At 69.7% G+C, this 56904-nt stretch carries 52 protein-coding genes, 2 tRNA genes and 1 pseudogene (1 of these 55 cut by a window edge); 33 read left to right on the top strand and 22 right to left on the bottom strand.

The annotated features are described in order from the left end of the window. Nucleotides 1-605, top strand: partial view of an Fpg/Nei family DNA glycosylase gene (locus tag ISP_RS34970; protein WP_013228580.1) — the 3' portion only. The gene continues 202 nt to the left of window position 1, outside the view; the window shows 605 of its 807 coding nt (coding positions 203-807); its start codon lies beyond the left edge, outside the window; it ends in the stop codon at nt 603-605. A 10-nt stretch (nt 606-615) separates the two neighbouring features. Here ISP_RS34970 and groL read toward each other — a convergent pair whose 3' ends face one another. Further along, on the bottom strand, nt 616-2217 hold the full coding sequence (gene groL / locus ISP_RS34965; protein WP_013228579.1) for a chaperonin GroEL: 1602 nt from the start codon (nt 2215-2217) through the stop codon (nt 616-618). An 85-nt stretch (nt 2218-2302) separates the two neighbouring features. Between groL and ISP_RS34960 the strand changes: the two genes are divergently transcribed. Next, nucleotides 2303-2923, top strand: a complete 621-nt coding sequence (locus ISP_RS34960) for a TetR/AcrR family transcriptional regulator (protein ID WP_013228578.1) — start codon at nt 2303-2305, stop codon at nt 2921-2923. Nucleotides 2924-2966: 43 nt separating this feature from the next. On the opposite strand, the gene ISP_RS34955 is transcribed toward ISP_RS34960, so the two are convergent. Further along, the gene (locus tag ISP_RS34955; protein ID WP_013228577.1) at nt 2967-3794 is read right to left on the bottom strand and encodes a hypothetical protein; all 828 of its coding nucleotides are present in this window, start codon (nt 3792-3794) and stop codon (nt 2967-2969) included. A gap of 147 nt (nt 3795-3941) precedes the next feature. Between ISP_RS34955 and ISP_RS34950 the strand changes: the two genes are divergently transcribed. From ISP_RS34950 to ISP_RS34940, 3 genes are all read left to right on the top strand, one after another. Then, nucleotides 3942-4817 (top strand): TIGR03619 family F420-dependent LLM class oxidoreductase, encoded by an 876-nt coding sequence (locus tag ISP_RS34950; protein WP_013228576.1) that lies wholly within the window; start codon nt 3942-3944, stop codon nt 4815-4817. Nucleotides 4818-4822: 5 nt separating this feature from the next. Then, entirely contained in the window at nt 4823-5269 is a 447-nt protein-coding gene (locus ISP_RS34945; protein ID WP_014467525.1) for a nuclear transport factor 2 family protein, read from the top strand. A gap of 118 nt (nt 5270-5387) precedes the next feature. Then, nucleotides 5388-6956 carry a carbohydrate-binding protein gene (locus tag ISP_RS34940; protein ID WP_013228574.1) on the top strand — a complete coding sequence of 523 codons (1569 nt, stop codon included), beginning with the start codon at nt 5388-5390 and terminating at the stop codon, nt 6954-6956. Between the two features lie 43 nt (nt 6957-6999). Here the strand turns inward: ISP_RS34940 and ISP_RS34935 are convergent, their stop codons facing one another. Continuing rightward, nucleotides 7000-7365, bottom strand: coding sequence for a winged helix-turn-helix transcriptional regulator (locus ISP_RS34935; protein ID WP_013228573.1), 366 nt, complete (start codon nt 7363-7365; stop codon nt 7000-7002). A gap of 66 nt (nt 7366-7431) precedes the next feature. Here ISP_RS34935 and ISP_RS34930 point away from each other — a divergent pair, with 66 nt between their 5' ends. Beyond that, nucleotides 7432-8229, top strand: a complete 798-nt coding sequence (locus ISP_RS34930) for an NAD(P)H-binding protein (protein ID WP_013228572.1) — start codon at nt 7432-7434, stop codon at nt 8227-8229. A gap of 64 nt (nt 8230-8293) precedes the next feature. Here ISP_RS34930 and ISP_RS34925 read toward each other — a convergent pair whose 3' ends face one another. The 4 genes from ISP_RS34925 to ISP_RS34910 form a co-directional block, all read right to left on the bottom strand. Continuing rightward, nucleotides 8294-8722: a hypothetical protein gene (locus ISP_RS34925; protein WP_013228571.1), complete on the bottom strand. Its 429-nt coding sequence runs from the start codon at nt 8720-8722 to the stop codon at nt 8294-8296. A 156-nt stretch (nt 8723-8878) separates the two neighbouring features. Further along, entirely contained in the window at nt 8879-9769 is an 891-nt protein-coding gene (locus ISP_RS34920; RefSeq protein WP_013228570.1) for a TIGR03619 family F420-dependent LLM class oxidoreductase, read from the bottom strand. A 13-nt stretch (nt 9770-9782) separates the two neighbouring features. Next, nucleotides 9783-10406 (bottom strand): NADPH-dependent F420 reductase, encoded by a 624-nt coding sequence (locus ISP_RS34915; RefSeq protein ID WP_013228569.1) that lies wholly within the window; start codon nt 10404-10406, stop codon nt 9783-9785. Between the two features lie 47 nt (nt 10407-10453). Then, nucleotides 10454-11188 carry an SDR family NAD(P)-dependent oxidoreductase gene (locus ISP_RS34910; RefSeq protein ID WP_014467524.1) on the bottom strand — a complete coding sequence of 245 codons (735 nt, stop codon included), beginning with the start codon at nt 11186-11188 and terminating at the stop codon, nt 10454-10456. A 114-nt stretch (nt 11189-11302) separates the two neighbouring features. Between ISP_RS34910 and ISP_RS34905 the strand changes: the two genes are divergently transcribed. Next, nucleotides 11303-11905, top strand: coding sequence for a TetR/AcrR family transcriptional regulator (locus ISP_RS34905; RefSeq protein WP_013228567.1), 603 nt, complete (start codon nt 11303-11305; stop codon nt 11903-11905). A gap of 4 nt (nt 11906-11909) precedes the next feature. On the opposite strand, the gene ISP_RS34900 is transcribed toward ISP_RS34905, so the two are convergent. After that, nucleotides 11910-12821 carry a LysR family transcriptional regulator gene (locus ISP_RS34900; RefSeq protein ID WP_013228566.1) on the bottom strand — a complete coding sequence of 304 codons (912 nt, stop codon included), beginning with the start codon at nt 12819-12821 and terminating at the stop codon, nt 11910-11912. Nucleotides 12822-12959: 138 nt separating this feature from the next. Here ISP_RS34900 and ISP_RS34895 point away from each other — a divergent pair, with 138 nt between their 5' ends. Together ISP_RS34895 and ISP_RS34890 are read left to right on the top strand one after the other, a co-directional pair. Further along, nucleotides 12960-13580 (top strand): NADPH-dependent F420 reductase, encoded by a 621-nt coding sequence (locus ISP_RS34895; RefSeq protein ID WP_013228565.1) that lies wholly within the window; start codon nt 12960-12962, stop codon nt 13578-13580. A 9-nt stretch (nt 13581-13589) separates the two neighbouring features. Further along, nucleotides 13590-14525: an SDR family oxidoreductase gene (locus tag ISP_RS34890; RefSeq protein ID WP_013228564.1), complete on the top strand. Its 936-nt coding sequence runs from the start codon at nt 13590-13592 to the stop codon at nt 14523-14525. A gap of 677 nt (nt 14526-15202) precedes the next feature. On the opposite strand, the gene ISP_RS34885 is transcribed toward ISP_RS34890, so the two are convergent. Then, a complete protein-coding gene (locus tag ISP_RS34885; RefSeq protein WP_141748486.1) occupies nt 15203-16081 on the bottom strand; it encodes a nucleotidyltransferase in 879 nt (292 codons plus the stop codon). A 162-nt stretch (nt 16082-16243) separates the two neighbouring features. Between ISP_RS34885 and ISP_RS34880 the strand changes: the two genes are divergently transcribed. Both ISP_RS34880 and ISP_RS34875 read left to right on the top strand, forming a co-directional pair. Next, entirely contained in the window at nt 16244-17206 is a 963-nt protein-coding gene (locus ISP_RS34880; protein WP_071831591.1) for an S-4TM family putative pore-forming effector, read from the top strand. Continuing rightward, nucleotides 17190-18068, top strand: a complete 879-nt coding sequence (locus tag ISP_RS34875) for an SMODS domain-containing nucleotidyltransferase (RefSeq protein ID WP_014467523.1) — start codon at nt 17190-17192, stop codon at nt 18066-18068. The genes ISP_RS34880 and ISP_RS34875 overlap by 17 nt, the downstream gene beginning before the upstream one ends. A gap of 70 nt (nt 18069-18138) precedes the next feature. Here ISP_RS34875 and ISP_RS34870 read toward each other — a convergent pair whose 3' ends face one another. Continuing rightward, nucleotides 18139-18855, bottom strand: a complete 717-nt coding sequence (locus tag ISP_RS34870) for an HAD family hydrolase (protein ID WP_013228563.1) — start codon at nt 18853-18855, stop codon at nt 18139-18141. 89 nt (nt 18856-18944) lie between these two features. Here ISP_RS34870 and ISP_RS34865 point away from each other — a divergent pair, with 89 nt between their 5' ends. The 5 genes from ISP_RS34865 (at nt 18945) to ISP_RS34845 (ending at nt 23371) form a co-directional block, all read left to right on the top strand. Further along, entirely contained in the window at nt 18945-20144 is a 1200-nt protein-coding gene (locus tag ISP_RS34865; protein ID WP_013228562.1) for a helix-turn-helix domain-containing protein, read from the top strand. Between the two features lie 210 nt (nt 20145-20354). Further along, the gene (locus tag ISP_RS34860) at nt 20355-20600 is read left to right on the top strand and encodes a hypothetical protein (protein ID WP_013228561.1); all 246 of its coding nucleotides are present in this window, start codon (nt 20355-20357) and stop codon (nt 20598-20600) included. Between the two features lie 29 nt (nt 20601-20629). Next, nucleotides 20630-21601 (top strand): ATP-grasp ribosomal peptide maturase, encoded by a 972-nt coding sequence (tgmB, locus tag ISP_RS34855; protein ID WP_013228560.1) that lies wholly within the window; start codon nt 20630-20632, stop codon nt 21599-21601. Further along, nucleotides 21598-22773: a methyltransferase domain-containing protein gene (locus ISP_RS34850; protein ID WP_013228559.1), complete on the top strand. Its 1176-nt coding sequence runs from the start codon at nt 21598-21600 to the stop codon at nt 22771-22773. Before tgmB ends, ISP_RS34850 begins: the two co-directional genes overlap by 4 nt. 205 nt (nt 22774-22978) lie before the next feature. Then, a complete protein-coding gene (locus ISP_RS34845; RefSeq protein ID WP_013228558.1) occupies nt 22979-23371 on the top strand; it encodes a hypothetical protein in 393 nt (130 codons plus the stop codon). A 700-nt stretch (nt 23372-24071) separates the two neighbouring features. On the opposite strand, the gene ISP_RS34840 is transcribed toward ISP_RS34845, so the two are convergent. Together ISP_RS34840 and ISP_RS34835 are read right to left on the bottom strand one after the other, a co-directional pair. Then, nucleotides 24072-24491: a hypothetical protein gene (locus ISP_RS34840; protein ID WP_141748500.1), complete on the bottom strand. Its 420-nt coding sequence runs from the start codon at nt 24489-24491 to the stop codon at nt 24072-24074. A 55-nt stretch (nt 24492-24546) separates the two neighbouring features. Beyond that, nucleotides 24547-24623, bottom strand: a tRNA-Pro gene (locus tag ISP_RS34835). Nucleotides 24624-24703: 80 nt separating this feature from the next. Here ISP_RS34835 and ISP_RS34830 point away from each other — a divergent pair. Beyond that, nucleotides 24704-24777 (top strand) — tRNA-Gly (locus tag ISP_RS34830). A 5-nt stretch (nt 24778-24782) separates the two neighbouring features. On the opposite strand, the gene ISP_RS34825 is transcribed toward ISP_RS34830, so the two are convergent. Continuing rightward, a complete protein-coding gene (locus ISP_RS34825; RefSeq protein ID WP_013228557.1) occupies nt 24783-29423 on the bottom strand; it encodes a HAMP domain-containing protein in 4641 nt (1546 codons plus the stop codon). A gap of 139 nt (nt 29424-29562) precedes the next feature. On the opposite strand from ISP_RS34825, the gene ISP_RS34820 reads away from it, so the two are divergent. From ISP_RS34820 to ISP_RS34810, 3 genes are all read left to right on the top strand, one after another. Next, nucleotides 29563-31140 carry a SpoIIE family protein phosphatase gene (locus ISP_RS34820; protein WP_013228556.1) on the top strand — a complete coding sequence of 526 codons (1578 nt, stop codon included), beginning with the start codon at nt 29563-29565 and terminating at the stop codon, nt 31138-31140. A 146-nt stretch (nt 31141-31286) separates the two neighbouring features. Next, complete coding sequence (locus ISP_RS34815; protein WP_013228555.1) at nt 31287-31829, top strand: type 1 glutamine amidotransferase domain-containing protein; 543 nt, start codon at nt 31287-31289, stop codon at nt 31827-31829. 153 nt (nt 31830-31982) lie between these two features. Then, the gene (locus ISP_RS34810; protein WP_141748441.1) at nt 31983-32183 is read left to right on the top strand and encodes a hypothetical protein; all 201 of its coding nucleotides are present in this window, start codon (nt 31983-31985) and stop codon (nt 32181-32183) included. Nucleotides 32184-32244: 61 nt separating this feature from the next. On the opposite strand, the gene ISP_RS34805 is transcribed toward ISP_RS34810, so the two are convergent. After that, on the bottom strand, nt 32245-32655 hold the full coding sequence (locus tag ISP_RS34805) for a hypothetical protein (protein WP_013228554.1): 411 nt from the start codon (nt 32653-32655) through the stop codon (nt 32245-32247). 156 nt (nt 32656-32811) lie between these two features. Between ISP_RS34805 and ISP_RS34800 the strand changes: the two genes are divergently transcribed. The 3 genes from ISP_RS34800 (at nt 32812) to ISP_RS34790 (ending at nt 35813) form a co-directional block, all read left to right on the top strand. Beyond that, nucleotides 32812-33237 carry a helix-turn-helix domain-containing protein gene (locus tag ISP_RS34800; RefSeq protein ID WP_013228553.1) on the top strand — a complete coding sequence of 142 codons (426 nt, stop codon included), beginning with the start codon at nt 32812-32814 and terminating at the stop codon, nt 33235-33237. A 491-nt stretch (nt 33238-33728) separates the two neighbouring features. Further along, complete coding sequence (locus tag ISP_RS34795) at nt 33729-34832, top strand: hypothetical protein (RefSeq protein WP_013228552.1); 1104 nt, start codon at nt 33729-33731, stop codon at nt 34830-34832. Nucleotides 34833-34973: 141 nt separating this feature from the next. Next, nucleotides 34974-35813 (top strand): SAM-dependent methyltransferase, encoded by an 840-nt coding sequence (locus ISP_RS34790; protein WP_013228551.1) that lies wholly within the window; start codon nt 34974-34976, stop codon nt 35811-35813. Between the two features lie 107 nt (nt 35814-35920). On the opposite strand, the gene ISP_RS34785 is transcribed toward ISP_RS34790, so the two are convergent. Both ISP_RS34785 and ISP_RS34780 read right to left on the bottom strand, forming a co-directional pair. Next, on the bottom strand, nt 35921-36754 hold the full coding sequence (locus tag ISP_RS34785) for an aldo/keto reductase (protein WP_013228550.1): 834 nt from the start codon (nt 36752-36754) through the stop codon (nt 35921-35923). A 23-nt stretch (nt 36755-36777) separates the two neighbouring features. Continuing rightward, complete coding sequence (locus tag ISP_RS34780) at nt 36778-37962, bottom strand: MFS transporter (RefSeq protein WP_013228549.1); 1185 nt, start codon at nt 37960-37962, stop codon at nt 36778-36780. Nucleotides 37963-38089: 127 nt separating this feature from the next. On the opposite strand from ISP_RS34780, the gene ISP_RS34775 reads away from it, so the two are divergent. After that, nucleotides 38090-38551 carry a MarR family winged helix-turn-helix transcriptional regulator gene (locus ISP_RS34775; RefSeq protein WP_013228548.1) on the top strand — a complete coding sequence of 154 codons (462 nt, stop codon included), beginning with the start codon at nt 38090-38092 and terminating at the stop codon, nt 38549-38551. Nucleotides 38552-38586: 35 nt separating this feature from the next. After that, a complete protein-coding gene (locus ISP_RS34770) occupies nt 38587-39237 on the top strand; it encodes a ThuA domain-containing protein (protein ID WP_013228547.1) in 651 nt (216 codons plus the stop codon). Nucleotides 39238-39250: 13 nt separating this feature from the next. On the opposite strand, the gene xylA is transcribed toward ISP_RS34770, so the two are convergent. Further along, nucleotides 39251-40399: a xylose isomerase gene (gene xylA, locus ISP_RS34765; RefSeq protein ID WP_013228546.1), complete on the bottom strand. Its 1149-nt coding sequence runs from the start codon at nt 40397-40399 to the stop codon at nt 39251-39253. Between the two features lie 96 nt (nt 40400-40495). On the opposite strand from xylA, the gene ISP_RS34760 reads away from it, so the two are divergent. Beyond that, nucleotides 40496-41659, top strand: coding sequence for an ROK family transcriptional regulator (locus tag ISP_RS34760; RefSeq protein WP_013228545.1), 1164 nt, complete (start codon nt 40496-40498; stop codon nt 41657-41659). A gap of 46 nt (nt 41660-41705) precedes the next feature. On the opposite strand, the gene ISP_RS34755 is transcribed toward ISP_RS34760, so the two are convergent. Next, nucleotides 41706-44939 carry a S8 family serine peptidase gene (locus ISP_RS34755; protein ID WP_013228544.1) on the bottom strand — a complete coding sequence of 1078 codons (3234 nt, stop codon included), beginning with the start codon at nt 44937-44939 and terminating at the stop codon, nt 41706-41708. Nucleotides 44940-45175: 236 nt separating this feature from the next. Between ISP_RS34755 and ISP_RS34750 the strand changes: the two genes are divergently transcribed. From ISP_RS34750 to ISP_RS34725, 6 genes are all read left to right on the top strand, one after another. Further along, nucleotides 45176-45790, top strand: a complete 615-nt coding sequence (locus ISP_RS34750; RefSeq protein ID WP_013228543.1) for a TetR/AcrR family transcriptional regulator — start codon at nt 45176-45178, stop codon at nt 45788-45790. Between the two features lie 2 nt (nt 45791-45792). Continuing rightward, nucleotides 45793-46704 carry an ABC transporter ATP-binding protein gene (locus ISP_RS34745; protein WP_034285786.1) on the top strand — a complete coding sequence of 304 codons (912 nt, stop codon included), beginning with the start codon at nt 45793-45795 and terminating at the stop codon, nt 46702-46704. Next, nucleotides 46701-48263 carry an ABC transporter permease gene (locus tag ISP_RS34740; RefSeq protein ID WP_013228541.1) on the top strand — a complete coding sequence of 521 codons (1563 nt, stop codon included), beginning with the start codon at nt 46701-46703 and terminating at the stop codon, nt 48261-48263. Before ISP_RS34745 ends, ISP_RS34740 begins: the two co-directional genes overlap by 4 nt. Nucleotides 48264-48514: 251 nt before the next feature. Continuing rightward, nucleotides 48515-49963: an amidohydrolase gene (locus ISP_RS34735; protein ID WP_034285813.1), complete on the top strand. Its 1449-nt coding sequence runs from the start codon at nt 48515-48517 to the stop codon at nt 49961-49963. Nucleotides 49964-50073: 110 nt separating this feature from the next. Further along, nucleotides 50074-52431, top strand: a complete 2358-nt coding sequence (locus ISP_RS34730) for a GH92 family glycosyl hydrolase (RefSeq protein ID WP_320109487.1) — start codon at nt 50074-50076, stop codon at nt 52429-52431. Between the two features lie 123 nt (nt 52432-52554). Beyond that, nucleotides 52555-52758, top strand: coding sequence for an HC3 family zinc finger protein (locus ISP_RS34725; RefSeq protein ID WP_320109508.1), 204 nt, complete (start codon nt 52555-52557; stop codon nt 52756-52758). A gap of 443 nt (nt 52759-53201) precedes the next feature. On the opposite strand, the pseudogene ISP_RS34720 reads toward ISP_RS34725, so the two are convergent. The 4 genes and pseudogenes from ISP_RS34720 to ISP_RS34705 form a co-directional block, all read right to left on the bottom strand. Further along, nucleotides 53202-54251: pseudogene (locus tag ISP_RS34720) on the bottom strand (hypothetical protein); the annotation flags it as partial. Between the two features lie 503 nt (nt 54252-54754). Beyond that, complete coding sequence (locus ISP_RS34715; protein ID WP_013228537.1) at nt 54755-55234, bottom strand: ATP-binding protein; 480 nt, start codon at nt 55232-55234, stop codon at nt 54755-54757. Continuing rightward, complete coding sequence (locus tag ISP_RS34710) at nt 55228-55839, bottom strand: DUF6879 family protein (RefSeq protein ID WP_230468497.1); 612 nt, start codon at nt 55837-55839, stop codon at nt 55228-55230. The genes ISP_RS34715 and ISP_RS34710 overlap by 7 nt, the downstream gene beginning before the upstream one ends. Further along, a complete protein-coding gene (locus tag ISP_RS34705; protein ID WP_013228535.1) occupies nt 55832-56101 on the bottom strand; it encodes a hypothetical protein in 270 nt (89 codons plus the stop codon). Before ISP_RS34705 ends, ISP_RS34710 begins: the two co-directional genes overlap by 8 nt. Before the next feature lie 181 nt (nt 56102-56282). Here ISP_RS34705 and ISP_RS34700 point away from each other — a divergent pair, with 181 nt between their 5' ends. Beyond that, nucleotides 56283-56759 (top strand): DUF2127 domain-containing protein, encoded by a 477-nt coding sequence (locus tag ISP_RS34700; protein WP_013228534.1) that lies wholly within the window; start codon nt 56283-56285, stop codon nt 56757-56759. Nucleotides 56760-56904 lie beyond the last annotated feature (145 nt).

Raw genomic sequence — 56904 nt, 5'->3', positions numbered from 1 at the left:
TGGGGCTCTACGGCACCTTCGGCGAATCGCCGCTGCCCGCGCCCGAGCCGGTGGGCCAGGTCCGGCTGCGGCTGGCCGGCCGGACACATTGGACGGACCTGCGCGGGCCGACCCGGTGCGAGCTGCTGGATCCGGGCCAGGCCGACGCCATTAAGGCCCGGCTCGGTCCCGACCCGCTGCGCCGCGACGCGAAACCGGAGCTGGCCTGGGCCCGCGTTTCGCGGTCCAAGACCTCGATCGCGGCGCTGCTGATGGATCAGGCGGTCCTCGCCGGCGTCGGCAACGTCTACCGCGCCGAGGTGCTGTTCCGCCACGGCGTCGCGCCGCTGACCCCGGGACGCGCGCTGGACCGCCCGTTGTGGGACGACTTGTGGGCCGACCTGGTGATCCTGATGCGCGACGGCGTCCGCGTCGGCCGCATCGACACGGTCCGCCCGGAGCACCTGCCGGAGGCGATGGGCCGCGCGGCCCGGGTGGACCGCCACGGCGGCGAGGTCTACGTCTACCGCCGTGCCGGCGATCCGTGCTTGGTGTGCGGCACACCGGTGGCGCACTCGGAACTGGTGGGCCGCAACCTCTACTGGTGTCCGAAGTGCCAGCCGTGACCCGCGCGCCTCAGAAGTCCTCCGGCGACGGCGCCGGGCCGCTGTCGGGCTTGTCGGTGACGACCGCCTCGGTGGTGAGGAACAGCGCCGCGATGGACGCCGCGTTCTGCAGTGCCGAACGCGTGACCTTCGCCGGGTCGAGGATCCCCGCGGCGATCAGGTCGACGTAGCCGCCGCTCGCCGCGTCGAGCCCGTGCCCGGCAGGCAGGCCGCGGACCTTCTCCGCGACGACGCCGCCCTCCAGCCCGGCGTTGACGGCGATCTGCTTGAGCGGGGCCTCCAGCGCCACCTTGACGATGTTCGCGCCGGTGGCTTCGTCGCCGGTGAGGCCCAGCCCGGCGAACACGCTGCCGGCCTGGGCGAGCGCGACACCGCCGCCGGCGACGATGCCCTCCTCGACGGCCGCCTTCGCGTTCCGGACGGCGTCCTCGATGCGGTGCTTGCGCTCCTTGAGCTCGACCTCGGTGGCCGCGCCCGCCTTGATCACCGCGACCCCGCCGGACAGCCTGGCCAGCCGTTCCTGCAGCTTCTCCCGGTCGTAGTCCGACTCGCTGCGGTCGATCTCGGCCCGGATCTGCGCGGCCCGCCCGGCGATCCGCGCCCGCTCGCCGCCGCCGTCGACGATCGTGGTGTCGTCCTTGGTCACGACCACCCGGCGCGCCCGGCCGAGCACCGGCAGCCCCGCGGCTTCCAGCTTCAGGCCGACCTTTTCGGAGACGACCTCGCCGCCGGTGAGCACGGCCATGTCGGCCAGCATCGCCTCGCGGCGGTCGCCGAACCCGGGTGCCTTGACCGCGACCGAGGAGAACGTGCCCTTGAGCTTGTTGAGGATCAGCGTCGCCAGCGCCTCGCCCTCGACGTCCTCGGCGACGATCACCAACGGCCTGCTCTGGTGCATGACCTCGTCCAGGATCGGCAGCAGTTCCTTGACCGAGCCGATCTTCCCCGCCACGAACAGCAGGTACGGCTCGTCGAGCACGGTCTCCATCCGTTCGGTGTCGGTGGCGAAGTGCGGGGCCAGGTAACCCCGGTCGAACCGCAGGCCCTCGGTCAGCTCCAGCGCGAGGCCGAAGGTGTTCGACTCCTCGACCGTGATCACGCCTTCCTTGCCGACCTTGTCCATCGCCTCGGCGATGAGTTCGCCGATGGTCGGGTCGGCCGCCGAGATCGACGCCGTGGCCGCGATCTGCTCCCGGGTTTCGACCTCTTGGGCGCTCTTCAGCAGGTGCTGCGCGACGGCGTCCACCGCCTTTTCGATGCCGCGCTTGAGCGCCAGAGGGTTCGCGCCGGCCGCGACGTTGCGCAGGCCTTCGCGGACGAGGGCCTGGGCGAGCACGGTGGCGGTGGTGGTGCCGTCCCCGGCGACGTCGTCGGTCTTCTTGGCGACCTCCTTCACCAGTTCCGCGCCGATCTTCTCCCACGGGTCCTCGAGCTCGATCTCCTTGGCGATCGAGACGCCGTCGTTGGTGATCGTCGGCGCGCCCCACTTCTTGTCCAGCACGACTTTGCGGCCCCGCGGGCCCAACGTCACCTTCACGGCGTCGGCCAGGGTGTTCATGCCCCGTTCGAGCCCCCGTCGTGCCTGTTCGTCGAAGGCGATCATCTTCGCCATGGTTGTCCCCTTCCGGATCTCTCCGGACGCAGCATACAGAAAAGTGCGTGCACGCAAAATTGCGTACACGCAAGAATGCGGTAGGGTGGCGGACATGAGCGAGGACGGTGGGTTGCGCGAGCGCAAGAAGGCGGCGACGCGCGAGGCGCTCAGCGCGGCGGCGTTGCGGCTGGCGCTGGAACGCGGTCCGGAGAACCTGCGGGTGGACGAGATAGCCGAGGCCGCCGGCGTGTCGCCGCGGACCTACAACAACTACTTCTCCAGCCGGGAGCAGGCGATCGTGGCCGCGATCGCGGCGGAACGCGCTCTCCGGATCGGCGTGGCGCTTCGGGCGCGGCCGGACGACGAGCCGCTGGCCGACGCCGTCGTCGAAGCGGTGGCCGGGCAATACGGGGCCGAGCCGTCGGGGGACGCGCTGACGCTGCTGCGGGCCACGCCGAACCTGCGGGCCGAGTTCGTCGATACGGTCGAGGGGATCGAGGACCCGTTGGCCGCGGCCATCGCGGACCGCACCGGTCGGGACGACCTGACGAATGCCGTGCTCGCGGCGATGGTCTCGGCGGCCGCGCGGGTCGGGGTCAAGCGGTGGATCGAGCCCGCCGGCGAAGGACTGCTCGTCGTGCCGCGGGGCTCACTGGTCGATCACCTGCGCGAGGCGCTGGCCCACGTCAAACCGGCGCTGCGGGCGGCGGATCCGCACCGCTGACGCGAAACGGGGGCAGTTTCCCGGAAACTGCCCCCGCCGTGGCTCAGAAGTCGAAGCCGCCGCCGTCGAAACCTCCGCCGTCGAACCCGCCTCCGTCGAAGCCGCCGCCCCAGTCGCCGCCGCCGTCACCACCGCCGAAGTCGCCGCCGCCGCCGTCGCCACCGAAGTCACCGCCGCCGTCGCCGTCGCCGCCCATGTCGCCGGAATCGAGCGCGTCCTGCTGGCCCGCGTCGTAGCCGGACTCCCACGCCGAGGCGCTCGCGATGCCGCCCATGCCGGAGAACATCGCGCTGAACAGGAACATCGACCCGAGGCCCCAGGCGCCGGCGACGAGCGCGGGCTTCCACCACGGCTCGCTGTACCAGCCCTGCGGCACCGGACGGCCCGCGACGCGGCCGCCGGGGTAGTAGTACGGCGTGTCCTGGCCTGCCTCGGGGGAGGCGGCGTAGTGCTGGCCCTCGACGTCGACCTCGCGGCGTTCGGTGACCTTGCCGGCGCGCTCGCGCTCGGCCTCCTCCGGCAGCTGCGGGCCGGGGTCCATGCCCATCGCGACGCGCGCGGCGCGGACGTAGTAGAGCCCCTCGATGGCGGTCTCCTTGACCAGCCGGGCCTGTTCGATCGTGCGGGCCTGCTCCATCTGCGAGCCGGCCGCGTTGTAGCGCTCGGCCGCGTCGGCCATCGCCTGCTGCGACGCGGTGTCGGTGCCGTTGATGTTGAGGACCTGGCCGCCGAGCCGTTCGAGCAGGCGCCGGGCGTCGGCCTTGGCGTCGTCGAGCTCCCGCTGCCGGGCCGCGGCGCGCTGCCGCGAGAAATAGAGGCCGCCACCGACGATCAAGACGACGACTACGATCAAGAAGATCGCGGTGCCCATGGACCACCACTCCCAGAAGTTCGGGGCTCGGTGACCGGTGGTCACCTTTGATTCGGACAACGCGGACGCTACGCGGTGGGTTCCCGGAGCGTGACCGGGCCCACGGCAGACCTGGCCGAAGAAACTAGAACACGTTATAGTTCGGCCATGAAGTTCACCCTGTCGATCGCGATGAACCCCCTCGATCAGCTGGGCGAGCTCGCCCGGGCCGCCGAAGAGGCCGGCTTCGCCTCCATTGCCCTGCCCGACTCGCTCTTCTACGCCGAAACGGTGGACACGGACTACCCGTACACCCCCGACGGCAGCCGGTTCTGGACCGCGGAGACCCCGTGGGTGGACCCGCTCGTCGCGACCGCGTCGATGGGCGCGGTGACCAGCCGGATCCACTTCTACACGTCGGTGCTCAAGCTCGGCTCGCGCAACCCGGTGCTGCTGGCCCGCCAGGTCGGCTCGGCGGCGGTGCTCACCGGCGGCCGGTTCGGGCTCGGGCTCGGCGTCGGCTGGCTGCCCCAGGAGTTCGAGTACTGCGGCGTGCCGTTCGAGCGGCGCGGCAAGCGCGTCGACGAGGCCATCGACGTGCTGCGGCTGATCCTCGACGGCGGCATGGTCGAGTACCACGGCGAGTTCTACGACTTCGACAAGATCCAGATGAGCCCCGCGCCGCCGAGCCGGGTGCCGTTCTACATCGGCGGCCACACCGAGATCGCGCTGAAGCGCGCCGCGCGGGTCGCCGACGGCTGGTCGTCGGCGATGATGAAGCTCGACGAACTGCGCGACACCATCGCCCGGCTCAAGGAGCTGCTCGCCGAACAGGGCCGCGCCGATGTCCCGTTCGAGTACCAGGCGGTCTGCATCGACGCCTTCGGCCTGGACGGCTACCGCGCACAGGCCGAAGCGGGCGTCACCGACGTCATCACCATGCCGTGGGTCTTCGACGGCGTCGGGTTCGACGCGCCGGTCGAGCCGAAGCTCGAAGCGATCCGCAAGTTCGGGACCGAGATCATCGCGAAGTTCGAGGAGTGAGTGTGGTGGGCGTGCAGGTCAGCTGGGACACGTCGGCGGAGCAGCCGCCCGCGCGGCGCGCGGCGTTCGCGTCGATGACCGCGGTGACGGCGGGGGACAAGGAGGGCTGGCTGGCCCTGTTCGCCCCGGACGCGGTGGTCGAGGACCCGGTCGGCCCGTCGTTCTTCGACGAGACGGGCAAAGGTCACCACGGCCGTGAGGGGATCGGCGCGTTCTGGGACAAGACGATCGCCAACGTCGAGCGCTTCGAGTTCACCATCCGCGACTCCCACGCGGGCGGTGACGAGGTGGCCAACGTCGGCACCATCACGACGTTCCTGCCGGGCGGCTACCGCGTCGACACCGACGGGGTGTTCGTCTACCGCGTCGGCGAGGACGGGCTGATCCGGTCGGTGCGGGCGTTCTGGGAAACCGAGCGCGCGATGGCGACCGCGCGCCAGGTGACGGAATAGCATCCCGGCCAGCGGAAACCCAATTTCATATCTGATACATGATCTCTTGACTCCCGGTTAGGCAGGACTCTTTACTAACTGGTGTAGACCTCTGATGTCTCCACCACCGGGAGTTCGCATGTCCTCACCTCGTCGAATCGCGAGCGCGGCCACCGCGCTCGCGATCGCGGCCAGCGGTCTCGTCCTGGGTGCGCCCACGGCGGCGGCCCTCGAAAACGGCCTGCTGCGCACACCGCCGATGGGCTTCAACAACTGGAACTCCACGCAGTGCAAAGCCGACTTCAACGAAACGATGATCAAAGGCATTGCGGACATCTTCGTCAGCAAGGGGCTGAAGGACGCCGGTTACACCTACGTCAACATCGACGACTGCTGGGCGCTGCCGTCCCGCAACTCGGCGGGCAACCTGGTGCCCGATCCGGCGCGGTTCCCCGACGGCATCAAGGCCCTCGCCGACTACGTGCACGGCAAGGGCCTGAAGTTCGGCATCTACACCAGTGCCGGCACGAAGACCTGCAACAAGGCGGGCTTCCCCGGCGCGCTGAACCACGAGCAGCAGGACGCGAACCTGTTCGCCTCCTGGGGCGTCGACTACCTGAAGTACGACAACTGCAACAACCAGGGCGTCGACGCGCAGCAGCGGTACAAGGCGATGCGGGACGCGCTCGCGAAGTCCGGCCGCGCAATCGCGTACTCCATCTGCGAGTGGGGCCAGAACCAGCCGTGGACGTGGGCCGCGCCGGTCGGGAACCTGTGGCGCACCACCGGCGACATCTCCGACAAGTGGTCGAGCATGATCGGCAAGGCGCAGACCAACCGCGGCCTCGCGCAGTACGCCGGCCCCGGCCACTGGAACGACCCCGACATGCTGGAGGTCGGCAACGGCGGGATGACCGCGGCGGAGTACCGCACGCACTTCAGCCTGTGGGCGATGATGGCGGCGCCGCTGCTGATCGGCAGCGATCTGCGCAAGGTGTCGGACGACAACTTCGCGATCCTGAAGAACACCGACGTCATCGCGCTCGACCAGGACCCGCTGGGCAAGCAGGCGACCGTGCTGAGCGCCAACGCCGGCCTCGTCGTCTACGGCAAGGTGCTGTCCAACGGCGACCGCGCGGTGGCGCTGTCCAACGAAACGGCCGCGACGGCGACGATCGGCACGACGGCGTCCGCCACCGGGATCGGGAGCGCCTCGTCGTACACGCTCAAGGACCTGTGGAGCAAGGCGACCCGGACGACCACCGGCACGATCAGCGCATCGGTGCCCTCGCACTCGACGGTGCTGTACCGCGTATCCCGCGCCGGCGGTTCGACGCGCTACGAAGCCGAGTCCGCGTCCATTTCGGCGGGCGGCACGATCGACGCCAACCACGCGGGCTTCTCCGGGACCGGCTTCGCGAACGGAGCCAACGCGGTCGGCAGCTACGTCGAGTGGCAGGTGACGGGACCGGCATCGGCGCTGGCGTTCGGCTACGCGAACGGCACGACGGCGGCGCGTCCGGTGGACGTCGCGGTGGACGGCACGGTGGTGGCCGCGGGCGTCCCGTTCCCGGCGACCGGCGCCTGGACGACGTGGAGCACGGTGGTCCGGTCCTTGTCCTTGCCGGCGGGCTCGCACACGGTCCGCCTGACCGCGACGACGGCCGACGGCCCGGCGAACCTCGACTACCTGGACGTCACGCCGTAGCCCGTACGCGGCCCTGCGGACCTGCACCTGCGCTGTTCGAGGCCTACCGGGCCGAGCTGCGTTCGTCGTAGGTCCGCCGGGCCGCCTCGACCTTCTCGAGGTTGCCCGACCATTCGGAGAGCGACGCGAACAGCGGGCCGAGGCTGCGGCCGAGTTCGCTGATCTCGTACTCGACCCGCGGCGGCACCTCGGCGTGGTAGGTGCGCACGACGAGGCCGTCGCGCTCCAGCTGCCGCAGCCGCTGGGTGAGCACCTTCGCGGTGATGGTGGTGATGCGGCGCTGCAGTTCGACGAACCGCTGCCGGCCGTACTCGTGGAGCGCCCACAGGATCGGCGTCGTCCACCGGCTGAAAACGATGTCCACCACCGGCGCGATCGGGCAGGCCAGCTCGGGTGTGGTCTCGGTCACTTTCGCGCCTCCAGCCAATACTTTCCTCTAGGTACCTACTATACCGAGGAATGTAGCGTCGTTCCCATGATCATGGTTGTGGGAGCGACGGGAAACGTCGGAGAACCGCTGGTGCGGAAGCTGGCCGAGGCGGGCGAAGAGGTGACGGCGGTATCGCGCCGGATCGCGGCAGCGCCGCCGGGAGTCGTGGTACGGCAAGGAGATTTGGCGACGCTGTCGTTTTCCGGCGTGTCGTCGGCGTTCTTGATGGTGCCGCCGGGCTTCCCTGGCTCGCTGGAGCCGGTGCTGGAACAGGCGCGCGAGGCCGGCGTCGAGCGGGTGGTGCTGCTGTCCTCGCAGGGCGTGGGAACGGGCCGTCACCCGGCGGTGTCCGAGGAGGCGGTGCGCTCCTCGGGTCTGGAGTGGACGGTGCTGCGCCCGGCGGGGTTCGCGTCGAACGCGTTGCAGTGGGCGGAAAGCGTGCGCGCGACCCGCTCGATCGCCGCGCCGTTCGGCGACGTCGCCTTGCCGGTGATCGACCCGGAGGACATCGCCGAGGTGGCGGCGGCCGCCCTGCTGTCCGCAGCGCACGCGGGCAAGACGTATGTCCTGACCGGTCCGGCACCGGTGTCCCCGCGCGACCAGGCGGCGGCGATCGGCGAGGCGGTGGGGGAGCCGGTGCGGTTCGTGCCGCGCACCCGCGAGGAGGCGCGCGCGGTCTTGCTGGGCTTCATGCCGGCGGAGATCGCGGACTCGACGTTGGACATCCTCGGGTCGCCGAAACCGGCGGAGCAGCAGGTGAGCCCGGACGTCTCGCGGGTGCTGGGCCGCCCGCCGCGCCCGTTCGCGGAGTGGGCGTCCCGGTTCGCGGGGGCGTTCAAGTGACGGTCCGGGCTTCCGGGCGGTGCCCCGCCCGGAAGCCCGGAGCCTGCGGTGCGCACGCGCCGGACTAGCAACCCTTTCTGGTGCAGGTGACGCCGTCCAGGTAGGTGCCGCTCCCGTCCCACAGTTGCACGGTGACCCAGGTGAACCCGCCGGGGAAGTCGCAGTTCATGCCGATGTCGAAGGAGCCAGTCGTGTCGGCCGGCACCGTTCCGGTGGCTGCTGCAGACGAGCAGGAAGCGGATCCGGCACGGAAATGAGCCTGCTTTCCCGAGGAACGGGCTCTGAGCGAGCCGACGATGTCGATGTTGCGGTTGTACCAGGTGATGGAGCCGGCGAGAACGGTCGCGCCGTATTCTATGCGGAACGACGTAACCGGATAGGCCGCCGACGTGCTCGCCTGGCTCACCGCCGGCGCCGCGAACACCCCCAGCACCGCGAGCAACGACACGATCAGGCCGGTGAACGATTTCCTGGTGGCAAAGCCCAGTTTCACGATGACTCCCCTTCTTCGCGACGGCGACCATTGCCCGGTCACATTGCGAAGCCGAAACGCACGGCGGCAATCGCCGGTTGAGGCAGTGCCCGGCATCCACCCGATCGGCGCAGCGATTCGTGCGGTTCCGCCGCGACGTCGCCCGGCCTCGGCAGCTCACAGCCTGCCGGTGCGCGCGATCACTTCACCGGCGAAGTCCAGCGTCTGCTCGAGGCTGGGGAACGCCGCGAAGGCATCCACGAACGCCTCGTCGACACCCGCCTCGGCGAAGCGCGTGAGCTTGCCGGCCAGTGATTCGACGGACGTGCCCGGTTCGAGGTTGATCCGCATGGCCGTCTTCAGCGCGTCGGGATCGCGGCCGGCGTCTTCGGCCGCGCGGCGGGCGACGGACCACAAGTGGCCGGCGACCTCGTCCGGCAGTCCTTCGAACCCGAGCCAGCCGGTGCCGCTGCGCCCGACGCGGCGCATCGCGGCCTCGCTCGCACCGCCGATCCAGATCGGCGGTCCGCCCGCCTGGACCGGCCGCAGGTCGGCGTGCACCGGCGGCAAGGAGAGGAACTCGCTGTCCCAGGACACCGGGGTGGTCGTCCACCACGCGTGCAGGAACGCCAGCAGGTCGTCGAGCATCTTGCCGCGCCGGTGCCAGTCCGCACCGCGGGTGATGTCGTACTCGTCCTTCATCCACCCCAGCCCCACGCCGACGTCGAGGCGGCCCTCGCTGAGCACGTCGAGGGTGGTCAGCAGCCGGGCGAGGTGCGGCGGCTCGTAGTAGAACGTGCTGAGCGTGCTGGCGTTGAGCCGCATGCGGCTGGTCGCCGTCGCGGCGACGGTCCACAGCAGCAGCGGATCGAGGTAACGGGTCATCTGCGGCGGGTACGGCTGTTCTGCGCCCGGATAGGTGCTGTGCATGTCAACGGGCGTGACCAGACGATCCCCGACCCACAGCGTGTCGTAGCCGAGGTCTTCGAGCCCGCGGCAGAACGCGCTCAGGCCGGCGGCGCTGGTGATGGCGGGGCCGACGATGGGAATGGCGAGACCGAGCTTCATCGTGAAAACCCTTTCAGCCGGCAAGTTCGGTGACGTCGAGGGCGAAGTCCCAGTTCCCCACGCCGTGGCGGGCGAGGCCCATCGTCAGCACGCCCGCTCCTTCAAGCCAGTACGCCATTTTCAGGTCGCCGACGTCCAGCGGGCGCAGGCCCAGGCTCTCGACGAACGCCGCCACGTCCGCCTTGGCCTGTGCATCGTCGCCGGCCATGAAGACCGCAGGCCGGCCCTTTTCCAGGACGTGGCGGAAAATCGTGTTGAACGCCTTCACCACACTGGCGCCGGCCGGAGCGGCGTTGGCGGCTTCCTGCGCGATCGAGGTGCCCTCGCCGTGGGTGAGGCCGTCGGCCGCGGAATTGAACGGGTTGCTGATTTCGACGATGACCTTGCCCGCAAGGGCTTCTCCGTAGTGCGCGACGACCGGAACGACGCCGTCGGCCAGCAGGGCCACGACGACGATGTCCCCGGCCGGGACGGCGCCCCACTCTCCCGTCGTGGCGCTGCCGCCGAGAGTCTCGGCCAGGCCGGCGGCTTTGGCTTGATCGCGGCCCATGACCTCGACGGTGTTGCCGCCCGCCACCGCGAGCGCGCCGATGGTGCGGGCCATGTTCCCGGTGCCGATGATGCTGATGCTGCTCATGAATTGTCCCGTCTTGATCGACGATCGGAAAAGGGTGACTGCGCCGCTCAGATCGCCGCGACGCCGCCGTCGACGGTCAGCTCCATCCCGTTCACGTAGCTCGAGTCGTCCGAGGCGAGGAACAGTGCGACCGTCGCGATCTCCTCGGGACTGCCCATCTTTCCCCGCGGGATCTGGGATTCGAACTGCCGCATCGTCTCCTCGTCGAACAGCTCCTCCTGCTTCGGCGTGGCGACCTGGCCTGGAGTCAGCACGTTCACCCGGATCCGCCGGTCCTTCAACTCGGACAGCCACCCGCGGGCGTAGGCCTGCTGCACGGCCTTGCTCGCCGCGTAGACGCTCCACTCGGGATAGCCCTTGAGCGAAGCGTTGGACCCGGTCATGAAGATCGAGCCGCCGTCGTTGAACAGCGGAAGCGCTTTCTGCACCGTGAACAGCGTGCCGCGCGCGTTGAGCCCGAAGGTGGTGTCGAAGTGCTCTTCGGTGATCTCACCGAGCGCGCGCTGCTCGCCCGTCCCGGCGCTGGCCCACAACACGTCGATCGCGCCCTTTTCCCGCTTGACCGTGTCGAACAGGCGGTCCAGATCCGCCAGGTCGGCCGCGTCGCCTTGCACGCCGGTCACGTTCCGGCCGATCAGCTTGACGGCCTCGTCCACCGCTTCCTGCCGCCGGCCCGAGATGAAGACATGCGCGCCTTCGTCGACGAACAGCTGGGCGCCGGCCAGCGCCAGCCCACTTGTGCCGCCCGTGATCACCGCGACCTTGCCATCGAGCTTTCCCACGATCACTCCGTTGAATAGTTATGTACACCGTTCTGTGTGCTTAACGTAGCGGAGGGCGGGCCGGGGCGCAAGCTATGTACACCGGTCGGTACCCAAGTCGGCTAGACTGAGGGCATGACGGAGTTGGAGAAGGGCCCCCAAGGCCTGCGCCGCGGCCGGGGCGCGCGCGAGCGCATCCTCAGCGCGTCACAACAGCTGTTCCGTGAGCAAGGCATCAACCAGACCGGCATGGACCAGCTCTGCGCGGTGGCCCAGGTGTCGAAGCGCACGGCCTACCAGCACTTCGCCGGCAAAGACGAACTCGTCGCCGAATACCTGCGCCGGTTCGATCCCGACGTCATGCCGGAAGTGTTCGACCGCACCGACCTCACGCCGCGCGAACGGCTCCTCGCGGTCTTCGACCTCCCGATGGCCGCGGCGCAGGACGACATCACGCCCCTGTGCCCCTTCATCGCGGCATCCGTCGAAATCCCCGACCCGGCCCACCCCGTGCGCCAGAGCGCCCACGACTACAAGAAAGCCGTCGCCGCCCGGCTCGCCGAAGCAGCGCGCGAAGCCGGCGCCACCGACCCCGAACAGCTGGGCGAACAACTGGCGCTGCTGCTCGACGGCGCTTCGGCCCGCAACCGGGCCCTCAACACCGAAACCTTCCCGACCGCCGCCGCCATCGCCGCCGTCCTCATCGACAACGCCATTCCCGCGCCAGGTCAGCGATGAGGGGTCAGCGATCCTCGGCGGCGGCCTCGCCCCCGAGCTGCCACATTTCGTAGTTGCCGCATTCCGCCGTGGTCTCGGCCGCCGCCTGAGCCGCGGCGAGGAAGTCGTCGACCACCGGTGAGAGATGTGCCGTCGCCACGGCGAGGCAGACCTGGTCCGGCGCCAGATCCGGGACGGGCACGAAGGTGACTTCCGGATGCGTGTAGAAGACCGTCGCCGATCGCGCCAGGAACGAGATGCCCCGGCCGGCGGCGACGTGCTCGAGCGTTTCGTCCACGCCGCGAACCAGGTATCCGGCGTTGACGTGTGGGCGCCGGGTGGGCTGCGTGCTCGCGTCGGCGTGCCAAAGCAGCGGTTCGCCGGCCAGGTCGGCCTCGGTGACTTCTTCCTTGCCGGCCAGCCGATGACCGGCGGGCAGGACCGCCACCCGCGGCTCGGTGTAGAGCGGAACGACGCGCAGGCCGGTCTCGTCGATGGGCAGCCGCACGTAGCCGAGGTCGATGCGGCCGTCGAGCAGCAGCGCGGCTTGCTCGTCGGCTTCGATGCGTTGCACGTCGACCCGCACATCCGGGTGCCGGACGGCGAACCGGTGGATCGCCGGGGTGACCGCGACACCGGCCCGGAAGCCGACCATCAGCCGCCGGCCACCCAGTGAGGCCGCGGTCACCCGGCGGCGGGCCGCGTCGGCGGAGGCGAGCAGCGGGGCGGCGTCGGTCAGCAGCTGCGTGCCGGCGTCGGTCAGCACCACCCCGTGGCTGTCCCTGGTGAACAGCGCGGCGCCGAGTTCCTTTTCGAGCGCGCGGATCTGCCGGCTCAGCACCGGCTGCGCGATGTGCAGCTGTTCGGCGGCGCGGCCGAAGTGCAGCGTGTCGGCGACCGCGACGAAATAGCGCACCTTGCGCAGATCCAGATCCATCAAGGGCCTCCCGAGGTCTGGCAATGCCACCAGGGTATCGCCGCGGCCGAAAGAGGTCTTGGACATCAACTCGGACCGGCGGCAACCATGGATGTCGGGCGCCCCGCAGACACTTCCGACTCCAGAAAGCAGCACACCATGAGCACCATCAGCATCATCGGCCTCGGGGGCATGGCCCGCGCCATTGCGACCCGTGCGGTCGAGGGCGGCCACACCGTCGAGGTCATCGGCCGCGACGCGGCCAAGGCCAAGGACCTGGCCGCCGAACTCGGCGGCGGCGCGACGGCCGGAGCGTTCGGCGCCACCCCGGCCGGCGACATCGTGGTCTCCGCGGTGCCCTATGCCGGCGCCGCGCAGGTCTTGGCCCAGTTCGGCGACGCGCTGGCGGGCAAGATCGTCATCGACATCTCCAACACCTTCAACGCCGACGCCACCGGGGTCGTCACACCGGCCGGTACCTCCGGTGCGCAGGAGATCGCCAAGACCGTTCCGGCGAGCACGCACGTGGTGAAGGCGTTCAACACTGTCTTCGGCCACGTGCTGGCCCAGGGCGGCCGGCTGGACGTGCTCATCGCCGGCGACGACGCGGACGCCAAGGCCCGCGTGTCGGCCTTCATCGAGAGCCTCGGTCTGCGCCCGCTGGATGCCGGCGACCTCGCGGCGGCGCGCTGGCTGGAGGCGGTCGGCCCGCTGCTGATGGGCCTGGCCAACCACGGCGCCGGGTTCAACATCAGCCTCGGCGTCACCATCAAGGACTGAGGACACATCGTGCGAGTTTTTGTCACCGGCGGGACCGGCCACGCCGGTTCCCACATCATCCCCGAGCTCATCGCCGCCGGGCACGAGGTCACCGGCCTGGCCCGCTCGGACACGGCTGCGACCGCGCTGTCCGCGCTCGGCGCGAAGGTGCACCGCGGCGACCTCGAGGACCTCGACGGGCTCAAGGAGGCCGCCGCGCACTCCGACGGCGTCATCCACGTCGCGCACCGGCAAGACCTGCTCCCCACCGGCGGAGTCGCCGCCGTGGCCGCCGCCGAAGTCCCGATCATGCTCGCCTACGGCGAAGCGCTCGAGGGAACCGGCAAGCCGCTGGTCGCGGCGGGCAGCATCGGCTCGCCGGGGAACCTGGGCCGGCCGGCCACCGAACACGACCCGGCCCTGCCGGCCGGCGAGGAGCACGCGGGCACCCTGCGGGCCCGCAACATCGTGGAGACCACCGTCATCGGGCTGGCCGAGCGCGGAGTGCGATCGTCGATCGTCCGCCTCGCCAACATCGCCCACAGCACAACCGATCAAGCCGGCTTCCTCCAGCGGCTGATCGCGCTGGCGAAGGAGAAAGGTGTCGTCGGCTACCCCGGGGACGGCGCCAACCGGTGGAACGCCGTGCACGCCCGCGATGCCGCCGCCGTGTTCCGCTTGGCGTGGGAAAAGGGCCCGGCGGGCAGCTACTGGCACGCGGTCGCGGACGGCGCCATCCCGTTCCGCGACATCGCCGAGGCCCTCGGCCGCCGGCTCGCCCTGCCCGTCGTGAGCATCCCCGTCGACGCCCTGATGGTGCCGGGCCACTTCGGGTTCCTCGCGAACATCGTGACCCAGAGCTACCCGGCGTCCAACCTGATCACCCGCGAGACCCTCGGCTGGGAACCCGCCCAGCCCGGCCTGCTCGACGACCTGGACAACGGTCACTACTTCCCCGCGAGCTGAGGGGCCCCGGGGCAACCGGCCAGCTCACGGTCGTCCGGGCTGGAGCGGGTCGCGTCCTCATGTGCTCACTCGCCAAGCGAAGTGTCACCGAGCGCTGTGCCGGCTCCCGGGCCGGATCGGCCGGCACGAAAAAGGGCCGGACCCGCAGGCCCAGCCCTTTGCCGTCGGGATGATTGAGGCCCTTTCAAGCCTATCCGCCAGAGTTCAACGTCTGCTGAATTTGGCTGCCGCCTGGTCTGACCATGCCCGGCCCGTGAACAGTCCACCTGCCCGCGCGCCGCGAACGGCCCGTCAGCTCCAGGCCTCGGAGGTGGGAGCTGGTGGCAGGGTTCCACGGTGGCACCAGCGTGGCCGGGCTGGCACGTCAGTTCGGCATCCACCGCGGGACGGTTAGCAAGCATCTTCGCGCCCGAGGCATCGACCCAAGCCCCAAGGGGCTGAGCTTGGACGACGTGCCGGCCGCCCTTCGGCTCTATCGGGAGGGCTGGACTTACGCGCAGATCGGAGAGGAATTTGGAGCGGGAGAGACGACAGTCAGAGAGCGGCTGCACGAAGCAGGGGTGCCGAAAGTAGAGCGGTATGGCAGGAACGGACGTAACTTTCAGCGGTGAGTGATCTCCATAGCACCTAATCAGGTAGGTATCATGGCGCCGCAAGCGCCGTGAGGGGGCAGATGGTCAGCCATACGCGGGAAATTCATCGCCATAGATGATCCGCCACAATCGTATTGCCTCCTCGTGGTTGCCCGCCGTTTCTGCATCCACGGCTTTGACGGCACGGCCATGAGCTGCGGCGAGGCTCGCGATAACATCTGCGCGCCCTTGTGTCGTAAGATATGAGGACAGGTCACCGCTGTGACCAGCGGGATCGTTGACATAGAGCCTTGTCTGCGCCCAGTCGAAGAAATTCATGCTGGCGGTGCGCGAGTTCGCACCTAGTGACGAAAATGTATTCGCGGCCACGACTTCGAGGTGCCACGATTTTAGTCGCTTACTGTGGACGTTGTTCCAGCGTTTGACCATCCGCACTAATGGCTTCAGGTGGTAGCCCAGGGCGGCGTTCTTTTCGTTCATGTACTCTTCGTGGAAGTCTGGGTTCGTAGTTAGCCACCCGCCGGTGCCGTTTGGGAGGCCATAACCAGTACCTTCTCCGCTCCACTTGAACACTGGTGCAATATCCACATGTGGAGGCGACTGATAGAACAGCCTTACGGCCTGGCCGCGCGCCCCAACAACTTTGACCTTGTACTTGGAGAGTGCGTCACGTATCCGGTAAAGGAATGTCTGAGAATCGAACCGGTACTTCTCAAAGACGTTGTCTTTGTTTTCGAACACGGCCATCACGTCAATATCGTCGATCGGTCGAATGATGACACTTCTGGCCGCCGAGCCGATCAGCTTGGTTCTTGCGAGCGGCATGTCAGACGTGGAATCGAAAGCGGTAGCTAGATAGGTGGCAGTCGACTCCCGTCGAGTCTTAACTAGCTCTTGCTGCTGTTCGGTAAGAACGAGCTTCGCTTTAAATCCGTCGAACGCCTGCGCCGCCGTCTTCGCCATGCTGCAATCCCCGCTCCTTTGTCCTCAATCAATCCAGCATACACCGCGTCCATCTGCTATTACAGTACCCCGCTTGTCTGCTCAAGGTTACCAAGGGTGATGCTGCCAAGTGCGTGGACTTATGCAACCTGTTATCTTTTGCGGTAACGAAAGGCATCGAAGATGACAGACGCGGATAACTCGTCCGACGAAGGCGAATACTCGCCTCCGACAAGCAAGATCATAGCGAGCAAGCAGAACACTATCGAAGCCGCCCGCCTTCTGCTTGCTCAGCGTCGTCTGTACTCGCGGTCGAAGCGCTGGCTGGCCCTAAAGACAACGGGCGTGCTGCTGATCGCAATCACGACACCGATAGCATCCTTGCTTTGGCCCAAAACCGCAGTGATCTGGGCTGGCATCGCCACCCTATGGCTGTTCGCTGGCCGTACGATATTGACACAACTTGAAAAGAACACCTCTGCCAAAGCTGCGGCCGTTCAGGAAATATTTGACGTACTCATCTTCGACATGCCATCACAGGGCAAACGAACACCATGTCCCACACTTGAAGAGATATCTTCGATTGCTGGCGATGATGACCTAGTCTTATCTAGTGCAAAAGAGGCGAATCTTCTCGACTGGTATCCAATCGATACGAGTCAGGACGGCTCGGCCACAATCGCAATATGTCAGCGAGCAAACGCGTCATATTCGGACCGACTTCTGCGCACCTATGCAAACTTTTGGCTCGGCACTGTCGTATTCTGGGCTGCTGTCTTGATCGGATTCGGTATTTGGCAAAGGCTAAGTCTGGCCACGTTCCTCTTGGGGATATTTGTACCACTACTGCCAGCCTTCCTAAACGCCATTGAGTACTGGTTCGGTATTCGTCGTGCTGCGGCCGATCGCAGCGATCTTACGACCGTGATCGAGGATAAGTTGGCGAACAACGCCCAAGACCTCGAACCGCAAGACCTGCTTGTGTGGCAGAGTCGCCTGTACACCCTTCGACGCGACGTACCTCAGGTCCCCGATTTCATTTACAAACTCAAGCGAAAAAAGAATGAAGCGGCGATGAAGAGTGTAGCAAGCCTGCTCTCGGCGCGCGTTACCCGATCGGGGGAGTCGAGTGATTCGAACAGTTAATACAGCATTTGAGGAACTTCTTAGCAGGCTTACTCCTACTAAACCGCAAAGGCAGGCCGGCGCGCGACATCGAAGCACAGTTACAGCGTCGCTCAACGCGTCACTTAAAGTAACGCGCTTCTTTGAGACGGGCTCGTTTTCCCATGGTACCGGCGTCCGTGGCTATAGTGACATCGATGCTTTGGTGAGTCTCAACATGCCAAGGCCTCAGTCGTCATACACGGCCCTAACATGGGTGAAGGACGCACTCACGAAAACGTTCCCTTACACGCCAATCAACATCAGCCGACCGGCCGTGGTTGTAAAGTTTGGTGCTGGCTATGAGACTTGGGAGGTAATTCCAGGGTTCATAACAAATCGCGGCGCCGAAAAGCAGCTAGTCTATGACATCCCTGGCCCAAGTGCGGGGTCAGCTTGGATTGACTCCGCCCCAGACGAGCACCTGACCTATGTCAATGACGCTAACCATAAACCACATCAGGGCGACGCGAAGGACTTGGCGCGACTCGTCAAGGCCTGGAAATACTACCGATCTGTTCCGATTTCCTCGTTCTACCTGGAGATGCGCGCAGCGGAACATGTCAAGAAACAAAAGCACTATATCCACGTGTGGGATGGTTGCCAACTCCTCGAAAGTCTTGACAGCATCGGACTGGCGAGCATGAACGACCCGAAGCATGCGGCGGGAAGAATCTATGCCTGTTCGAGCGAAGCCAATCTCAAGGACGCGCAAACGAAGTTGAAGAGGGCGGCCATAAGAGCCCGTGCAGCGCTCGATGCAGATCTCGCAAACAAGCCAGATGGCGCATTTTACTACTTGGATAAGCTGTTCAATGGAAAGTTCCCGGCACGACGCTATTGAGGCAGTGGTCAGGCTGGTGAAGTCGTGCGAGGCGGGTATGTATTGACGGATGGCGAAGAACCGCAGGTTCCTATTCGTCAGAGGCAAGGAGTCGCCGAAGCGTGGCGAGGTCGGTTAGGTCCCTGACACTAGCCGAGGCACCCGCCTCCGCCAGGTCCGCCTCGGTGCTCTTCCCCGTCGCCACTCCAACCACCCGCACGCCTGCGGTCAGCGCCGCCTTCACGTCGTTGGGCGTGTCGCCGATGAGCACAACGTCGCGCAACTCGAACCGCGCGCCGGTCTGAGCTTCGGCTCGCTCCCGTGCGAACCGCACCAGCTCGGGCCGGTCGGCATGGTCGTCACCGAAGGCACTGGCCTCGAAGTCGAGGTACTGGTCGAGCCCGAACACCTCCAGCTTGATGCGCGCCACCTCGCGCAGGTTCCCGGTCAGGATGCCTTGGTGGTTGGCCGGATCGGCGGCCAAGTGCTCGAGCGCTTCGCGGGCGCCCGGCAGTGCCCGGCCGGTGATGGCCAACTCTTGGCGGGCGTCCTCATAGCCCTGCACGAGCGCGGCGGCCAGCTGCTTCACGGCCTCGTCGGTCGGTTCCAGCCCGTTGACGCGCAGCGACTCGGCCATGATGTCGAGTTCGGTGCGCCCGGAAATCTGTGCCAGTTTGGCCAGCGGCCGGCCGGTGGCGGCTGGAAACGCACGGTCGTAGATGGCCCGGCCGACACCGCGGGTCTCGATCAGGGTGTGGTCGACATCCCACAGCACCAAGGTGCGCGGCGGCGTGTTCGGCGCGGTCATGGACGCGAGTGTGCCATTCGTGACGGACCGGTTCCGACGCGATACCATTTGCGCTGGTCACGGCCCGGCGGGAGGGTGCGGCAACGGCGATGAACGATGATCTGGCGCGCAGGGTGGGAGACCGGGTGCGGTTCTACCGCACCGCCGCTCGCCAGACGAAGACCGTCGTGGCGGGCCTGACCGGCATCACCCCCGACTACCTGTACCAGATCGAGCGCGGGCAAAAGCTGCCGACGATTGCCGTGCTGGCCCAGCTGGCGGATGTCCTGCGCGTGAAGCCCGGTGATCTGCTCGATGGCCAGCCGGCGGTCCGGCCGCCTCGGGCCCGCGGCGTCACGGCTGACGCCATCTACCGGGCGATGACCACCCCGCAGCCGCAGGCTGCGAGCCTGGCCGCGGTATCCGACCTGGAAACTCAGGTGCAGGCAGCCTGGCACGCCTGGCAGACCTCGCCGCACCGCTACAGCGAACTGACCACCGACTTGCCGGAACTGATTGCGGCCACCGAAGCCATGATCCGCGGGGCGGCGGGCCGCCAGCAGCGCCAGATCCAGGCAGTAGCGGCCGACTTGTACGGCCTCCTGCGGACCGTCACCAAACGCGTCGGGCGGGTTGACCTCTCGCTGCTGGCCGCCGACCGGGCGCAGCGGGCGGCTGAGCAGGCCGATGACCCGGTGCGTCTGGCCGGAGCCCGCTGGAACCTGACCCAGGTGCTCCTCGCGGACGGCCGCGCCGAGGAAGCCGAAGCTGTGGCCTTAGACGCGCTGGCTCACCTGCGGCCGCTGCTCCATGCCGACCACCGTAAGGCGGTGGCACTATCCGGCGCTCTGCTGCTCATCGCCGCCGTGGCCGCCGTGCGCAACGGCGATGCCTGGACGGGCCGGGATCGGCTGCGGCAGGCCGCCCCGCTGGCTGAGCGCACGGGCGACTGCAACACCTGCTGGACTGCCTTCGGCCCGACCAACGTGGCGATGTACGCGGTCACCGTCGAAGTGGAGTCGGGCGAAGCGGTAGAGGGTCTGCGGCTGGCGGCTCAGGTCGACCACGAGCGGTCGCCGTCCATCGAGCGCCGCGTGGCCTTCTTGCTCGACCAGGCCAAGGGCTACGCCCAGCGGCGGAACTTCGCCACGACGCTGGAGCTGCTGGGCACCGCCGAACAGGACGCGCCGGAAGACGTCCGGTTCCGCCCGGCGGCCCACACCCTCCTGCGCACCGTCATCGAGCGCGGGCGGCGGACCGAATCGGTCGGAGCCGTGCGCCTGGCCGCCCACATCGGTCTGCCCGTCTAGATCATTTCTAGCGCTAACCCACCCGAGCTGTCAGTTCGGGTTACTGGCCAGTAGCGGCCATACGTTCGGTCTCGGCACCCCGGCGACCGGTTGACCGCCTCTCGCCTCCGAGGCCCCGGCGAACTCCCGCACGCACGACCCCGTTCCCCGGTGCTGGCCCTGGCCGTCGGGGTGCCGTCCAGGTGATCACGACAGGAATGGAGACAGCAGATGACCACGGCCGAGCTGCCACTCATCGATGCCGACAAGCGTTTCGTGCTCGGGCCTCCGCTGGGGTGGACGCCAACGTCTGAGCCCGTTTCGGACACCGACGTGACGCCTTTCGGCCTCACCCTGCGGACCGCTCCTAACAGTCTCCGTGGTGCCAAGAAGGGTGGGACGCAATCGGTCACCGAGATCACCAGCGACGGAAACGAGGAGGACGCAGACGTGTCCTTTGACGTGAACGACGACTGACGGTCAGGCGAGGAGACAGGCTAAAAGCGATGAACCCGCAAGCTGCTGCCAGCACGGTGCTGGTCCTGACCGAGGCGACCGACACGACGGTCGATCTGGTGGTCAGGGAGTTGGATAGTCGAGGCGCGTCGGTGATGCGCGTGGACACTGCCGATTTCCCGCTGTCCCTTCAAGTGAGCGCCCGCTTCGACGGCACGTGGCACGGCGAGATCCGTAGCGCGGACCGCGCCGTCGACCTGAGCGACATCCGCAGTGTCTACGTCCGGCGGCCGACCATGTTCAGGTTCCCGGAGTCGATGACCGATGCTGAGCAGCGGTTCGCTGGTCGAGAAGCCCGCCGGGGCATCGGCGGGCTTCTCCTGAGCCTGCCTTGCTCCTGGGTCAACCACCCCTCCCGAGCGGCCGACGCCGAATACAAGCCGTTCCAGCTCCAGGCCGCCGCCGCGTGCGGGCTGTCCGTGCCGCGCACCGTGATCACCAACGCCCCGGAACACGCCGCTGAGCACAGCGCCTACCTGGACGCATCGGCCGTGTACAAGACTCTGGCGTCGGCGACCGTCGCCGATGGCGATCGGGTGGCCTTCATCCCGACAACCGAGGTGGCGACCTCGGACATGGCCGACCTGCGGGTGGCGCTGACCGCGCACCAGTTCCAAGCGCGAGTGCCGAAAGTCCGCGACGTGCGGGCAACTGTGGTCGGCGGCCGGGTGTTCGCGGCCAGCATCGTGTCACCTGATGCGGGCGCGATCGACTGGCGCACGAACTATTCGGCGCTTCGCTACGAGCCGGTGAGCCTCCCGAGCGAGGTCGAAGCGTCCTTGCTCGCCCTGCTCGACCGGCTCGGCCTCGCCTTCGCGGCGGCCGACTTCGTCGTGACCGCAGACGGCGAGCACCGCTTCGTCGACCTGAACCCGAGCGGGCAATGGGGTTGGATTCAGGAAGCGACCGGGCTTCCCATCGCCGCCGCCCTCGCCGCGCACCTGACAGGAGAAGACCTGTGATCGACCTCGAGAGCCAGTTGCAGCGCTTGGCCGCCGACCTCAACCACGCCTTGGTCCAGCAGCTGGTGGACCAAGGGGTGCTGAGCACGCCCGCGTGGCGAGCGGCGTTCGAGGCCCTTCCCCGGCACCTGTTCGCGCCCAAGTTCACGTTGCCGGACAACCTGGGCGGCCAGTCCCACGACGCCGCCGACAGCGCCCAGCGAGAGGAATGGCTGCGCGCCGTCTACCAGGATGAGGCGCTGCTGACCGACTTCGACGAGCAGGGAATACTCGTCAGCTCGTGTTCTGCCCCGGCGGTGGTCGCCACCATGCTGGAGCAAAGCGGGGCCACCGACGGGGACTCCGTGCTGGAGATCGGCACTGGCACCGGCTGGACCGCTGCCTTGCTGTCGCACCGGCTCGGGTCCGAATCGGTGACTTCGGTCGACGTCAACCCGGCGTACGTGGACCGAGCACGCGATCGGCTCGATGCTCTCGACCTAGCCCCGACATTGGCCATAGCGGACGGGTACCTCGGCTATCCAGAGCGTGCCCCGTATGACCGGATCATCGCCACCGCGTCGCTGCGGCAGGTGCCTCCGGCCTGGCTCACGCAGGTACGGCCCGGCGGGACAATCCTCACCGACATCCGCGGCGCCTACGCTGGCAACCTCGCCCGCCTGACCGTTGATGTCGACCAGTCCGCGCACGGCCAGTTCCTGCCCACAAGGGCGAACTTCATGCCGCTGCGCAGCCCTGATCAGCCCTTCCTCCTGCAGCCCGAGCTGTCCAGGCGCGCCGTCCGCGGGGCCGGCGAGACCCGCATGACCCGGCTAGCCCCCACCGTGCTGCGTGAGCGCGGGCGCGTGTTCGCGTTCTTCGCCCAACTCGCGATGCCGGGAACCGAGTCCGGGCACGTCAAGGTCACGGACGGCCCGGTCTATTTCTGCCTCACCGACCCCCACACCGGGGCATGGGCGCGCGTCGAGGCCACCCCCGGTAATCCGGCCGCTGACCGCCAGGTCACCCAGGGCGGCGACCGGCGTCTGTGGGACGAACTGGAAGCCGCGCATGAGCTGTGGCTCCAGCTCGGGCAGCCGCGTCGGGAGGACTTCACCATCTCGGTCACGCCGGACGCCGAACAGGTCGTAGCCCATCCGAAAACCGACAAGCGGTGGTCCTTGCCGCTGTAGCAGGAATAGACAGCAATGAGGCTCCTGTGGACCCGCATCGGGCCTGCAAGAGCCTCATTTGTCCCGGACGTACACGCATTTCCGCTGATCACCGGAGCCGACGCTACTTTCTCCGACAGGGCAAGCGCCCCGTCGATGGACGTTCGTCTCAGCCGTCTCGCCGACGCGTTCGGGTCTGCGGCACTGGAACGGGAAATGGCCCGCCATGAATCGACAAACCGCCGAACTCGTCCGCGCCCTCGCTGGGGTCAACAACCATGTGCCCCAGGTCAGCCGCGAACTCCTCACCGGCACCATGCCGCCTGAACGGGAGCGGGCCTTTGCCGCCCTCCTCATGGAACTGGCCGACGTGATGGTGGCGCACGCGAGCGACCAGGAGGAACCGGCTGCACCTGTCACCCTGGCGGACCGAGTAGGTGTCACTGGCCGAAAGCTGGTGGCGGTCAGTGCCCGGCTCCGCACCGACACGGCTACCGGGGACCAGCTCCACGAGGTGGCCCGGCTGCTCGTGGCACTGGCCGAGGTGCTCGACCTGTACGCCGACAAGCTCCCGTCCCCGCCGGCCTCGGCGGACCCGCCCGAGCCCCCAGGCCCGTGACTGGCGCGGCGCTGGTGGTACTCGTCGTCCTGGCGGTGGCGGTCGTGTGGGTAGCCGTGCTGCTCGCGAGCGACGCCCGGCACAACCGCCAGATACGCGCTCAGCCCAATCGCACGGTGGCCGGGATTCGCCGCCGTCTTGAACTCGAGCGGGCCGAAGCCGACGCTGCCAATGCCCCGACCGAAGTCCTGCCCGCTCTCCAGCCGGCCCCGGGGGACGCGCCCACAGTGCCCGTGCGGCCGGTTCTGCCGAAGCGACCCCGGCCGTACATCCAGCACATCGGGGGGGGGGGGGGGGGGGGGGGGCCCGCCCCCCACCCGTGCAACCCCCCCCCCCCCCCCGCCCCGCCGGCCCCCCCCACCCCGCAGCCAATGGTTCCACATCCCCGCTCCCGGTTCGCGATGCCTGACCGCACCGTTATGCAGCGCGTGCTTGAGGGATTGCGCCAGCTGCCGGACGAGCCGCCGCCGAACTGGCCGCAGCGCGATCAGGGCACCAAAAGATCTCCGGCCTGAAACTTGGCATGAGTCCGGCGGCCGGTACCGGCTGGCCGACTTCCGAGGATGGCTATACAACAAGATGGAGCCTTGGGGAGCCCCGGCGCAACAAGCAGCGGGTCGAGGACGAACGTCAGAAGCTGCTCAGTGCTCACTACGCGGGAGCCATCCCACAAGACCTGCTGGCCTCCGAGATGAAGCGGCTAACTCGCGCGCTCGCCGAGGCTGAAGGTGAGATCAAAGCCGCCAAGGTCGTCACGGCCGACGTTGAAGCCACCTTGGACCGGGCATTGGCTGCGGCTAGCCACTGCGAGATCGCCTACCTCAGCGCGCCGAACCACGTCCGCCGCCAGATCAACCAAGGCTTCTTCGAGAAGCTCTACATCGGGCAGGATGGCACCGTTGAGCGGGCCGACCTCACCGAGCCGTTCGCCGCGTTGCTGGAGATGGGGGAGACCCTCCGGCGCGCCGTGCCATCCGCACCCGCTGATCCGGCGTCCCAGATCACCCCTGGCGCGACCAACGCATCCGGATCGGCCGACGCCACCACCGATCGCGCGCGCCCGTCTGACGTTCTCCTGGCGACGTTCGGCGAGCGCGTCGCCGTCACGGAATGTGCACAAACAAACACGCCCGGCGAGGTCTCCCTCGTCGGGCGTGGTGTGAAAGAGGACTATCTGGTCGGGATGACAGGATTTGAACCTGCGACCCTCCGCTCCCAAAGCGGATGCGCTACCAAGCTGCGCCACATCCCGGGTCCACCCCCAGGGGGGTGTGCGATCAGCCTAGCGGGTCACGCTAAGCTGGCGATGCACCCGGGTACCTCCGGGGGCACGCGGGTGTAGCTCAATGGTAGAGCCCTAGTCTTCCAAACTAGCTACGCGGGTTCGATTCCCGTCACCCGCTCCAGCAAGTCAGCCTGTCGAAGAGGCGGCGTCGCGGGTCGAGGCGGCGTCCGCCTCCAACGATGCCGCGATCACGTCCAGCAGCTTGTCCGTGTCCACCGGCTTGGTGATGTAGTCGTCCGCGCCGCTGGCCAGGGTGCGAGCCCGGTCCTCCGCCGTGGCCTTGGCCGTCACCGCGATCACCGGCAGGTCCGCGTTGGCCGCCTCCGCCCTGATGGCCGCGATCGTTGCGTTTCCGTCCAGCTCCGGCATCATCACGTCCATCAGGACCAGGGCCGTGTCCTCGTTGCGCTCCAAGGCGCGGATGCCGTCGACGCCCGTCTCGGCGTAGATCACTTCCAGGCCCGCCTGCTCCAGGACCGCCGCCAGGGCGAACACGTTCCGCAGGTCGTCGTCGACGACCAGGACCTTTTCGCCGTGGAAGCGCTTGGGCGTCACGTCCGGGGCGGCCACCAGCACCGTGCTGGGTACGGCCGGCAGCCGGGGCGAAGACAGCGCCGTCAGGGCCGGATCCACCAGGTTGGCCGCCGCCACCGGGAGGTACAGCGTGAACGTCGATCCCACGCCCGGCTCGCTCACCACGCGCAGCTCGCCGCCCAGCAGCTCCGTCAGCTGCTGGCTGATGTTCAGCCCGAGGCCCGTGCCGCCGTACTTGCGGCTCGTCGTGCCGTCCGCCTGGCGGAACGCCTCGAAGATGACCGCCAGCTTCTCCTCCGGGATGCCGATCCCGGTGTCCTCGACGGCGAACGCGATGATGCCCGGCGCGTTCCGCAGCGCCTCCTGCTCCACCTCCGCCGGGTCCGCCGACCGGATGTGGAGGCGGACGCCGCCCTCGTCGGTGAACTTCGCCGCGTTCGACAGCAGGTTGCGCAGGATCTGCTGGAGCCGGTGCTCGTCCGTGTGGACGCTCCCGGGCACCGGCGGGTCGATGTGGACGGCGAACTCCAGGCCCTTGTCCGCGGTCAGCGGCCGGCACAGCGACTCGACGTAGTCCACCAGCTCCGGCAGCGTGATGTCGGACATCTGCATGTCCAGCCGGCCCGCCTCGACCTTGGCCAGGTCCAGGATGTCGTTGATCAGCTGCTGCAGGTCCGACCCGGCCGCGTAGATCGTCTTCGCGAACTGGATCTGCTTCTCCGTCAGGTTGCCTTCCGGGTTCTCCGACAGCAGCTTCGCCAGGATCAGCGCGCTGTTCAACGGCGTCCGCAGCTCGTGCGACATGTTCGCCATGAACTCGGTCTTGTACTGCGACGCCACCGTCAGCTGCCCGGCGCGCTCCTCGAGCTCCTGACGCGCCTGCTCGATCTCGCTGTTCTTGACCTCGATGTCGCGGTTCTGCTGGGCCAGCAGCGCGGCCTTCTCGGCCAGCTCGGTGTTGGACCGCCGCAGCTCGCCCTGCTGGGCCTGCAGCTGCTCCGAGCGCGCCCGCAGCTCCTGCGCCAGCCGCTGCGACTCCGTCAGCAGCGCCTCGGTCCGCGAGTTCGACAGGATCGTGTTCACGTTGACGCCGATCGTGTGCCGCAGCTGCTCCAGCAGGTCCTGGTGGACCGTGCTGAACTCGTTCACCGAGGCCAGCTCCAGCACCCCGAGCACCTCGCCCTGGAACAGCACCGGCAGCACGATCAGGTTCACCGGCGCGGCCGAGCCGAGCCCGGACGAAATCAGCGCGTACTCCGGCGGCGCGTTGTGCACCAGCACCGTGCGCTGGTCGACGGCGGCCTGGCCGATCAGCGACTCGCCCATCGCGAACCGCAGCCCGGCGCGCGACTGCGCCAGCCCGTACGCGGCGATGCACTCGAGCACCGTGCCGTCGCGGTCGTCGTCGCGGGCCAGGAAGAACGCGCCCTGCTGCGCCCGGACCAGCGGGGCCAGCTCGGACAGGATCAGCGCCGCGACCGACGCCAGGTCCCGATGACCCTGCATCCGGCCCGACAGCTGCGCGAGGTTCGTCTTCAGCCAGTCCTGCTCGCGGTTGGTCCTCGTCGTTTCCTTGAGGTTCGCGATCATCTGGTTGATGTTGTCCTTGAGGTCGGCGACCTCGCCGGACGCGTCGACCGTGATGTGCCGGGTCAGGTCGCCGGCCGTCACCGCCGTCGCCACCTGCGCGATCGCGCGGACCTGGGTGGTCAGGTTCCCGGCGAGCTGGTTCACGCTTTCGGTGAGCCGCTGCCAGGTGCCGGACACGCCGTCGACCTCGGCCTGGCCGCCCAGCTTGCCTTCGGTGCCGACCTCGCGCGCGACGCGGGTGACTTCGGAGGCGAACGCCGAGAGCTGGTCGACCATCGTGTTCATGGTCGTCTTGAGCTCGAGGATTTCGCCGCGGGCGTCGACGTCGATCTTCTTCGTCAGGTCGCCCTTCGCGACCGCGGTGGTGACCTGCGAGATGTTGCGCACCTGGCTGGTCAGGTTGTGCGCCATGAAGTTGACGTTCTCGGTCAGGTCCTTCCAGGTCCCGGCGACACCGGGCACGCGGGCCTGGCCGCCGAGGATGCCTTCGGTGCCGACCTCGCGGGCGACGCGGGTGACCTCGTCGGCGAACGCGCGCAGCGTCTCGACCATGCCGTTCAGCGTCTCGGCCAGCGCCGCGACCTCGCCCTGGGCCTCGATCCGGATCTTCTTCGACAGGTCGCCGTTGGCCACCGCGCTCGCCACGGTCGCGATGTTGCGCACCTGGTCGGTCAGGTTGTCGGCCATGACGTTGACGTTGTCGGTGAGGTCCTTCCACGTGCCCGCCACGCCGCGGACGCGGGCCTGGCCGCCGAGGATGCCTTCGGTGCCGACTTCGCGCGCCACTCGGGTGACTTCGTCCGCGAACGCGGACAGCTGATCCACCATCGTGTTCAGCGTCGTCTTGAGCTCGAGGATCTCGCCGCGGGCGTCGACGGTGATCTTCTGGGTCAGGTCGCCCTTCGCGACCGCCGCCGTCACCGTGGCGATGTTCCGGACCTGGTCGGTCAGGTTGTTCGCCATCGAGTTGACGTTGTCGGTGAGGTCCTTCCACGTCCCGGCCACACCCGGCACGGTCGCCTGGCCGCCGAGCTTGCCTTCGGTGCCGACTTCGCGCGCCACTCGGGTGACTTCGTCCGCGAACGCGGACAGCTGGTCCACCATCGTGTTCAGCGTGGTCTTGAGTTCCAGGATCTCGCCGCGGGCGTCCACCGCGATCTTCTGGGTCAGGTCGCCACGGGCCACGGCCGTCGCGACCTGGGCGATGTTGCGGACCTGGGTGGTCAGGTTGTTCGCCATGAAGTTCACCGAGCCGGTGAGGTCGCGCCAGGTGCCGGCGACGCCGGGGACCTGCGCCTGCCCGCCCAGCTGACCCTCGGTGCCGACTTCGCGCGCCACTCGGGTGACTTCGTCGGCGAAGGCGGACAGCTGGTCCACCATCGTGTTCATCGTCGTCTTGAGCTCGAAGAACTCGCCGCGGGCGTCGACGGTGATCTTCTGGGTCAGGTCGCCCTTCGCCACGGCGGTGGTCACGTGCGAGATGTTGCGGACCTGGTCGGTGAGGTTGTCGGCCATCTGGTTGACCGAGTCGGTGAGGCTGCGCCACGTCCCGGCCGCGCCCGGCACCTCGGCCTGCCCGCCCAGCTTGCCCTCGCTGCCGACCTCGCGCGCCACCCGGGTCACTTCGCCGGCGAACGCCGAGAGCTGGTCGACCATCGTGTTCAGCGTGTTCTTCAGCTGCAGGATCTCGCCGCGCGCGTCGACGTCGATCTTCTTCGTCAGGTCGCCGCTGGCCACCGCGGTCGCGACCTGCGAGATCCCGCGGACCTGGTCGGTGAGGTTGTCGGCCATCAGGTTTACCGAGTCGGTGAGGTCGCGCCACGTCCCGGCGACGCCCGGCACCTGCGCCTGGCCGCCGAGCTTGCCGTCCGAACCGACCTCGCGGGAGACGCGGGTGACCTCGTCGGCGAACGCCGAGAGCTGGTCGACCATGGTGTTGATGGTGTTCTTGAGCTCGAGGATCTCGCCGCGGGCGTCGACGTTGATCTTCTGGGTCAGGTCGCCGCGGGCGACGGCGGTGGTGACCTGGGCGATGTTGCGGACCTGCTCGGTGAGGTTGTCGGCCATGAAGTTGACCGAGTCGGTCAGGTCGCGCCAGGTGCCCGACACGCCCGGGACGACCGCCTGGCCACCGAGACGTCCCTCACCCGCGATCTCGCGGGAGAGCCTCGTCACTTCGGCGGCGAACCGCGAGAGCTGCGCGATGAGGCCGTTGACCGTCTTGGCCAGCGTGGCGTACGCGCCCTGCAGCGGGCGTCCGTCGAGGGTCAGCGTCATCGGCTGGGACAGGTCGCCGTCGGCGACCCCGCCGAGCACGCGCTCCAGCTCGATCGCCGGCCGGGTGAGGTCCTCGACCAGGCCGTTGACGGCGTCGACGGCGGTGGTCCAGCCGCCGGGACCGACCTGGCCCTCGAGCCGTTCGCTGAGCCTGCCTTCCTGCCCGACGGCCGCGCGGACCCGCAGCAGCTCGCTGACCAGCCGCTGGTTGCGCTCGGCGATGTCGTTGAACGCGACGGCGAGCTGCGCCGAGATGCCGTCGCCGTGCGGGACGAGCCGCCGGCGGAAGTTGCCGTCCCCGAGATCCCGCACCGCGACCAGCACCCGTTCCAGTGCGGCCGCTTCGCTCTGGGATTCCGTTGTCATGTGTGCCGACCCTCTCCACCACGCATGCACCAGGCATGGTCGTCGACCCAGCGTGCCATGCTTCGCCCTACACTTCGAGCCAGCCCGCCCGCTCACGCGGTAGCCGTGCGACAGCAGTCCGGAGGCAGGAGGTCCGTGCATGGTGTCACGTCCGGCCCCGGCCTCGACGGCCCTGCCGCCGATGACCGGTGACGGCGGGCCGCCGATGACCGGTGACGGCGGGCCGCCGGGGTTCGACGCCTTCGCGCGGGCCGTCCTCGAAGACGTCCGCGACGCGGTGTTCCTGCAGGACGCCACGGGTGCGGTGCGCTGGGCGAACCCGGCCGCGCGGGCCCTGGCCGGCGACGCCGAGCCGCACCTGAACGCCGCCTCCGAAACCTCCGGCCACCTCGAGCTGGCCGGCCACCGCCACCCGGCCCGGATCCGAGCCGTGCCCGGCGGGTGGCACGCCTGGACCGTGTCCGCCGAGGAGATCCCGCAGCGGCGCGTCGGCGACTTCCTGGCCGAGGCCGCGCCCCGGCTGGCCGCCGCGCACGGGCGGCACGGCACCGCCCGGGTGATCGCCGAGCTGGCCGCGTCCGCGCTGGCCGAAACCGTCTTCGTGCTGCTGCCGACCACCCGTGGCCGGTGGGAGTGGTGGAGCTGCGAGCGGCCGTCCGCGCAGGGCCACGGCCGCATCCGGCGGGTGCCGGCCCAGGTCGCGCCGGTGCTGGCGGCGACGTTCGGAACCACCGGGAAGCCCCAGCAGGCCCCGGTGCCGGCGCCCGAGGTCGCCACGCTGCCGTCGGTCGTCGCCGACCGGTTCGCCGGGCACGTGGACGTCTCGGTCGTCTCGCTGGGCCCGAGCGCGAGCGCCGGGGTCACCGGCGCGATGCTGCTGGGCCGCCGCGGCGACGCCGAGTTCGGCGCCGAACAGTCCCGCGCGGTGGCCGAATTCGCCGTGGCGGCCGGGACGGCGCTGGCCAACGCCCAGCGCTACGCCCGGCAGGAGGAGGCGACCCGCGGCCTGGAGACGACCCTGCGCCCGGTCGACCCGCCCGCCCTCGACGGCGCCCGGTTCGAGACCTGGTACGAGCCGGCGGGCGGCGTCCTCACGGTCGGCGGCGACTTCTTCGACGTGCTGCCCCACGAAGACGGCAGCGCGTTCCTGGTGCTCGGCGACGTCTGTGGCAAGGGCCCCGAAGCCGCGGCCCTGACCGGCCGGGTCCGGCACGCCCTGACCGCGCTGGCCATGGTCGAACGCGACGGCCGCACGCTGTTGCGGCTGCTCAACGAGCTGCTCATCGCCGGCGGCAGCAGCCGGTTCGCCACCCTCGTGCTCGGCACGGCCCGGCCGTCCGGCGGCGGGGTCGGCCTGACGCTGGCCTCCGGCGGCCACCCGGCGCCGCTGATCGTCCGCCGGTCGGGCGTCGTCGAGGAGGTCACGGTCCCGGGCACGCTGGTCGGCATCTCGCCGCAGGCCCGGTTCGCCGAGGCCGAGGTCCGGCTGGAGCGCGGCGACGTCTGCCTGCTCTACACCGACGGCATCACCGAAGCCCGCAACCGCCACGACCAGACGGACCTCTTCGGCGACGACCGGCTCCGTGCGGTGCTCACGGCGGCGGCGGGGGAGCCGGCTCGCGAGGTCGTGCGGCAGCTGCGGCAGGCCGTGCGGGACTGGCTCGGCAGCTCGGCACACGACGATATCGCTGTGCTCGCCATCGAATGTGCGGACTGATCACCCCATCTTGCGGGGGTCCGGGTGGCGAAGCCCCCGGCCCGGGGCGAAGCCCGGACTACACTGTCCTTTGTGGACTTGGTTTGACCGGTCGGCGAGGGGGTAAACACCCCGGTGCACGCAGTTTTCCGACCCGAGGGAGCCTCATGGCGAACGCACTGCAAGGACGCCGGGTCGCGATCCTGGCCGCGGACGGCGTCGAACAGGTCGAGCTGGAAAAGCCGCGCCAGGCCGTCCTCGACGAGGGCGCGACGGTCGAGCTGGTGTCCCTGGACACCGGCGAGATCCAGGCGATGAACGGTGACATCGACAAGGGTGACCGGTTCGCGGTGGACCGGAAGGTCGCCGACGTCGAGATCGGCGACTTCGACGCGCTGCTGCTGCCCGGCGGCACGATGAACCCCGACCACCTGCGCACGGACCCCGCCGCGGTCAAGTTCGTCGGCGACTTCGTGCGCGCCGGCAAGCCGGTCGGGGTGATCTGCCACGGTCCGTGGACGCTCGTCGAAGCGGACGTCGTGCGTGGCCGCACGCTGACGTCGTACCCGAGCGTCCGGACGGACATCCGTAACGCCGGCGGCACGGTCGTCGACGAAGAAGTCGTAGTGGACAACGGACTGGTTTCCAGCCGGAACCCGGACGACCTGCCGGCCTTCTGCCGGACGGTTGTGCGGGAGTTCGCGAGCTGACCCGATTTGTTGCGGGGGTCCGGGTGACGGAGCCCCCGGCTCGGGGCGAAGCCCCGGATGGCGCTGTCCTTTGTGGACTTTCACCCATTCGTGTGTGTTAAGTCCCGCTTAAATCTGTTGGCGTTCGGTGCCACGGCGGAGGACGCTGATGGGGTGACGAGGATCGCCCGTGGAGAGGAGGTGGACGCGATGACTGTGCACGCAAGGCGCTACGGCCGCTGGTGCCGTGAACACTTCGACGCGATCGCCGCCGAGGGCGTTCCCGCACCGCGCGGCGGCGAGCCGGCCGGCCAGGCCCTGCCCGAACCCGAGCCGGAGCCTGTTCAACCGGCTGCCGAACAGCCGCAACGCTGATCTGAAGCACGAAGAAGGCCTCCCCGGATGTCCGTCGGGGAGGCCTTCTTCGTGAGCCGGGTCAGCGGTAGCTGCGCCGGTACCAGACCCGCCGCGGGCCCGGGATGCCGATGCGCGCGATGACGTCGGTCAGGATGGCGCCGAAGATGAGCCAGAGGACGGCGGCGAGGCCGTCGTTGAGGAACGTCCGCAGGCCCTCCGAGTCCGGCGTGAAGAGGTTGCGCAGGCCGAGCGACACGCCTGCCGACGACTCCGAGATCAAGTGGGCGAAGCCGTTCGCCGAGTTCGCCCCGCCCAGCACCAGCACGATGTGCACGGCCAGGACCAGCGCGAACACCGCGCAGACGAGGTGGATGAGGGCGTTGGCCGTGCGCACGGCCCGGATGCGCGGGTGGGTGCGCTCCACGATCTCTTCGGCGGGCGCAGGCTCGTACGGCGTTCCGTACGGCTCCGGGGGCGGGGGATACGGCATCGTCGGCGCCGTCCTTTCGACTGTCCGATGTGGACGTATCTGGGCGAACAGGAACAACACTCGGAGATACCCGTCACCCGCCTGAGTGAACCGCTTACTCCCTAAACTTCCCTATCTAGGGCCCTGTAGGGTAATTTGGGGAAACCGAGGAGGGGTATGGCGCAGGACGTCTTCTCCGTCGAACAGGTCGCCGCGAAGCTCGGCCTGCACGTCCGGACAGTCCGGAACTACGTGCGGGACGGGCGGCTGAAGGCGGTCCGGATCGGCAAGCAGTACCGGATCACGGCCGGGGACCTGGCGGCCTTCACCGGGCTGCCGGTGGCCGAACGGGCCGCGGCGCCGACGGCCGAGCTGTCGGGCGTCGCCGAGATCGCCGGTGTCGACCGGGCGGCGGCCGACCGGATCGCGACCATGGTCGTGGCCTGGGTGAACGGGCCGCGCGACAGCGGCGAGCGGACCCTGCGCGTCGAAACCATCCACGACGGTGAGCGCGCCACCATGAAGATCATCGTGCTCGGCGACCTGGCCGCGGGGGCCGACCTGCTGCGCTGGATCGCCTCGATCACCGAGAACCTGCCGTGACCACGATCGACCGGTCGGCGGCCGGGGCGGACGCGGTCCGCGAACGCTACGGCACGCTCCTCGACCGCTGGCTCGTGCCGGCCGAGCGGCGCCACCCGGCTGGGTGACACCTTCGCCGAGTGGCCCGACGACATCCTCGCCGAGCTCGGACTCCCGCGCGCGGGAGTCCGTGGCACCTCACTGGGCGGCTGGTGGGCACTGGACTAGACGCTCGGCCGGCCTCGCCGCGTCGGCGCTGGTCAACCCGGCCGGCGCCGGATCGCACCGGGGAAGCGACCGGTGGTTCGAGGCCCGGTGGCCCGCACAGCGCTGAGCCGGGCGGCCTCCACCGCCGTGCCGGGTGGGAATCCGCCGTCCCGCGGGCCAAGCCGGCGGGCGGAACCGAGCCACGGCAGGGGCATCAGGCCCGGCGCCCGCCCGGCCGCACAGCGCTGAGCCGGGCGGCGCAACTGCTCCTCGAGTGGCAACCCCCACCGTGCGCAGGACGTCAGGTGATCATGAGAGCTCCCCGGCGCTGTGCGCTGCTGGTGTCCGTCCTCGCCCTCCTGGCCGCGTTCATCCCGGCCGCGACCGCCGCAACCGTGGTCCCGCCCGGGTTCCAGCCCGCGTCGACGAGCTGGACCGGCCCCGACACCGGATACGTCCTGGGGTATTCGCCGTGCGCGAAATCGTGGTGTCCGGCGCTGCTGGGCACCACCGATGCCGGACGGCACTGGCGGCGGCTGGGTGCGCCGCCGGTCGCGCTGCCGGACAACCACAACCACGTCGCGCTCCGGGCCTTCGGCGATCGCGTCGCGTACGTCAGCGACGGCGTCCATGTGCGCGCCACCCGCGACGGCGGCGCCACCTGGCAGCCCGTCACCCTGGCCGGGGCGCGGGAGCCGTACTACCTCTCGAAGATCGCCGAAACCGGAGGTCGCGTCTTCGCCCTGCTGACCACCTACGGCGAGGGGCACGGCTCCACCCGGCTGTACTCGGCGGCCGCCGGCTCGCCGGTGCTGGCCCCGGTGCCCGGGTTCACGGTCACCGGCGGCCTCACCTACGGGGACCTGGCCGTCGGCGGCGGCCTGCAGGTCGCGCTCGGCGCGGACTACGGCACCGAGCAGTACTGGATCTCCGGGGACGGCGCCCGGTTCACCCCGGCGGAGCCGCCGTGCCCGGCCGGCGAGGTCGCCTCGCTCGCCGGCGTCCGCGATGGGCAGGTCGCGGCGTTGTGCAGCAGCAGCCCCGGCTCACCGCAGCCGGGCTCGACCGAGCGGCAGCTGCGGCACTCGCCGCAGCTCGGCGCGCCGTTCAGCGGGGACGACGCGGTGCCCTTCGCCGGCATCAACCAGGGCTTCGCCGCGGCCTCGCCGGTGTCCGCGACGGTCGCGGCCGTGGGCGGCGGTGTCGGGTTCCTGCACAGCACGGCCGACGGCGGCCGCACGTGGGTGACGACCGAGCTGCCCGAACGCGGCTTCGCGCTGACCGATCTCGACTTCCCCGGCCGCGGCACCGGCGTGGTCGTCGACGGCCAGCCGGACGCCTCCGGCGGCTCCGCCGTGTACCGGACCACGGACGGGGGAAAGACCTGGGGCGAACTCCGTTTCGGGTAGTTGTCCCTGGCAGGGAAGGCCCTTGTGCCCGGTTCACTTGGTGCACCCCATGTCGTAATCTGAGCACTGTCCGTTGCCGGACACGGTGAGCGAAACCCGGGCAGGGGTGTCGTCACCACGCGCAGAGTGGGAGAACAGCCGATGACGCCTGGCGACCTGCGGTCCGGAACCGAGGGCGGTGCGGCCGCCCTCGATTTCAGCAAGGCGAGCCTGGCCCGGTTGTCCGACGCGCTCCTCGGCGGCCACGACCACTACGAGGTGGATCGCGAAGCGATGCGGCGGCTGGTGGCCATCGCGCCGGGCGCCCAGGCGATGGCGAAGGAGCACCGCGACTGGCTGGTGCGCGCGGTCCGGTTCCTGGCCGGCAAACGCGGCATCGACCAGTTCCTCGACCTGGGCTCCGGCATGCCGACGGCGGAAAACACCCACGAGGTGGCGCAGCGGTACAACCCGGACGCGCAGGTGGTGTACGTCGACAACGACCCGGTCGTGCAGGTGCACGGCCGGGCGCTGCTCGAGGAGAACTACCTGACCCACGTGACCGGCGCCGACCTGACGCGGCCTGCCGAAACCCTCGCCGACGAGGTGGTCAAGGAATACCTCGACTTCACGCGGCCGGTCGCGCTGATCCTCACCTCGATCGTGCACCACATCGACGACTACGACCGCGCCAAGGCGATCGTCGCGGAGTACGTCGACGCGCTCGCGCCCGGGTCGTTCCTGCTGCTCACGCACAACCTCGACCCGGAAGAGGACTCCCCGCGCCAGGAGCTGGCGCGGCTGCTGGAGACCAGTTTCCAGGGCACCGGCCTGGGCAGCGTGCACCGCACGCGCGAGCAGATCACCGGGTTCTTCGACGGCACCGAGCTGCTCCGGCCGGGGCTGGTCTACCTGCACGAATGGTGGCCGGACGGCCCGCGCCTGCACCCGCTGGGCGAGCTGAACTTCCTCACGGTGGGCGGAGTCGCCCGCAAGCAGTGACACGCACCCGGCGGCAGTGCTGCGGCGTCATGAATGACTCATTCCTGACCTCCGACGCCAGGAATGAGTCATTCACTGCGTTCCGAGCCGGGACGGGCGGGCGCGGGTCAGGCGGCGTTGAAGGTGTCCGGGTCCGGGCCGGTGCGCTCGCCGCGGTCCAGCGGGGTCAGCGACTCCATCTCCTCCTCCGTGAGGGTGAACCCGAACAGGTCGAAGTTCTCCTCGATCCGGGACGGCGTGACCGACTTCGGGATCACGACGTTGTCCAGCTGCAGGTGCCAGCGCAGCACGATCTGCGCGGGCGTGCGGCTGTGCTTCACCGCCAGGTCGGCCACCACCGGGTCGCCGAGCAGGCTGCCGCCCTTGGCGAGCGGGCTCCACGCCTCGGTCGCGATGCCGTGCTTGGCGTCGAACTCGCGGAGCTCGCGCTGCTGCAGGTACGGGTGCAGCTCGACCTGGTTGACCGCGGGGGCGACGTCGGCGGCGTCGAGCAGGCGCTCGAGGTGCGCGGGCTGGAAGTTGGAGACGCCGATCGCGCGGACCCGGCCGTCGGCGTAGAGCTTCTCGAACGCCTTCCAGGTGTCGAGGAACTTGCCGCGCGCCGGGGTCGGCCAGTGGATCAGATAGAGGTCCAGCTGCTCGAGGCCGAGCTTGGTCATACTGGCGTCGAACGCCTTGAGCGTCGAGTCGTAGCCCTGGGCCGAGTTCCACAGCTTGGTGGTGACGAACAGCTCGTCGCGGGCGAGGCCGGACTCGGCGATCGCCTGGCCGACGCCCTTTTCGTTGCCGTAGACGGCGGCGGTGTCGATGCTGCGGTAGCCCACCTCGAGGGCGGTCTTCACGGCGGTGGCGGTCTCGTCGTCCGGGACCTGGAACACGCCGTAGCCGAGTTGCGGCATCCGCACGCCGTTGTTGAGTTCGATGACGGGCACGCTGGTCACGAGGGGTCCTTTCGGTGGGTGGTTCATCGGGCGAGTACCCGTTCTCCGGCTTCGAAACTAGCCGGGGTCCGGCGGTCGAGCAGTCCGGAGACGAGCGCCACGGCGAGGCCCGCCGCGGCGAGCACGGCGCCGATCCAGTTGGGGGCGGTGTAGCCGAGGCCGGCCTCGATGGCCTGGCCGCCGAGCCACGCACCCCCGGCGTTGCCGAGGTTGAACGCGGCGATGTTCGCCGCCGACGCGAGCGCCGGGGCGCCTTCGGCCTTGGCCATCACGCGGGCCTGCAGCGGCGGCACGGTGGCGAACCCGGCCGCGCCGAACAGCGCGATGGTGATCGCCGCGGGCACCTTCGCGTGCGCGGTGAACACGAACGCCACCAGCACCAGTGCCAATACGGCCAGGATGACGTAGAGGCTGGGCATCAGCCTGCGGTCCGCCGCTCTGCCGCCGAGCAGGTTGCCGGCGAACAGGCCGGCGCCGAAGAGCACGAGCAGCCAGGTGACGGCGCCGCCGGAGAAGCCCGCGACCTCGGTCATCATCGGGGCGATGTAGGTGAAGGACGCGAACACCCCGGCGAAGCCGAGCGCGGTCATGACCAGCGCGAGCCACACCTGTGGGCGGCGGAAGACGGCGAGCTCGCCGCGCAGGCCCGCGCCCGGCGAAGGCTTCCGGTGCGGCACGAGCGCGAGGATGCCGACGGCGCCGGCGACGCCGAGCGCGCTGACCACCCAGAATGTCGAGCGCCAGCCGAAGGCCTGGCCGAGCGCGGTGCCGGCGGGCACGCCGAGGACGTTGGCCACGGTCAGCCCCGTGAACATCAGCGCGATGGCGCTCGCCTGCTTGGCCGGGGCGACCAGCGACGCGGCGACGACCGAGCCGACGCCGAAGAACGCGCCGTGCGAGAGGGCGGCGACGACCCGGCCGGTCATCAGCAGGCCGTAGGTCGGAGCCAGCGCGGAGAGCACGTTGCCCGCGATGAACAGGCCCATCAGGGCGACCAGCACGGTCTTGCGCGGTACGCGCGAAGCCAGCGCGGTGAGCAGGGGCGCGCCGACGACGACGCCGAGCGCGTAGCCGGAGATGAGCAGGCCTGCGGACGGGATCGACACGCCGAAATCGGCCGCGACCTCGGGCAGCAGGCCCATGATCACGAACTCGGTGGTGCCGATCCCGAACGCGCTGATCGCCAGGGCGAGCAGGGCGGCGGGCATGGAACTTCCTTCTTTCCGGGGTAGACTGGAGGCGTTGGCAACTACAAGCGTCCGAGATAGTTGCAGACGCCGCATATCAACCCTGCGGCTTGCCGGGCCGTCCGCGCAAGCCGGGGAGAGGTGAACCGTGTCACTGGACGATGACGCCGTCGAAGCGCGCGCGCAGGGCTGGCGAACGCTGGCCGCGCTCCACGCGCGGATCGAAGACGGGCTGCAGCGCGCCCTCGAACGCGACCACGAGCTGTCGGTGAGCGAGTACGCGGTCCTGGACGTCCTGGCCCGCCAGGACGGCTTCCACCTCCGGATGAACCAGCTGGCGAACGCGGTGGTCCTCAGCCAGTCCGCGACGACGCGGCTGGTGGCGCGGCTGGAGGGCCGGGGGCTGCTGGCCCGCTACCTGTGTGCGGACGACCGCCGGGGGATCTACACGGAGGTGACGCCGGCGGGTCAGGCGTTGCTCGCGGCGGCGCGTCCGACCCACGACGCGGCGCTGGCCGAGGCCTTGGGGGAGGCGGAGACCCGGCCGGAGCTCGCTCCGCTGGTCGCGGCGCTCGGCACGCTCAGCTTCCCCGGGGCCGCTTCGACCTGACCGATGGCCGCCATTCCCAGCGAGTGAGGAAGCCGATGCGGGTGCTGGTGTTCTCCAAGACGGCCGGGTACCGGCACGACTCGATCCCGGCGGGGGTCCGGGCGATCCGGGAACTGGGTGCGGCGCACGGGTTCGACGTCACGGCGACCGAAGACGCGCCTGAGTTCGCGGACTCCTACGCCGCGGTGGTGTTCCTGTCGACCAGCGGTGAAGTCCTGGACGCGGCGCGGCAGGCGGCGTTCGAGTCCTATGTGGAGGGTGGGGGTGGCTACGTCGGCGTCCACGCGGCCGCCGACACGGGGTATGGCTGGCCGTGGTACGGAGAGCTGGTGGGTGCCTGGTTCAAGACCCACCCGGAAATCCAGCGGGCCCGGTTCGTGACCGAAGACCGCACGCACCCGGCGACCGCCCACCTGCCGCCGGTGTGGACGCGGACCGACGAGCTGTACGACTTCCGCGCCAACCCGCGTGGCCGGGTGCACGTGCTGCAGACGCTGGACGAGTCCAGCTACGCCGGCGGCGGGATGGGCGCGGACCACCCCATCACGTGGTGTCACCCGCAGGGGCGCGGCCGGGCGTTCTACACCGGGCTCGGCCACACGAGCGAGTCGTACGCCGACCCGGCGTTCCGCGCGCTCCTGCTGGGCGCGATCCGCTACGCCGCGGGAAACACGCCCGCGGCGTAGCGGATGACCGCCGTCAGCGCACGCCGAGCAGGTGCTCCAAGGCGAGCTGGTTCAGCCGGGTGAAGTGGTAGCCGCGGGCGGCCGCCGCTTCCAGGTCGAACTCGTCGTTCAGGACGTCGTCGAACGTCTCGCCCGGGGCCAGCGTCGGCGTCGAAAGGTCCGGGACCCGCGACGCCGCCAGCGCCTCCACGACTTCCGGGTCGGCCCGGAACGCCGCCGACTTCTCCTTGAGGATCAGGTAGGTCCGCATGTTCGCCGCCGCCGACACCCAGACGTCTTCGGCGTCCTCGGTGCGCATCGGCTTGTAGTCGAAGTGCCGCGGGCCGTCGTAGCCGGCGTTCTCCAGCAGGTCGACCAGGAAGAACGCGCTCTTCAGGTCGCCGTGGCCGAAGATCAGGTCCTGGTCGAACTTCGGGCCGTGCTGGCCGTTGAGGTCGATGTGGAACAGCTTGCCCTGCCACAGCGCCTGCGAGATGCCGTGCACGAAGTTCAACCCGGCCATCTGCTCGTGCCCGACCTCCGGGTTCAGCCCGAACATCTCCGGCCGCGCGAGCTGCGAGATGAAGCCCAGCGCGTGCCCGATCGTCGGCAGCAGGATGTCGCCCCGCGGCTCGTTCGGCTTCGGCTCCAGCGCGAACCGCAGCGAGTAGCCCTTCTCGACGACGTAGTCGGCGAGCAGGTCCAGGCCCTCCTTGTAGCGGTCCAGGGCCGCGCGGACGTCCTTCGCGGCGTCGGACTCGGCGCCTTCGCGGCCGCCCCAGACGACGTACGTCTGCGCGCCCAGCTCGGCCGCCAGGTCGAGGTTGCGGCGCACCTTCCGCAGCGCGTACCGGCGGATATCGCGGTCGTTGCTGGTCAGGCCGCCGTCCTTGAACACCGGGTGGGTGAACAGGTTCGTCGTCGCCATCGGCACCTTGAGGCCGGTTTCGGCGAGCGCCTTGCGGAAGCGCTCGATCGCCTTGTCGCGGTCCGGCTCGGTGGCCAGCAGGTCGTCGTCGTGGAAGGTCACGCCGTAGGCGCCCAGCTCCGCCAGCCGGTGCACGCTCTCCACCGGGTCCAGCGGCGGCCGCGTCGCGACTCCGAACGGGTCGTTCGCGGGCCAGCCCACGGTCCAGAGGCCGAAGGTGAACTTGTCGGCCGGCTGGGGAGCGAAGTCGCTCATGACTGTCCCTTCATTTAGTTCACGTTGTAGACTAAATATGCGCCGCGGGGGTCCCCGGCGTCAAGGGGCCGGTTACAGTGCTTCGCGGGAGGACAGATGACGCAGGCCGTGCGGCACGAGGAGATGCGCGCCCGCAACCTCGAGGTCGTGCTGGGCGCCGTCAGCCGCGGGGGCCCGCTCACCCGGGCCGCGCTCGCCGAGGTCACCGGCCTGACGAAGTCGACTGTGAGCAAGCTCGTCGGCGACCTGGTGGAGGCGGGCCTGCTCGCCGAGACCGGCCCCGCGCGGGCGGGCGAACGCGGCCGGCCGGGGGTGGACGTCGTGCTCAGCGGGGCGCGGATGGCGTCGCTGGGGCTGGAGATCAACGTCGACTACCTCGCGGTGCGCGTGCTCGACCTCACCGGCGAGGTCCGGTTCGCCGCCCGCCGCGAACGCGACAACCGCGGCTCGCGGCCGAAGAAGGTCCTGGGCGAGCTGCAGGAGCTGGCCACCGAGGCGCTCGCCGAGGCCCACCGGCTGGGGCTGGAGGCGGCGGGCGCGGTGCTGGCGGTGTCCGGCCCGGTCGGCGACGGCGTGCTGTTCAGCGCCCCCAACCTCGGCTGGCAGGACGTCCGCCCGGCCGAGCTGCTGCGGCTGCCGGTCCCCGTCGAACTGGACAACGAAGCGAACCTCGCCGCGCTCGGCGAGCTCTGGTACGGCGACGGCGAGCGCGATTTCCTCTACGTGTCCGGCGAAATCGGCATCGGCGCGGGCCTGGTCGTGAACGGCGTGCTGTACGCCGGCGCGACGGGCCTGGCCGGCGAGCTGGGGCACGTGGTCGTGGCCCCGGAGGGGGCGCCGTGCCGCTGCGGCGGCAGCGGCTGCCTGGAGACCTACGCGGGGCAGGAAGCGTTGCTGGCGGCGGGAAACGCCGCCTCGGTGCCGGCCTTGCTGAGCGCTCTCGAGCGGGGTGACGAGACGGCGCTGGCGGCCTGCGCGGCGGCCGGGCGTGCCCTCGGCATCGCCCTGACGTCGGCGGTGAACCTGCTGGACCTCGACCGCATCGTGCTGGGTGGGGTGTTCACGCAGCTGTACCCGTGGTTGTCCGGGCCGGTGTCGGAGGTCCTGACGAAGCGCCTCGGCGGCCTGCGCGGCACGCCCCCGGTCTTGACCGCCTCCCGCCTGGGCGGCAACGCGGCCACCCTCGGCGCGGCCGGCCGGGTCATCCACCGCGTTCTGGCCGACCCGGCGCCGTTCCTCACCCGGGCCCAGGAAGCGTGAAGGCCGCCCCGAGGAGTGCTCGAGGCGGCCTTCACGGACTGGCGAACTAGCTCACCGCGTTGATCTGCACCAGCGAGGAGCCGACCGTGACACCGGTGTCGGTCTGCACGGTCAGCTGACCGCGCAGGGTCCGGCCCGCGGCCGGGGCGGCGGTGGCCGTCACCGTCGCCGGCACGGTCCACGAGCTGCCCGACGCGCGCAGGGCGTTGGCGTCGGTCACCGCGACCGAACCGAACGCCGGGTTGGTGAACACGTCGAGGTAGTCGTAGGCGGTGGTACCGCCCGGCACCGCGTACCCGTCGACGAGCGCGACCCACACCCCGGGCGCCGGGTTGGGCACGGTCACCGACTCCTCGGAGTCACCGTCCGCGCTGACGCCCGCCTGCACGCAGGAACCGGTCGTGCAGTTGTACAGCACCAGGTCGAGGTCCGTGCCCACGACGGCGGGGCTGCCGATCGTGGCGGTCAGCGACGTCGAACCCGGCGTCACCGCGATCTGGTACTGCTGCTGCGTGCCTTCGGTGATCGTCGGCCGCTGCGTCTTCGCGCTGCCCAGCGTGCCCCCGGTGAGCTTGCCGGTGAACGCGCCGAGGGTGTTCTGCACGGTGTAGGTCCGCGCGATCGGCGTGTTCAGCGTGGCGGAGGCGATGACATCCGGGTTCGGCGAGATCGCCGTGCCCAGCACCGAAGCCGACAGCTTGTACGGCGCTTCGTCCACATCGGACGTCCGGCGCGCCTCGACGACGATCTCCCACACGCCCGGCAGCGGGTTGGCGATGGTCCGGCTGGTCGGCGTGCCGCCGGCGCAGCCCGCACCCGCGTCGGGCAGGTAGCACGCGGTCGTCGCGGTGCTGGCCTCGGCCGGGACACCGGTCGGGTCGTACCGCAGGAACCGCACCTGGCCCTTGCCCGGAGCGCCGGCGCCGGCGTCCAGGTCCACCTTCAGCGCGCTGGCGCCCTGCGGCACCCGCACGAAGTAGCTGGTCGCCTGGTTGCGGGCGGCCTTGCCCGAGACGTCGACCTGGAAACCCTTGCCGGCGACGAACTCCTGCGGCGCGAAGACCGTGTTGAGGGTCTGCACGTCGATGCCGATGGTCAGCGGGTTGTCCAGGTAGAGCAGGGCCGAGTGGACCCCGGCGCTCTTCGGGTTGACCTTGACGTCGAACTTCACCGGCGTGTTCAGCGGCAGCACCACGGTGCCACCGGAGGAGAACGTGCCGTCGTTGCCGACCCACCGCACGAAGTACGGCACCGGGTGCGCCGAGCCCGTGGTGCGGGTGATCGTGTAGGTGCGGGTGTAGGCCTTGCCCGTGGTCACGCCCTCGCGGTCGTGGATGCCCACGCCCGTGTTCGGGGTGGCCAGCAGCCCGGACTGGACGGTGTGCACCTCGACCGACGTCGAAACCGTGTCCGGCTTCGGGTTGAGCGAAAGCGCGACGAACGCGGCCGGGACGTTGAACAGGCCCGCGCCCTGGGCGTACGCGCCGATGCCCGGCACGAACCGCGCGGTCGACTTGATCGCCGCCCGCAGCTGCGCCACCGGCGGCCGCTGGCCGTTGTGCGTCGCCTTGTACGCGCTCACCAGCAGCGCCGCCGCGCCGGTCGCCTGCGGCGCCGCCATCGACGTGCCCTGCAGCATCGCGTAGCCGGCCGGCAGGGCGTACGTGCCGGCGACCGGGCTCGGCGCTTCCCACCGCGGGGTGGTGGAGATCGCCGCGCCGGGCGCGATGATGTCCGGCTTGAAGCCGCCGTCCTCACGCGGGCCGCGCGAGGAGAACGGGTGCAGCGACTCGGGGTTCTTGGTGACCGAGCCGTAGTTCGACAGCCAGGTCTCCTTGGTGATGTACGAGCCGACCGAGATCGCGTCCGTGGCCACCGACGGGTCGCCGACGGTGTTCGCCCCGGCGCCGCTGTTGCCTGCCGAGATGAAGATCTGGACGTTGTACTCGGCGATCGTGCGGTTGTAGAGCTCCGCGCGGGCGTTGTTGCCGTCGTTGAGCGCCGGCAGGCCGCCGATCGAGATGTTGATGACGTCGGCGCCGTGGCTGGCCGCGTAGACGACCCCGTCGATCAGGCCGGACGAGGTGCAGCCGGCGCTGGTGAGGCAGACCTTGACGGCCAGCACCTTCGCGCCCGGGGCCGCGCCGTCCATCTTGCCGCCGAACAGGTCGTTGCCGGTGGCGATGCCCGCGACGTGCGAACCGTGCTCCGCGCCGGCGATGCCGATGCCGACGTACCCCGGCTTGTCGGTCTGGACCACGAAGGCCATCCGCTCGGCGATGTCGGTCGCCGGGTTGTCGGTGCCGAAGAAGCCGACGTCGTACTTCTTGTTGTAGTCGGTCATCGGCTTCTCGTCGGTGAAGTCGCCGTTGCCGTTGAGGTCGACCCGGACCTCCTTGGTCGCCGGGTCGAGCAGCACGCCCCAGGAGTCGGCGCGGTCGCCGTCGCGGTTGATGTCACCGCCGGTCTCGCTGTCCGCGGCGCCCAGGTCGCCCGCGGTCTCGCCGAACACGCCGAAGGTGTACGGGCCGCCGGTCGCCGGGGCCGTCCACGTCTTGCCGTTCGCGGTGAAGGTGCCGGTGTAGGTCTGGGTCGACTGCTTGACCCAGGTGCCGTCGCCGGAGTTGGTCGCGTTGGCGTTGTACCAGTCGACGATCTTGCGTTCGCCGTGGCTGGTGGTGGCCAGCGCGGGGGAGTCGAGGTCGACGCCGGAGTCGAGCACGGCGACCGTGGTGTCCTTGCCGTCCCAACCGGGCAGGACCTGGCCGAACTGCGCCGCGTAGGTGTCCCCGGTCGGCAGGTACGGGTTGACGCGCGGGGTGTTCTTGCCCGGGGCCGGCTGCGGCAGCGGGGTGCCGGCACCGTCGGGCTTCGGGTCGTCGCGCACGACGAGCCCGTCGACGTCGACGGCGTTGACCGACTTGAGCTTCGCGGCTTTTTCGGCCTTGGCGGTCGGGATGCTGACCTTGACGTAGTCGAGCTTCGTGTCGGTGGACTGGACAACGCCGCCGAGCGCTTCGAGCTCGTGCACGGCGGTGCCGGTCTGGCCCTTTTCCGCGGCGATCAGCAGCGTGACGTCGGGCTTCCCGGCCTTTTCGGCTTCGGCGACGAGCGCGCGGTCGTGCTCGTCGAGGGTCTTGCCGTCGGCCGCGCCGTTGGTCGGCGGGGCCTGCTGGGCGGAGGCCACCGGGACCGCGACGCCGAGGACGGAGGCGCCGAGTGCGGTGGCGAGGATGGTGATCCCGGCCCGCCGTCTCCAGCGCGATCTGTGCTGTTCCACTGAAACGACCCTTCGTGAAGATGTGCGTCCGAGCAGTACACAGGGTGGGATCTTCGGCAGCAATCAGACAGTTAGCCCAGAGACCGCAATTGGTTGCGAGCCGAATGGCCTAATGCACTGCCCGGTTGGGCGGTCACCGGAATAGCTCCGAAATGGGCAGATCTCCCCATTGCTATACGCTCGGATAGCGGACTATATTCACGTGTTGTCGACTACACGCACGTATAGGACCGCTGATGAGCACCGAAGACCTCACCGCACGGGCCCGGATCCGCGACGCCGCCATCAAGCTCTTCACCGAGCGCGGCATGGAGAAGACGTCGATCCTCGACATCGCCCGGGAAGCCGGAGTGTCGGGCGGCCTGATCCGCCACCACTTCGGCTCCAAGGACGGCCTGCGCGAGGCCTGCGACACGCACGTCTTCGACGAACTGGTGAAGTTCAAGGAAGAGGTGCTGGCGAAGGGCGCCGCGAACCCGGGGTTCCTCCCCACGTTCGACGCCCGCCAGCTGCTCTACCGCCGGTACCTGGGCCGCGCCATGGTCGACGGCTCCGACGCCGCCGAGGCGCAGTTCACCGGGATCGTCGACGAAACCGAGCGCTACTTCCGCGAGCAGGGCATGGAGATGCCGGATCCGCGGGGCGTTGCCGCCGCCCTCGCCGCGATGACCGGCGGGCTGATGATCCTGCAGGACCACGTCGCCCGCGCGCTCGGCGAGGAACCGGGCACGAACGAGGCGATGCTGCGGATGTCGGCGGCCGCCGGGCACCTGTTCCTGAACCCGCTCGCCACCACCGAAGTCCTCGAAAAGGCCCGCGCAGCGCTGGCCGCCTACCAACGGAAGGAATGACGATGGCCGCAGCGATCACCGCCGACGGCCTCACCAAGGCGTTCGGCCGGACACGGGCCCTCGACGGGCTCGACCTGACCGTCCACACCGGCGAGGTGCACGGCTTCCTCGGGCCCAACGGCGCCGGCAAGACCACCACCATCCGCGTCCTGCTGGGGCTGATGCGCGCCGACGGCGGCCGCGCCACCCTGCTCGGCGGTGACCCCTGGACCGACGCCACCGAGCTGCACCGGCGGCTGGCGTACGTCCCGGGCGACGTCACCCTCTGGCCGAACCTCACCGGCGGCGAGGTCATCGACCTGCTCGGCCGGCTGCGCGGCGGCCTCGACACCGGCCGCCGCGCCGAGCTGATCGAGCGCTTCGACCTCGACCCGCGCAAGAAGGGCCGGACGTACTCGAAGGGCAACCGGCAGAAGGTCGCGCTCGTCGCCGCGCTGGCGTCCGATGTGGAGCTGCTGGTCCTCGACGAGCCGACGTCCGGGCTCGACCCGCTGATGGAGGAGGTGTTCCGGGACGTCGTCGAGGAGGAGCGCGAGCGCGGCGACCGGACGGTGCTGCTGTCCTCGCACATCCTTTCCGAAGTCGAGGCCCTGTGCGACCGCGTCACGATCATCCGGGCCGGCCGCACGGTCGAGTCGGGCACCCTGGACGAGCTGCGGCACCTGGGCCGGATCACCATCGACGCCTCGCTCGCGCACGTGCCGGCGGAACTGGCGTCGCTGCTGCCGGGCGTGCACGACCTGAGTTCGTACGGCTCGCACGTCCACCTGTCCGTCGACCAGACGTCGCTGGACGACGTGATGCGGCACCTCGCCGGGGCCGGGCTGCGGAGCCTGGTGAGCCGCCCGCCGACGCTCGAGGAGCTGTTCCTGCGGCACTACCGGCAGGACGAGCCGGTCGGAGCGGCGCGATGACGGGCACTTGGGCGTTGCTGCGGCTGGTGCTGCGCCGCGACCGGCTGCTCATGCCGGTCTGGATCCTCGGTCTCACGCTTGCACCGGTCGGTTACCTGTCGTCGATCAAGGCGGCGTACCCGGATGCTGCGGCACGGCAGCACTTCTACGACCTCAACGCCTCGAGCGCGACCTTCGTGGTGCGCAACGGCCCGCTGTACGGCTCGTCGGTGGGAAACCTCCTGGCCTGGCAGTGCGGGTTCGCCCCGGTCGTCGTCGGGCTGATCGCGCTGCTCACCGTGGTCCGGCACACGCGGACCGAGGAGGAGGCCGGACGCCGCGAGCTCACCGGCGCCACCGTCGTCGGCCGGCACGCGGGGCTGGCCGCGGCGGTGCTCGCCGCGTGCGGTGCGTGCCTGGTGTTCGGTCTGCTGGCCGCGTTCGGCATCGCCGCGCAGGGCGAGCCGCTCGCCGGTGCCTTGGCGCTCGGCGCGGGATTCGCCTTGGCGGGCTGGGTGTTCGCCGGGATCGGCGCGGTCGCCGCCCAGCTGACCTGGGGCGCGGGTGGGGCGCGGGGCGTCGGCATCGGGGCGCTGGTGCTGGCGTTCCTGCTGCGCGCGGCGGGAGACAGCAGCGGCTCGGCGGCCTGGCTCGCGTGGTTGTCGCCGATCGGCTGGGCGCACCGGCTGCGGCCGTTCGCGGGCGAGCGGTGGTGGGTGCTCGCGGTGGGCGTCCTCGCGACCGGCGCCCTGGTGGCCGTGGCCGTCGCTCTGGCGGCGCACCGCGACCTCGGCGCGGCGCTGCTGCCGGCGCGGCCGGGCCGGGCGACGGCGAAGGCGTCGTTGCGGTCGCCGCTGGCGCTGGCGTGGCGGCTGCAGCGGGGAACCCTGGTGGTCTGGACCGGGTGCCTGGGGCTCGTCGGGCTGCTGATGGGCGGAGTCGCGCAGAACGTCGCGGACATGATGCGGGACAACCGGACGGTCGCGGACGTGTTCTCCCGCCTGGGCGGCGGCGGTGCGGTGACGGACGCGTACCTGGCGGGCACGACGACGTTGTTCGGCTTGGCGGCGGCGGGTTACGCGGTCCAGGCGGCGCTGAAGCTGCGTGCGGAAGAGGCGGCGGGCCGGGCGGAACCGGTGCTGGCGACGGCGGCCGGCCGGGTCGGCTGGGCCTTGGCCCACTTGACGTTCGCGTTCTTCGGGCCGGCGTTCGTGCTGGCGGTGACGGGCTGGGCGACGGGGGTGGCGTACGGGAATGGTTTCGGGCTTGTCCCGGCGGCGCTGGCCCAGTTGCCGGCGGTGTGGGTCCTGACGGGCTTGGCGGCGTTGCTGATCGGGATTTTCCCGCGCTTCGCGGCGGGGGCGTGGGGATTGCTGGCGGCGTTCCTGCTGCTGTCGCTGGTGGGCTCGGCGTTGCGGTGGAACGCCGTGGTGCTGGGGATTTCGCCGTTCCAGCACCTGCCGCGCCTGCCGGGCGGAACGTTCTCGGTGACGCCGGTGCTGTGGCTGGTCTTGATCGCGTTGCTCGCCGGAGCGGGCGGGCTCCTTGGGTTGCGGCGGCGGGACATGCCGGTGGGCTGACCACTCGACGAGACCGCGGCCGGGGCCCAGGGAGCCGGTGCGCGCTTTCGCGCACCGGCCTCGCCCCGAGAATCGCGTGGCAACCGAGGGAGTCGAACCCTGCGCGGCTTGTGAAGGCGGCGCCCGTGGACCGGCCCTGACCCTTCGGCGGGCGACGGCTGCCATCTGTGTCAACGCTACCGAAGTACCCCCATATTCCTCATCTCAAGCCGTGCTTCACCCGGACGGGTCGGGCTGGCATGGTGGTCCGCATGGATGATCTCCTGCTGCGCCGCGTCCGGCCGGGCCTCGGCGGGGACCTCGCCGACGTGCGGGTGAACGACGGCCGGGTCACGTCGATCACCGAACCGGGCTCCACGGGGTTCGCCGCGCGCGTGGTCGACGGGCACGGCGGGACGCTGCTGCCCGGGCTGGTCGACGCGCACGTCCACGTCGTCCAGTGGGCGACGTCCCGGCGCCGCATCCCCCTGGACGCGGCCCGCTCGGCGGGGGAGGCGATCGAGTTGCTGCTCGCGCACCTGCTGGCGACGCCGGCGCCGCAGACGGAACTGGTCGTGGGCGCGGGTTTCCGCGACGGGCTGTGGCCGGACAAGCCGCACAAGGACCTGCTCCAGCGGGCGCTGCCCGGGCGTGCGGTCGCGTTGTTCAGCGCGGATCTGCACACGGTGTGGCTGAGCCCGGCGGCGCTGAAGCTGATCGGCCGCGAGCACCCGACGGGCGTCCTGCTGGAGGGCGACTGCATGACCGCGACGGCCCAGCTCCCGACGGCGTCGATCGACGTCCAGGACCGATGGGTGGCGGAAGCGGTTTCCGCGGCGGCCGCGCGCGGCGTGACGCAGATCGCCGACTACGAGTACGCGGACACGGTGGCGGATTGGACGCGCCGCGGAGCGCCGGCGGCCCGGATCTCGTGCGTGATCGCGAAACACCTCCTGGACCGCACGATCGAGCGCGGCCACCGCACCGGCGACGTCCTGCCGGATTCCGGCGGGCTGCTGACGGTCGGGCCGTTCAAGCTCTTCGTGGACGGTTCCCTCAACACCCGCACGGCCTACTGCCACGACCCGTACCCGGGCGCCGAGTCGCCGGGGTCGCTCGAACTGCCGCCCGACGAACTGGTTCCGTTGCTGCACCGGGCGTTCGACCACGGCCTGCTCCCGGCGGTCCACGCGATCGGCGACCGGGCGAACACGATCGCGCTGGACGCGTTCGAGGAGGTCGGCTGCCCGGGCCGCATCGAGCACGCTCAGCTGCTGTGCCCCGAGGACGTCCCGCGGTTCGCGGCGCTGGGCGTGATCGCGGCGGTCCAGCCGGCGCACCAGCCGGACGACCGCGACGTCGCGGACCGCCACTGGCACGGCCGCACGGCCCGGGCGTTCCCGTACCGGTCGCTGCTGGAGTCGGGAGCCCGCCTGGAGTTCGGCTCGGACGCCCCGGTGGCCCCGCTGGACCCCTGGGACGGAATAGCCTCGGCGGTGTCCCGCACGGACGACGCCCGCCCACCGTGGCACCCGGAGCAGGCGATCCCGTTCGCCGACGCGCTGGCGGCGTCCTCGGGCGGCCGTCGCGGGGTGGCGGTGGGGGATGTGGCGGACCTGATGGTGACGGCGGCGGACCCGTCGGTGTTGTCCCCGGCCGACCTGCGCAATCTTCCGGTGACGGCGACGATCCTGGACGGCCACGTCACGCACCAGAGCTGAATGGGCCACTGACCCCTCGTTCAGCGGGAACTTCTCGAACCGGCGCGCCGGGTCGGCTGGCCGACGTTCAGGGCTTGCGTTGTCCACCGGACAACGGAAAAGATCCCACTGTGCATGTGACAACGTTGTCGCCGACAACTCGGACGCGCGTCCTGGCCACTCTGCTCGCCGGAGCCACCACGATGGCTCTCGCGGCTCCCGCCGAAGCCCACGGCGGCCCGAGGTTCGCCGACGACCCCACCACGCTCGTCGACACCTCGATCGGCAACAACGGCGACGGCACCACCTTCCCCGGCGCCACCACGCCGTTCGGGATGGTCCAGCTCAGCCCGGACACCCAGCTCAAGAAGTACGCGTCCTACGACTACGCGCAGGACACCACCCTCGGCTTCAGCCACACCCACCTCTCCGGTGTCGGCTGCCAGACCATGGGCAACTTCCGGTTCATGCCCACCACCGGCGCCGTCACCACGAGCGATCCCGCGCAGTACGGTGCTAGGTTCAGCCACGCTGACGAAACCCGCCGGCCCGGCTATTACGGGGTCAAGCTCGCGAACGGCATCGGCGCCGAGCTGACCGCGACCCAGCGCACCGGCCAGCACCGCTACACCTTCCCGGGTGGCGCGACCAGCGAAAACGTCCTCATCGAGGTCGGCGAGAGCAACGGCTACACCTACGCCGGCGACGTCCACGTGGTCGGTGACGACACCGTCGAGGGCTGGCTGCAGGGCGGCAACTTCTGCTGGGAGACGCAGAAGGAGCGCTACAAGGTCTTCTTCAGCGCCAAGTTCGACCGCAAGTTCACGAGCTTCGGCACCTGGACCGACAGCAAGCTGACGCCGAACCAGCGTGACGCCAAGCTCGGTAGCCAACGCACCGGCGCCTGGCTGACCTTCGGCACCGACAGCAACCAGGTCGGCGCCTCGGTCGGCCTGTCCTACACCTCCGTCGACGGCGCCCGGCTCAACCGCGGCGCCGAGCAGCCCAAGTCGTTCGACAAGGCGCGAAAAGCCGCCCACGACACCTGGCGGGACGAGCTGAACCGCCTGCGCGTCGCCGGCGGGACGATCGCCGACCAGCGGACTTACTACAGCGCGCTGTACCGGTCGCTGCTGCACCCGTCCGTCGGGTCCGATGTGGACGGCTCGTACCGCGGCTTCGACGACGTCGTCCACCGCAGCCGCGACACCTACTACCAGATGTTCTCGCTGTGGGACACCTATCGATCGCAGAACCAGCTGGTCGCGCTGCTGCACCCGGACGAGGCCGCGGACATGACCAAGTCCGTCCTGAAGATCGCCCAGGACGGCGGCTGGGTCCCGCGCTGGGCGCTCGCCGGCGGCGAGACGAACGTGATGAGCGGCGACCCCGTCACGCCGTGGGTGGTCGACAACTACCGCCGCGGCCTCCTCGACGACAAGACCGCGCGTCAGCTGTTCGACGCGTTGTGGCGCAACGCCAACGAAGTGCCGAAGGACCAGTCGATCTTCCGCGGCCGCGACGGCAACCCGAGCTACGTCAAGAACGGCTGGATCGGCTACCAGGACCTGCCGGGCTACACCTACGGCGACACGCGCCAGGCCGGCTCGGCGACCCTCGAGTACGCCCTCGCCGACTGCGCACTGTCCACAATGGCTTCCGGACTGGGCTACGGGGACAAGGCTGCGACACTGCGGGCGCGCTGCGGCAACTTCGCGCATCTGTGGGACACGAGCGTCGAATCCCACGGCTTCACCGGCTTCCCGCGCACCAAGGCCGCGGACGGCACCGGCGTCGGCGACCCCGACCCGGCGAAGTCGACCGGCTTTCACGAAGGCACGCCGTGGCAGTACCAGTGGCTCGCCCAGCAGGACACGGCGAAGCTGTTCGGCCTGATGGGCGGCCCGGCGCAGGCGGAGAAGCGGCTCGACACCTTCTTCGACATGCCGCTGCTGCTCACCGACCCGGCGAAGGCGGCCAAGGACTCCTGGGTCCACGGCGCGTACGACTACCACAACAACTTCGCCTTCAACCCGAACAACGAGCCCGACCTGCACGCACCCTGGATGTACAGCTGGACGGGCGCACCGTGGAAGACCTCGGCCGTGCTGCGCGCGGCGCGGACGCTGTTCACCGACACGCCCTACGGCCTGCCCGGCAACGACGACCTCGGCACCATCTCGTCGTGGCTCGTCTTCGGCATGGCCGGCGTCTTCGAGGCGCAGCCGGGCTCCGGGACGTACCTGCTCAGCACGCCGATGTTCGAGAAGGTCGAGATCCACCCGGACGGCGGCCGCAAGATCGAGATCGAGGCGCCGGGCGCGAGCGCGGCGAAGCTGCAGTACACAACGGACGTCCGCATCGGACACCGCGACTACGGCCGCAGCTGGATCTCCCATGCGGACCTGCTCCGCGCGGGCAAGATCCAGTTCCGCCTGAGTGACACCCCGACCACCTGGGGGACGAAGTCCGCTCCGCCCGCGATGTAGCCCGAAGTCCGTGGAGGCTGCTTCGAGGGACCTCCACGGGCTTTCGGTCACCGAGGCCGGGCCGTTGACCAGGCCGGACACGCAGCTTTCGCGTGTTGGTGTCAACCGGCTGGGACAGTTTCAATGGACCTCATGTTGAGGTGGCAGCAAGCGGAGGGGAAGCGCCACGCGCTCGACGGGCCGTTCCCTCCGCGTCCGGAAGAACAGTTCGTGACTTTGTGCGGGGAAGAAGTGACCGTGGCGGTGAAGGATGTTCCGCAGCTCGGAGGAAACTGGTTCGACCCGACGTGCGCCGAATGCGAGTCGGCGTGGCTGGCGCGGTGCTGACCGACGCCGACCGGGACCATCGGCTGCTGGAGCGCATCCGGGACCTGCACGCCTCGCTCGCCCCGGATCTGGCGTGGCTGGCCAGGACCGTCGGGGAGGAGGCACCGCGCCCCGACATCCTCCGCGACCTCGGGGAGCGGCTCGCCGACCTCGGCGCGGACCTGATCACCCGCGCCGACGAGCTCGACGCCCAGGTCCGCGCCGGTCTCCCGGACCACGGCTGGCTCCCCGAAGCGGGCGCACGGCGGCGCGCACTGGCCGTCGCCCACCAGGTCGGCCCGCACCCCCTCCGGTGCGGGCCGATCTTCCTCGCCGTCTGCGGCGCGGCCTGCTACCCCTTCTACGGGACGGACCCGACGGGTCGGACAGCGCGTCACGAACGGTGCGAAAAGTGCCTCAGCTCGTGAGCAGCGCCGCCAAGCGATCTCGGACTGCACGGCCTCTTCAGGCCGCCCCATCGCCCCGTACGCCACCCCCGTCGCGTCCAGGGCCTCGGCCTCACGCGCACGGTCGCCGAGCTGCCGTTGGAGCGCTGCCGAGCGCTGGAACGTCTCGAGGGCCTCGGCAGGTTGCCCGAGAGCAATCTGTACGCGTCCCTGTTCGAGCAACCAGAAAGCCTCCCGCGCCGGATTCTCCTCGGCTCGCGCGATGGCTACCGCGGCTTGGATGTACCAGTACGCCTGCGCGGGCCGGTTCAGCCCGCGGTTCGCGCGACTGAGACCCCGCAATGTGTCGCCTTCGCCGCTGCGGACCCCAAGCCGGCGGAATTGCGCAAGCGCGGCAGTCAGCAACTGCTCCGCCTGCTCGAACGATTCGAGCTCGAGATCGACGTTGGCGGCGTTGTTGGTGGCGACGGCCAGCCAGTACGGCTCTCCGAGCGTGTCGGCGAGCGTCGCCGCCCGGTCGAACAAGTCGCGAGCCGCCGACAAGTCACGCGTACGCAGCTGCGCGAGCCCGAGTGCGTTGGCCGACTTCAGCTCGCCGTGCGCGTCGCCGAGCTCGCGGCGCAAGCGCAGGGCCGCCGACTGCAGCTCGATTCCGCGCTGCCGGTCGAAGTGCTGGGTGTGCGCCTTGCCCAAGCTTTCCAGCACTTCCGCTTCCGCGGCGCGGTTCCCGAGCCGGCGGACGACCCGCAGCGCGGTGGTGCTTGTTTCGATCCAGTCGTCGAAGTGGTTGTGCTCGGCGTAGATCGGATACAGCGCCACCGCAAGCTGCCACGTGAGGTCGGCCTGGTCCAGGTCGTCGGCCGTGCGCACCGCGCGGACGAGCGTCTCGCGCTCTCGCCGGTACCAGGCGAGCGCGCTCGCCCGGTCGGAGAATTGCGGCGGGATGACACCCGGCTCGAGCGCGGCCGGAGTCCACGGCAAGACGCCGTTGTCGACTTGGTCCCGCGCGGCGACAGCGCCGTGGAGGTACCACAGCAGCACCCGGCGCGCGGCGGTCAACGCCGTGTCGGCGTCCTCTTCGGCGCGGGCTTGGTCGTTCGCGTACATCCGGAGCAGGTCGTGGAACTCGTATCGATCCGCACTGGGCTGTTCGAGCAGGTGCGCGCCGACCAGGTCGTCCAGAATCCGCCTGGTCCTGGCGGGGGACTGGCGGGTGAGCGCGGCCGCGGCGCCGAGCGAAAACGCCGTGCCGGGGTGCAAGCCGAGCAGCCGGAACGTGCGGCTCGCCTCGGTGGTCAGCGCCCGGTACGACCAAGCGAAAACGGTACGGATCGCGTCGGACTCGTCGTCATCGTCGGCCGTCAGTTCATCCCACAGCGCGGACTCCTCGCGCAACTCCGAGATGAGAGCCCGCAACGGCAGCCACGGCCGGTTGATCGCCCGTTCGGCGGCGATGCGCAGCGCCAGGGGAAGCCGCGCGCACAACCCGGCCAATTCGGCGATGTCCGCGGTGTCGTCCTGGTCGCGATAGCCGGACGTGATGCGCTGGATCAGTTCGGTCGCCTCGGCCTCCGTGAGGACCCGCAGGCTGAGCCGGCTGCTTCGGCTCGTCACGAGTACGAGGCATTCGCTGTTGCCGGGAAGCAACGGCCGAACCTGGCCGACCGTTGCGGCGTTGTCCAGCACCACGAGCACGCGCCGCCCGGCCAGGAGCGACCGGAACAGCGCACCTCGCGATTCGAGGTCGGCGGGCACCGCCGCGCCGGGCCGCCGAGTGCGTGGAGGAACCGTTCGAGCATTTCCTGCGGGGTGATCGGCGGGCCGGGATCGTAGCCGCGGAGGTTGACGTACAGCTGGCCGTCGGGGAACCGGTCGCGGATCCGGTGGGCCCAGTGCACCGCCGGCGAAGTCTTGCCGACGCCTGCCGTGCCGACGACGACGATCGCCGCTCCGGAGGCGGCGCTGTCGTCGATGAGCTCGTCGAGCCGGTCAAGGTCGTGGCGCCGGTTGACGAAACCGCGGACATCGGCGGGCAGTTGCCGGGGAACCGGGCCTGGCGGCTCGGCACCGGCCGCCGCCGGATTCAGCACGTCGGCGAAAGTCGGCGCCCGGCGACCTCCCTGGCGAAGAATGTGCGGAGGTCCTCGCCGTCGTCGTAGAGGCGTCGGACGGTCGCCGTCCAGTGGTGGATCAGCCCGGGGTCCTCGGATTTGCGCGCGCCCTCCAGCTCACCGTTCTCGGTGTACAGCACCTGGTAAATGACCTTCCGGCCGAGGATGAACAGTTCCGGCAGGACCTCTTCCCGTTCGAGATCCGCGGCGGCGGCACCGTCGACCACCCGGATCTTTCCGCCGACCTGTCGCCGGATGTGCAAGGAGTTCAGTTCCCAGAGCAAATACGGGCTGATCGGTTCTTCCACGACCCGGACTCGCCGCACTTCGAACCCGTGCCGGGCGATACGCTTTTCGTAGTCGGCGACTTTCTGCCTGCGCTCCTCCAGGAGCCGCAGTGCTTTGGGCCAATCGCCCGCGGTGAAGGCGTCCCAGCTCGTGTCGCCGCTCTCGACGAAGTGCTGTTGCCGCTCCAGCTTCCAGCACCCGCTGTCATCGGTGCGCCAGAAGTTTTCGGCGTGGTCGGCGAAGTACTCGTCCGGTGTCAACCGATCACCGAGCAGGGTGACCAGAGGCCTATGCATCGGGGATGTCCCCCTTGGCCGAGCGCATCATGATGCCCGGAATGACGACCAGGCGCTCGTCCGCGCCGATGCTCACTCCGTCGGGCAGCCGCGCCGCATAGCCCGACGTGAGGTCGCGGCCGATGATCGCCACGTCCCCATTGGAGAGTTCCCAGATATCCGGGCAGCTGGGGTCGTTGTTCGTCCGGTCGAGTTCGATCGCCGACTTGCCGAGACGACGTTTGAACGACGCATTCGGGTCGGCCTCCCACAGGCGTGCCATGACACGCTCCCCTTCTTTTGCCGGCGAACGGAAATCACAGGATAAAGATGATCTTGATGTGCTGGCAACAAAGTGGCGGCCGATTCAGGGCTTTGACCAGAAACTGTCCCCTGTTGGGGGTCTGGTGGCCGGGGGTGCGAACGCACAGTGGTTGCGGCAGAGTGGCGGGAGAGGAGGCACGATGTCCGAGACGAAGACGACCGCGACCGAGAAGTTCTTCCGGATCGCGATCGCGATCAAGGGCCTCGACGGCGCGCTGCAGGTTGTCGGGGCGCTGATCCTGGCGTTCATCCCCGCTTCGACGGTCAGCGGGTTCACCCACGCGGTGATCACCCGCGACCTGCTCGGCGACCCGTCGGGCACCCTGGCTCGCCACCTCGAGTCGGCGACGGAGAATTTCCTCCACGGTGATACCAAGACGTTCGCTGTCGCTTATCTGCTCGCCCATGGGTTGATCAAGCTGGGCCTGGTGTGGGCGCTGGCCCGGAAGGTTGTCCGGGCTTACCCGGTGGCGGCGGTCATTCTTGCCGCGTTCGTCGTTTATGAGATCTTTCGGGCGGTGCGTACTCACTCGATCGCGTTGCCGTTCTTCGCTGCGCTCGATATTGTGATCATCTTCTTGGTGCTGCGGGAGTATCGGCAGCTCAAGCGCGGGTAAGTCCGGGTTGTGGTCTTCCGGATTGGGGTCTTCCGGGGTTTCCCGCCGGCCCGAACGCCGGATTGTTCAACGGCCGGCACGCCGGGTCAAGGCGGGAAAGCGTGCCTTGTCCCGGCGTGCCGGCCCCGGCTGCGGCTGCGTATCG

This window comes from Amycolatopsis mediterranei (assembly GCF_026017845.1).
Taxonomy (GTDB): domain Bacteria; phylum Actinomycetota; class Actinomycetes; order Mycobacteriales; family Pseudonocardiaceae; genus Amycolatopsis; species Amycolatopsis mediterranei.
The sequence above is the reverse complement of the archived record's forward strand: the minus strand, read 5'-3'. Positions and strand labels throughout refer to the sequence as shown.

Coding starts and splice junctions, on each gene's coding strand:
- groL (WP_013228579.1), bottom strand. CDS start 2,217: ATGGCGAAGATGATCGCCTTCGACGAACAGGCACGACGGGGGCTCGAA.
- ISP_RS34955 (WP_013228577.1), bottom strand. CDS start 3,794: ATGGGCACCGCGATCTTCTTGATCGTAGTCGTCGTCTTGATCGTCGGT.
- ISP_RS34950 (WP_013228576.1), top strand. CDS start 3,942: ATGAAGTTCACCCTGTCGATCGCGATGAACCCCCTCGATCAGCTGGGC.
- ISP_RS34940 (WP_013228574.1), top strand. CDS start 5,388: ATGTCCTCACCTCGTCGAATCGCGAGCGCGGCCACCGCGCTCGCGATC.
- ISP_RS34930 (WP_013228572.1), top strand. CDS start 7,432: ATGATCATGGTTGTGGGAGCGACGGGAAACGTCGGAGAACCGCTGGTG.
- ISP_RS34920 (WP_013228570.1), bottom strand. CDS start 9,769: ATGAAGCTCGGTCTCGCCATTCCCATCGTCGGCCCCGCCATCACCAGC.
- ISP_RS34915 (WP_013228569.1), bottom strand. CDS start 10,406: ATGAGCAGCATCAGCATCATCGGCACCGGGAACATGGCCCGCACCATC.
- ISP_RS34905 (WP_013228567.1), top strand. CDS start 11,303: ATGACGGAGTTGGAGAAGGGCCCCCAAGGCCTGCGCCGCGGCCGGGGC.
- ISP_RS34900 (WP_013228566.1), bottom strand. CDS start 12,821: ATGGATCTGGATCTGCGCAAGGTGCGCTATTTCGTCGCGGTCGCCGAC.
- ISP_RS34895 (WP_013228565.1), top strand. CDS start 12,960: ATGAGCACCATCAGCATCATCGGCCTCGGGGGCATGGCCCGCGCCATT.
- ISP_RS34885 (WP_141748486.1), bottom strand. CDS start 16,081: ATGGCGAAGACGGCGGCGCAGGCGTTCGACGGATTTAAAGCGAAGCTC.
- ISP_RS34880 (WP_071831591.1), top strand. CDS start 16,244: ATGACAGACGCGGATAACTCGTCCGACGAAGGCGAATACTCGCCTCCG.
- ISP_RS34870 (WP_013228563.1), bottom strand. CDS start 18,855: ATGACCGCGCCGAACACGCCGCCGCGCACCTTGGTGCTGTGGGATGTC.
- ISP_RS34865 (WP_013228562.1), top strand. CDS start 18,945: ATGAACGATGATCTGGCGCGCAGGGTGGGAGACCGGGTGCGGTTCTAC.
- ISP_RS34860 (WP_013228561.1), top strand. CDS start 20,355: ATGACCACGGCCGAGCTGCCACTCATCGATGCCGACAAGCGTTTCGTG.
- tgmB (WP_013228560.1), top strand. CDS start 20,630: ATGAACCCGCAAGCTGCTGCCAGCACGGTGCTGGTCCTGACCGAGGCG.
- ISP_RS34845 (WP_013228558.1), top strand. CDS start 22,979: ATGAATCGACAAACCGCCGAACTCGTCCGCGCCCTCGCTGGGGTCAAC.
- ISP_RS34825 (WP_013228557.1), bottom strand. CDS start 29,423: ATGACAACGGAATCCCAGAGCGAAGCGGCCGCACTGGAACGGGTGCTG.
- ISP_RS34820 (WP_013228556.1), top strand. CDS start 29,563: ATGGTGTCACGTCCGGCCCCGGCCTCGACGGCCCTGCCGCCGATGACC.
- ISP_RS34815 (WP_013228555.1), top strand. CDS start 31,287: ATGGCGAACGCACTGCAAGGACGCCGGGTCGCGATCCTGGCCGCGGAC.
- ISP_RS34805 (WP_013228554.1), bottom strand. CDS start 32,655: ATGCCGTATCCCCCGCCCCCGGAGCCGTACGGAACGCCGTACGAGCCT.
- ISP_RS34800 (WP_013228553.1), top strand. CDS start 32,812: ATGGCGCAGGACGTCTTCTCCGTCGAACAGGTCGCCGCGAAGCTCGGC.
- ISP_RS34790 (WP_013228551.1), top strand. CDS start 34,974: ATGACGCCTGGCGACCTGCGGTCCGGAACCGAGGGCGGTGCGGCCGCC.
- ISP_RS34780 (WP_013228549.1), bottom strand. CDS start 37,962: ATGCCCGCCGCCCTGCTCGCCCTGGCGATCAGCGCGTTCGGGATCGGC.
- ISP_RS34770 (WP_013228547.1), top strand. CDS start 38,587: ATGCGGGTGCTGGTGTTCTCCAAGACGGCCGGGTACCGGCACGACTCG.
- xylA (WP_013228546.1), bottom strand. CDS start 40,399: ATGAGCGACTTCGCTCCCCAGCCGGCCGACAAGTTCACCTTCGGCCTC.
- ISP_RS34760 (WP_013228545.1), top strand. CDS start 40,496: ATGACGCAGGCCGTGCGGCACGAGGAGATGCGCGCCCGCAACCTCGAG.
- ISP_RS34750 (WP_013228543.1), top strand. CDS start 45,176: ATGAGCACCGAAGACCTCACCGCACGGGCCCGGATCCGCGACGCCGCC.
- ISP_RS34745 (WP_034285786.1), top strand. CDS start 45,793: ATGGCCGCAGCGATCACCGCCGACGGCCTCACCAAGGCGTTCGGCCGG.
- ISP_RS34740 (WP_013228541.1), top strand. CDS start 46,701: ATGACGGGCACTTGGGCGTTGCTGCGGCTGGTGCTGCGCCGCGACCGG.
- ISP_RS34735 (WP_034285813.1), top strand. CDS start 48,515: ATGGATGATCTCCTGCTGCGCCGCGTCCGGCCGGGCCTCGGCGGGGAC.
- ISP_RS34725 (WP_320109508.1), top strand. CDS start 52,555: ATGGACCTCATGTTGAGGTGGCAGCAAGCGGAGGGGAAGCGCCACGCG.
- ISP_RS34710 (WP_230468497.1), bottom strand. CDS start 55,839: ATGCATAGGCCTCTGGTCACCCTGCTCGGTGATCGGTTGACACCGGAC.
- ISP_RS34705 (WP_013228535.1), bottom strand. CDS start 56,101: ATGGCACGCCTGTGGGAGGCCGACCCGAATGCGTCGTTCAAACGTCGT.
- ISP_RS34700 (WP_013228534.1), top strand. CDS start 56,283: ATGTCCGAGACGAAGACGACCGCGACCGAGAAGTTCTTCCGGATCGCG.